Raw genomic sequence first — 56,446 nt, forward strand, 5'->3', positions numbered from 1 at the left:
ACATCACCGTGATCAGCGCGATCACGCTGATCGCGATGCAGACGATCGAGACGGTGGAGATGAACGAGATGAACTGGTTGCGGCGCTTGGCGCGGGTGTAGCGCAGGCCGATAAAGAGTTCGAGCGGTCGGAACATGGGTGGTCGCTTGTGGGGATCGCAGGGCGGGCCGCCCGGACGGGCATTATCCGGTATTCGGTGAGACCGCGCTGGGCTGGTGAAGTTGCCGGATCATGCAGGTCGCTGGATCAAAGCCGCGGCACGGCCTCGCCCAGTTGCACGGCCGCCAGCCGCATGCGCAGGCGGCGACGGATGTCCGCATCGCTGTTGTCCGGCGCCAGCAGCAACACCTGCATGCCCTGCTCCACCGTCTGCAGGCGCAACAGTACGAAGACGCCGAGCACACGAAACGAAGCCAAGGTGGCAGGCACATCCTCGCGATCGGCCAGATGCAGCACCCAATCATGACCGGCACTCCAGCCCGCAGCCGCGACCGGCGAATTCACCACCCTGCGCAGGGATTGCCCCGTCGCCATCAGCACTCCAGCCATCAGCAGCAGCTTCATCCAGGTCGCCAATGCACACAGCACAATGGCCAGCATCGTCAGGCTTGCGACAACGATCAACAGCCGTCGCAGCAGTCGCGACGGCCGGTATTCAAAGCCGATGGCGGGTGCGGATGTCATCGATGATCCCCTGCCAGTCCGACCGCTCCGGGCGCGCATGGCCCATCACCCAGTCCCACAGATCCGGATCCTGCACGTCGAGCAGTTCGTCGAACGCCTGCTGCTGCGCTTCGCCGGCGTCGGCAAAGCGCTCGTCCAGCCAGCTGCCGAACAAGGCATCCAGCTCGCGCGTGCCTCGGCGGGTGCGCCAGCGCAGGCGCTTGAGGCGGGCATCGTTCAAAGTTCACGCGACCGTTCGCGCTGTTCTTGCTGCTCACGTGCGATATCGGCATGAATCTGCGGCAGCGTCCTGTTCAAGTTGCCTGACATTCGTGCGTACACCTTCGGCAATCGGCCAAACACCACGACCACCAGCATGCGCGGCAAACTGAAAACACCCATGACGATAAAGAACCATGCCATCCAGCGCGCGATCGCCAGGTCATCCTGGCGATGCGGCCATTGCTGCGCGATCAGACAAATGAACACGGCTGCCAAGGCCATGAAGAGCAGCCGGACTTTCCACGAGGCATGCGGCAGCGCAAGCAGATTGAACATCGCAAGCATCCTTACCGACGAGGGGCTTGCCGCAGCTTACGCCGAACGCCGCTCCACCATCAGCTTCTTGATCTCGGCAATCGCCTTGGCCGGGTTCAGCCCCTTCGGGCAGGTACGCGTGCAGTTCATGATGGTGTGGCAGCGATACAGCTTGAACGGATCTTCCAGGTCGTCGAGCCGCTCGCCGGTCGCTTCGTCGCGGCTGTCGACGATCCAGCGGTAGGCCTGCAGCAGGATCGCCGGGCCGAGGTACTTGTCGCCATTCCACCAGTAGCTCGGGCAGCTGGTCGAGCAGCACGCGCACAGGATGCATTCGTACAGGCCATCGATCTTCTTGCGCTCTTCCGGCGACTGCAGGCGCTCGCGATCCGGTGCCGGACTCTGCGTGCGCAGCCACGGCTTGATCGAGGCGAATTGCGCGTAGAAATGGGTCAGGTCGGGCACCAGATCCTTCACCACCGGCATGTGCGGCAGCGGATAGATCTTCACGTCACCTGCGGCGCAGTCGCTGATCGCGCGGGTGCAGGCCAGCGTATTGGTACCGTCGATGTTCATCGCGCACGAACCGCAAATGCCTTCGCGGCAGGATCGACGCAGCGTGAGCGTCGAGTCGATCTCGTTCTTGATCTTCAGCAGTGCATCCAGAACCATCGGTCCGCATGCGGCAAGGTCGACCTCGTAGGTGTCGACGCGCGGGTTCTGGCCGTCATCCGGCGACCACCGATAGATGCGGAAGGTGCGCGGATTCTTGGCATCTTTCGCCGGATAATGCTTGCCGGGCTGGATCTTGGAATTCTTGGGTAGCGTGAACTCGGCCACGATTGCCTCACTCTTTCATACTTGCCGCATCAGCTCGCCTGGCGAGCGCCGGTACAACGTTTGCAGATCAGTAAACGCGCTTCTTGGGTGGCACCACTTCGACCTCGTCGGTCAGGGTGTACATGTGTACCGGACGGAAGTCGAAGTTGCTCTTGCCGGCCTCGTCCACCTTCACCAGCGTGTGCTTCATCCATTCGGCGTCGTTGCGATCGGGGAAGTCCTCGCGCGCATGACCGCCGCGGCTTTCCGTACGCTGCTGGGCCGAGTGCATGGTGGCAACGGCCTGATCCAGCAGGTTGGCCAGCTCCAGCGTCTCGATCAGGTCGGAATTCCACACCAGCGAACGATCGCTGACGCGTACGTCCTTGAACGATTCGCGCACCGCGGAAATCTTCTCGGAACCTTCCTTCAGCGTACTGCCGGTGCGGAACACCGCCGCATCGCTCTGCATGATGCGCTGCATTTCCAGGCGGATCTGCGCCGTGGGCTTGCTGCCGTTGGCATTGCGCAGGCCATCGAAACGGGCCAGCGCCTTGTCGAGAATGGTCGTCGGCAGATCCTTGTGCGCCGTCTCCGGCTTGATCAGCTCGGCGCAGCGATGCGCCACCGCGCGGCCGAACACCACCAGGTCGAGCAGCGAGTTGGAACCGAGGCGGTTCGCACCATGCACCGACACGCAGGCCGCCTCGCCGATCGCGAACAGGCCGGGCACGATCGCATCGACGTCGTCACCCTTCTTCTGCACGACTTCGCCGTGGTAGTTGGTCGGGATGCCGCCCATGTTGTAGTGCACCGTCGGGATGACCGGGATCGGCTCCTTGGTCACGTCCACGCCGGCAAAGATGCGCGCCGATTCGGCGATGCCCGGCAAGCGCTCGTGAATCACATCCGCGCCCAGGTGCATGAGGTTGATGAAGATGTGGTCCTTGTGCTCGCCGACGCCGCGGCCCTCGCGGATCTCCATCGTCATCGCGCGGCTGACCACGTCGCGCGAAGCCAGATCCTTCGCGTTCGGCGCGTAGCGCTCCATGAATCTCTCGCCTTCGGAGTTGGTGAGGTAACCACCCTCGCCGCGCACGCCCTCGGTGATCAGGCAGCCGGCGCCGTAGATGCCGGTCGGATGGAACTGCACGAACTCCATGTCCTGCAGCGCGAGGCCCGCGCGCAGCACCATGCCGCCGCCGTCACCGGTGCAGGTATGCGCCGAGGTGGCGCTGAAGTAGGCGCGACCGTAACCACCGGTCGCCATCACCACCGCATGGCCGCGGAAGAAATGCAGGGTGCCCTCGTTCATGTCGAGCGCGAGCACGCCACGGCAAACACCTGCTTCGTCGAAGATCAGGTCGATCGCGAAGTATTCGATGAAGAACGTGGCGTCATGCGCCAGTGCCTGCTGGTACAGCGTGTGCAGGATCGCGTGGCCGGTACGGTCGGCCGCGGCGCAGGTGCGCTGCGCGGTGCCCTTGCCGTAATGCGTGGTCATGCCGCCGAACGGGCGCTGGTAGATCTTGCCTTCCTCGGTACGCGAGAACGGCACGCCGTAATGTTCCAGCTCGATGATCGAGGGAATCGCCTCGCGGCACATGTACTCGATCGCGTCCTGGTCGCCAAGCCAGTCGGAACCCTTGACGGTGTCGTAGAAGTGGAAGCGCCAGTCGTCCTCGCCCATGTTGCCGAGCGCGGCCGAGATGCCGCCCTGCGCCGCCACAGTGTGCGAGCGGGTCGGGAACACCTTGGTGATGCAGGCCGCCTTGAGGCCCTTCTCGGCCAGGCCGAAGGTGGCACGCAAACCGGCGCCACCGGCGCCGACCACGATCACGTCGTACAGATGTTGCCGGACTTTATAAGTATCCAACTTGTTGCTTTCCATGAAATCTCGACCTTCGCGTCTTATGGGGTCAGCGCAATGCGCAAAACGGCAAGCACGCTGGCCAGCGCGCCCAGCACCGCGAGGAACTTGATTGCCACCAGCAGGACGACTTCCTTCCAGCGGATATGCACGTAATCCTCGATCACCACCTGCAGGCCGAGCACGGCATGCCAGAACATGGTGAGCACGAATGCGATCAGCAGCAACGCGTTCCACGGCCTGGCGACCGCCGCATGGGCGGTGGCGTAGTCGGCGTGCAGCAGGCACAGCACGGTGGCGACGAACCACAAGCCAAGCAGCACCAAGGCGGCGGCAGTTACCCGCTGGGTCCACCAGTGCCCCACACCGGACTGGGACGAGCCCAGTCCACGTGCCGTCTTCAACGGGTTGCGCCGATCCTTGATGGCGATGCTCTTCGTGTTCATGCCGCGCCTCCTGCCATCAATACGTAAGCCCATACAAGTACGGTGAGAACGATGCTGCCGGCAATCGACAACCAGCTGGAGCGCACGAACTGCGGAATCTCGTAACCGGCACCCGCATCCTGGATCAGGTGGCGGATGCCGTTGCACAGGTGATAGAACAGTGCCCAGCTCCAGCCCACCAGCAGCACCATGCCGACCGGGCTGCCGATGATCCCCTTGAAGTGGTTGAAGCTGTCCTCGCCCGCCGCCAGATGCAGCAGTCCACCGACCACCAGCAAGCTGCCGACAGCCAATGCGATGCCGGTGGCGCGGTGCGTGATGGAGGTCATCATCTGCACCTGCCGCTTGTAGATCTGGAGATGCGGTGAGAGCGGTCGTTGCGTGTCTGCCATGGCGGCTATCCTGTGTGGAATCGCTGATGTCCGTGCCACATCGTCCTCTGCTCTCTGCCCGGCGACAACGATCGCCGCGGCGGCCGCTCAGAAGTCGATGCAGCGCCCGTTCTTTTCCCAGTCGCCGTAGCGCGTGGGATCAGGAGCCGGTCGCTCCACCGCCACCTTGTCCTGCGCCGGCCGCTCGGGCACGGCGACTGGTTCCGCCGGAACGGAAGCAGGTTGAGACTCAGTCGGGGAGGAAGTATCGGACATGGTTTTTGTTAGCCGCGAAAGGTTAATACTTGCGGCAAAGCAGCACAACCTCGATCCGACCCACGCCACTTGTGCTTGAGCCCGACCACCCCAACCTGTGTTGACCTATGCCGACACCCTACCCTGCGGAAACTCTGCTGCTCGAAGGCCCGGACGCGATCACGTTCGCGCAGGCCCAGTTCAGCAGCAAGGTCAGTTCACTCGTGATCGGACAATGGCAGTTCAGTGCATGGCTCGATCCGCAAGGTCGCGTACGCGCGCTGTTCCATCTCGCCAGGCTCGCCGACGATCGGCTGCTGGTGCTGCTGCGTGGCGGCAGCGCCGCCGTCTTGGTCGATGCACTGCGGCGTTTCGTGTTCCGCTCGAAACTCACGTTGACAGCATTGCCACCACGCACGCTGACCACCGGACCCGTACAAGCGATGCATGCGATCCATGGTGCAGTGGAAACACTTTCGTTCGGGTGCGGCACGCACAGCATGCAGATCACGATCGAAGATAGTCGCGACGATGCGTGGCGCCTGCTGCAACTGCGCGCGGGCTGGCCCTGGCTGCCCGCGCAAGTGTTGAACGAATTGCTGCCACCGGCGCTGTCGCTGCATCGCCTGCAGGCCGTCGCCATCGACAAGGGCTGTTATCCAGGCCAGGAAATCGTTGCGCGACTGCACTATCGCGGCGGCCACAAACGCCACTTGCATGGCGTCGTCTTGTCGCAGTTGGCGAATGCCGGTGAGGCATTGCGTTTCGATGAACGTGAAGTCGGCTGCCTGCTCGATGTCATCGACACGGACGCTGGTGTCGAAGCGCTCGCGGTATTGAATGACGATGTTGTTGCGCAGGCTATGAATGGACGTCTAAATGCATTTGACGACAACCTGGTGATTCGTCTCGACACACAATGGCCGGCATGAGTAATGCATGACATCGACAAGAAAATTCGTCATGGCACTTGTCAACGCAAGATGAGCATCAGTTAAACTTCACCCACTCGGCACTTGCCAGCGGATATCTCCGCCGTTACGCTCCGCCGACTGAATATCGCGGCATCCGGAACACGGGGTGTCGAAATACGCGACGAACCGGATGTATCCGACATCGGCGCGACCCGGCAGCAAGATCGCCGGATGACATGCCGCCTCGCAGCAACGAGTGCGGATGAAGTTGCAGGCAACACGGCCGACCCGGCCCGCGCATCGCCCTTGCAGCACTCAATCCAGATCGGCACAGACTACGCCGCTCGTACCGCCACAATCCCGTGGCAAAGCGTCCAGCCACAAGTTTCGGCTGCGGCGATCAATCCAGATGGAACGGCCTGCCAGCCCGTCCATCGCAACGGCGCACAAGACCTGAAATCCGGTTTTGCGCGTACAGCACGTTGGAGGCAGAAACATGAAACTTTCCATGCTGTTGTGGCTTACTTCACTGATGCCCCAGCCCGTCGCCGATCATGCCTGCCTGGCCACCACGGTGTATCTGGAAGCCCGCAGCGAGCCCACCATCGGCCAGCTCGCCGTCGCCGAAGTCGCATTGCGTCGCCGCGATCGCGGCCAGTGGGGCAATACCGTATGCAAGGTGGTCACTGCGCCGCATCAGTTTGCAACCACCACCACGTCGGGCTCGTTCGAGATCGACAATCTGGAATCGTTCAGCAAGGCGTGGGAAATTGCCGGACGATCACTGCACAACTGGCAGCTGCCCCTCGCTGAGCGTCGCATGCTGGTACCGCACGCCGATCATTTCGCCACCATCGCGATCAGCCCGGCCTGGTCACGCAACCGCCCCAGCGTCACGATCGGCGAACATGCGTTCTATGCAGTGAACTGATCAGCGGAGAAATTCCAAAACAAAAAAAGCCCTCGCATGAGGGCTTTTTTGTTTTGGACGTCCATATGCATGGATGTCTATTTGAAAACCACCCTACTTGAAAATCATCGCGCGTAGACCAGGCCGTCACGCACCTCGACATAGTCGCCATTCCGCACACCAGGATTGGGGCGCTGGGTTACCGTGGCGTACTGACCATTGTCCAGTCGCACGACAATTCGCCATCCCGTGCCGTTGCCATCACTGCGCTGACCGACCTGGTTGCCCACAGCGCCACCAGCCACCGCACCAACCACGGTGGCGGCCGTACGACCGTCGCCCTTGCCGATCGTGCTGCCCAGTACGCCACCAGCCACTGCGCCGATGATCGTTCCAAGCGTGCTGTTATTGGTGCCATTGCTTATGTAAATCTGCTGCACATCCTGCACCACGCCACAGGTCTGGCAACGAACCCGGCCACCATAGCCACTTGGCGGTGGCGGCTGATAACCATAGCCGTTGTTGTATGGCTGAGTAACGCAGCCAGCCAGCGCAAGACTGCCCGCTACTGCGGCGGCCAGGGCGAACTTGTGTATCAATGCGTTCATGACCACTTCCTTTGGTAGGTAAGCCCGTTCAGCGGGCGTCGGATACCGCAGTCACACCTTCCTGGACTTGCACCCGATCACCCGGATCGTGATCCATGCGTACAGTGCGGGTGACGCCGTTGTACACGTAACGCACGTCGTAAGCGACGATCTGTGATCCAGTGTTTTGCACGGTACTGCACTGACGCTCCACCGACGAGGTCACCTGGGGCTGCTGACGGCTTGCCTCGATGCGATTGCCGGCATAACCGCCACCGACGGCACCGGCCACCGTGGCCAGCGTATTGCCCTTGCCACCACCGACCATGTGGCCAAGCAGACCACCGGCCACGGCACCGATCGCAGTACCGGCAATCCGGTGCTGATCCTTCGGCGGCGCCGTATGGGTCACCGTCTGATCGTGGCAGACCTGTCTGGGATTGTTCACCGTCTGGCGCACCGGGTCGACACTGACGACCTTGGCGTACCTGACGCCATTGTCCGCATTGGCACCGGCATCGTCAGATGCGCCCGACACGGCTGCTGCCGCACCATTGGCGGCCGCTGCTCCAGTACCCGCATCCGCACTGCGGTTGCAGGCCGCCAGACTCATCGCGAGCGCCACGGCTATACCGATATTGAGAGCACTCACTGTCAACCTGTTCATCTCGACCCTCTCCTCTGTTATGCATGTGTAATGCCGATGCGGCGCATCATCGCAATTACCTGCGCCGCCTATTGAACCGCCGTGCGGCTGAATCAGAGCTAGCTCGCACTCGTTACATTATCTTCACGCCAAGATCGCAGATCTCTCGGCCACCGCACGGAATGCACCATGCTCCAGCTCGTCGACAGCCACGTCCACCTCGATGATGATGCCTTCGCGACCGATCGCGACGCCGTGATCGGGCGCGCCCATGATGCCGGCGTCAACACGATGGTCTTGCCCGCGGTCGATGCGGCCAGCTGGCCGCTGATCCAGACGCTTTGCGCAAGCCATCGGGGGCTGTTTCCGGCGTTCGGCCTGCACCCGATGTTTCTGGCCAGGCACGCACCCGAGCATGTCGGCGCACTGTCTGCGTGGCTCGACGCCAACGACGCGGTGGCCGTTGGCGAAATTGGCCTGGATTTCCATGTGGATGGTCTCGACCGCGATCGCCAGCGGCAGTATTTCACCGGTCAGCTGCAGCTGGCACGCGCACGAAAGCTGCCGGTGATCGTGCATGCGCGCAGCGCACTGGAGGAAGTGACCCTCACCTTGCGCCGGACTGGTGGCCTGCGCGGCGTGGTGCACAGCTTCTCCGGCAGCGAGCAGCAGGCCCGGCATCTATGGGACATGGGGTTTTGCATCGGCATCGGTGGCCCGGTGACCTACGAGCGTGCCCAACGCCTGCGTCGCATCGTGGCACAAATGCCGATCGAGTTTCTGCTGCTGGAAAGCGACGCACCGGACCAGCCGGATACCGCCCATCGCGGCGAGCGCAACGAACCGGCGCGCATCACGGAAGTACTGCGCTGCATCGCAACGCTGCGCGGTGAATCGGAGGCGGCGATTGCCGCAGCCACTACGGCCAACGCTCGTCGCCTGTTCGACCTGGATCGGCGCAGCAACTAGCCCTGCTGTCATATTCCCCGACGACACTTGCGAACTACGGCCAGCCCTTGCTACATTTTACTTCATCAGTGAAATATGATTTGGTGAAATGGCTCAACTGACAAATTGCATCGCAATGATGAACGAAGGCATCGAACGGGTGAGCCAGATCATCCCGCAGATGCCTGCGGTCGAGGCGCGGCTGTGCCGGTTGATGCTGATGGTGGGCAGCAGTCTCGAAGAGGAGCTCGAGTTCAAGCTGAAGCCACACAAGCTCAACCACAGTGACTTTCTCACCCTGATGATCCTGTACAGCCGTCCGGATGGCAGCTCCACGCCGGGCGAACTGTGTGAGTTCGCCACCCAGGGCGCCACCAACATGACGCGCATCACCAATGCGCTGGTCAAGCGCGGGTTGATCACCCGCGGCGCCAGCGCGGAGGACCGGCGCCGGGTGCTGATCCGCATCACACCGGCAGGCAAACGCTTCGTGCAGAAAATGCTGCCGCCGATGTTTCCCCGCGTCAGTGCGATGTTTGCCAACTTCAGCGATGCCGACAAACGCAACCTGAGCCGACTGCTGGGCAAGCTCGCACACAATCTCGATCAGCTGGATCCGGACACCCAGCCATGAAGGCCACGAAATGAAGAAGGTCCTGATGAAACATCTTTCGCTTCATCGCACTGCCATCGCAACGGCACTGGCACTTCTGCTGGCAGCATGCGCGATACCGTCCAGGCTGAACCACCCGAACTTGCGCGACGACGTGCCGCTTGCCGGCTTGCAGGCACCTGCGCGCACCGGGTGGCCAGATGCCGAGTGGTGGCGCGCCTACGGCGATCCGCAGCTGGACCAGCTGATCGCGATAGCCATGCAGCATTCACCGGATCTGGAGCAGGCGCAGAGCCGTGTGGTCAACGCCGAACAGTCGGTACGTCTTGCCGCTGCCCAGGCTGGCCTCAACGTCAATGGCAGTGCGCAGTTCGAGCGCCAGCGCCTCAGCAAAAACGGCATCATCAGCCTGCTGCCGCAGAACATCCCGATCGACCCCTGGTACAACCAGAGCGATCTCGGCCTGCAGGCGAAATACACCTTCGACTGGTGGGGCAAGAAGCGCTCGAGCATCGAGGCAGCCCTTGACCAGGCGCATGCCGCCGAGGCACAACGAAGCGCCGCCGCCTTGACGATCCAGAACGCCGTGGCCGATACCTATTTCGGCTGGCAAGGCGACCAGGCGCGCCTGGCCCTCTCCACCCAACTGGTCAGCGCACAGGAAAAATTCGTGCGCATCGCCGAACTGCGTGTCGCACAGGGTGTGGATCTTGCCGACACCGCGCAGCAGGCCAAGGCGCAGCTCGCTGCGGCGCGCGAGATGCATGTCGCCCTGCACGGTTCGGCCGAGATCCGCAAGGTGGCGCTCGCTTCCCTGCTTGGCATTGCACCGGCAGACCTTCCCGCCCTGCAGCCACGGGCGCTGCCCGAAGTGGACAGCCGCATCCCCGCCGATGCACGGCTCGACCTGATTGCGCGTCGTCCCGACATCGCCGCCAGCCGCTGGCAGGTCGAAGCAGCATTGAAGCAGACCGACGTGGCGCGTGCGCAGTTCTTTCCGGACATCGGCATCAGCGCCATGGCCGGCCTGTCCAGCATCGACATGGGCAAGCTGCTCGAGGCCGGAAGCCGCACTTTTGCATTGACCCCCGCGCTGCATCTTCCGATCTTCGAAGGCGGCCAGCTGAAGGCTAATTACGGCGTCAGCAAGGCGCAGCTCGCGGCCGCTGTGTCGCAATACAACAGCACCGTAGTCAGCGCCGCGCGTGATGTCGCAACCCAGGCACTCACCGCACAACAGATCGCTGCACGGCGTCAGGAACAGTCCGCACAGATCGCCGCCAACGAGCGCCTGCTGGCCACCGCGCAAGCCCGCGCCCATCAGGGCGTGCGCGATGCGCGCGAAAGTCTCGCGGCGGCAGCGCAATTGCTGCAGCAACGGGACGATGCTGCCAGCCTGCAGGCCCAGGCCGTATCCACGGATCTGGCCCTGATCAAGGCACTCGGCGGCGGTTACCGGACTACCGGTGAAATCAGCAACGCCAGCCAGACACCCCCTTCCCCTTCAAATCCGTCCGGAGACGACGCCGATGAGCGCCACTGAGTCCGACAAGACCGTCAACAAGACCGCTGACGACAACGACAGCGGCCTGGCGGCGAAGAATCCGGCCAAGCGCCGCAAGACGCTGCTGATCCTGCTGCTGGTGTTCGTGCTGATCGGCGTGATCTGGTTCCTGCTGTGGACGCTGGTATTTTCCCGGCGCGAAACCACCGACAACGCCTATGTCGGCGGCAACCAGGTAGCCATCTCCGCCCAGGTACCGGGCACTGTGGTGGCGATTCTTGCCGACGATACCCAGCACGTCGAGGCCGGCCAGGTCCTGGTCAAGCTGGACAGCACCGACGCCAGCGTACGCCTGAGCCAGGCGCGCAGCGCATTGGCACAGGCCGTACGGCAGGTGCGCCAGCAGACCGATTCCGCCAACGGCAGCGATGCCGCGGTCGCCGCACGCCAGATCGACCTGAAGAAGGCCGAAGCCGACCTCAAGCGGCGCCTGCCGCTGATCGCCCAGCAGGCCGAGGCGCCGGAAACCATCCAGCACCTGCGCGACGCCGTCGACCAGGCCCGCGCCGCGCTGACCTCGGCCCAGGCGCAGGCCTCCGCCGAACACGCCTCGATCGAAGGCACCGACATCGCCAACAATCCGGCGGTGCTGCAGGCGCGCGCGAATTTCCGTGCCGCCTGGGTCGCGGCTCAGCGCAACACGATCTACGCGCCGGTGTCCGGCTACGTGGCGCAGCGCAGCGTGCAGCTGGGCAACAGCGTGCAGGCGGGTCAACAGCTGATGACCGTGCTGCCGCTGCATGATTTGTGGATCGATGCCAACTTCAAGGAAAGCCAGCTGCGCCACGTCCGCATCGGCCAGCCGGCCAAGATCGAGACCGATATCTACGGCAGCAGCGTCGAATATCACGGCAAGGTGATTGGCCTGGGTGCCGGCACAGGCAGCGTGTTCTCGCTGCTGCCGGCGCAGAACGCCACCGGCAACTGGATCAAGGTGGTACAGCGTGTTCCCGTGCGCATTGCACTGGACAACCAGGAACTGGACAAGCATCCGCTGCGCATCGGCCTGTCCAGCGATGTCACCGTCGACATTACCGATGACCGTGGCGCCGTGCTGGCACCGCAGACCGAGCATCCGGCCGTAGCCGAAACCGCCGTATACGAGCAGATGGCCAGCAAGGCCGATGCCGAAGCCGACCAGGTGATCCGGGCCAACCTGAGCGCATCCAGCAACACCGGCGGCAACCACTCGAACTGAGGCTGAACCCAACCCCATGGCTGCCATCTCCTCCGACGCGGCACCGGCCGACGCCGCGCCGCTGAAACCCTTGCAGGGCGGCATGCTGGCCCTGATGACGATCGCCGTCGCGTTCAGCACGTTCATGGAAGTGCTGGACATGACCATCGTCAACGTGGCCGTACCACATATCGCCGGCAGCCTTGCGGTGAGTCCCAGCGAAGGTACCTGGGCGATCAGTTCGTACTCGATGGCCAGCGCGATCATGCAGCCGCTCACCGGCTGGATCGCCAAGCGCTTTGGCGAGGTACGCACCTTCGTGGTCTCGGTCGCGTTGTTCGTGGTGTTTTCGATGCTGTGCGGCCTGGCCACCAGCATGCCGATGCTGGTGGTTGGCCGATTGCTGCAGGGCGCGGGTTCCGGCCCGATGGTGTCATTGGCGCTGGCACTGCTGCTGGCGAACTATCCCAAGAGCAAACAGGGCATCGCACTGGCGTTGTGGGCGATGACCGTGGTGATCGCCCCTGTGCTGGGTCCGATCCTGGGCGGCTGGATCACCGACAATTTCACCTGGCCGTGGATCTTCTACATCAACCTGCCGGTCGGCATCGGCGCCGCCGTGGTCACCTGGTTCCTGCTGCACAAGCGTGAATCGAAGACGGTGAAGGCGCCGATCGACGTGATCGGCCTGGTGCTGCTGGTGGCGGGCATCGGCTGCATGCAGTTCATGCTGGACAACGGCAACGACAACGACTGGTTCGCCTCGCCGATGATACTCACCCTGGGGCTGATCGCACTGGTGAGCCTGAGCTTCCTGGTGGCATGGGAGCTCAATGCAAAGCATCCGGTGATCGATCTCACGCTGTTCAAGCAGCGCAATTTCACCATCGGCGTCAGTGCCATGTCGTTCGGCATGCTGGCGTTCTTCGCCATCAACGTGGTGTCGCCGCTGTGGCTGCAGACTACCCTGGGCTTCACCGCCAGCTGGTCGGGCCTCACCAGTGCCTGGGTCGGCGTGCTCGCCTTCGTGTTGTCGCCGGTGGTCGGCAGCATGCTGGGCAAGTTCGACCTGCGCGCGATGATCACCATGGCTTTCGTGGTACTCGCCGGCACCTCGTTCTGGCTGTCCACCTACGACAGCGGCGCCTCCTACATCAGCATGGTCTGGCCAAGGCTGGTGATGGGTCTGGGCATCCCGCTGTTTTTCATCCCGCTCAACCAGATCTATCTTTCCGGCCTGCCGGCGGATCAGATCGCCAGCGCGTCGGGCCTGGCCAACTTCTTCCGCACGCTCGGCTCCAGCGTCTCCACCGCCCTGACCGTGACGCTGTGGCAGCACCGCACCGAGTTCCACCACGCCTCGCTGACCGAAAACATCACCGCGGCCGCACCCGCGGCGACCGGATTCCTGCAGCAATTGAAAGGCGCCGGACTGGTCGGCCAGCGCGGACTGACCGTGGTCGATCAGCTGATCAGCCGGGAAGCGGCCACGCTGGCGGTCAACGACGTGTTCTGGCTGTGCTCGGTCATCTTCATCTTCATGATCCCGCTACTGTGGCTGGCCAAACCGCCATTCGGCAGCGCCGGTGGCCCGGGTGGCCATTGACCGAATGCTGCAGATTGCTGCAGCCGCCAGGCTGCAGCATGAATACCCGGCCACGACTGGTGCGGCGCAATATCTTCTGCTAGCGTTCGCCGCATGGCACAAACTAAACGCACCATCAAGAAGTATCCGAACCGGCGTCTCTACGACACGGAAATCTCCAGCTACATAACGCTGGAGGAAGTCCGCCAGCTCGTGCTGGACAACGAGGACTTCGAAGTCCGCGATGCCAAGACCGGCGAGGATCTGACCCGTTCGGTCCTGCTGCAGATCATCTCCGAGCACGAGGACAAGGGGCAGCCGATGCTGTCGCCGCAGTTGCTCAGCCAGATCATCCGCTTCTACGGCGACTCCCTGCAGGGCTTCATGGGCCCTTACCTGGAGCGCAGCCTGCAGGTGTTCCTGGACCAGCAGACCCAGTTCCGCAGCCAGCTCAACAGCCTGATGGGCCAGACCCCGTGGAACACGCTCAATGAGATGACCGAGCGCAACATGGCGGCTTTCCAGGCGATGCAGCGCGGGCTGATGGATACCGCAGCCAAGGTGATGCCGACGCCCGGCACCGGCAGTCGCGGCGGCAAAAAGTCCGGCTGATTCCAGCCCGGCAGCGGCACGCACTGACGCGCCGCCCCTACATGGTCGCTGCAGCACAGCACGTGCTGCCTTGCGGCATGAACGAAACCAAGGGTACGAAACCGCATGAGCGAAGTGGCTCCACATCAGCCTGCCCCACGGCGTGTCGCCGTGGTCACCGGCGGCATCGGTGGCCTTGGCACCGCAATCTGCCGCCAACTGGCACAGTCGGGCCGCAAGGTGGTCGCGGTGGATCTGGCTGCACGTGACGAACGTGTTGCGGCATTTCGCCAGGAGCTCGCGGGTTTCGATGGGGCGATTACCTTCGAGGCCGCCGACGTCAGCGACTTCGACAGCTGCCAGCAGCTGACTGCGCGCATCGAACAGCAGCACGGCAGTGTCGACGTGCTGGTCAATGCCGCCGGCATCACCCGTGATGCCAGCCTGCGCAAGATGTCGCCGCAGCAATGGCACGAGCTGATGCGGGTGAACCTCGACGGCGTGTTCAACATGTGCCGCAACGTGGTCGACGGCATGACCACCCGGGGCTTCGGCCGCATCGTCAACATCAGCTCGGTCAACGGCCAGACCGGCCAGTTCGGTCAGACCAACTACTCGGCCGCCAAGGCCGGCGTGCACGGTTTCAGCATGGCGCTGGCACGCGAGACCGCACGCAAGGGCGTCACCGTGAACACGGTATCGCCGGGTTACTGCGACACGCCGATGGTCGCCGCCGTCTCCGCCGAGATCCGCGCGCAGATCATCGCCGACATCCCGGTCGGCCGCCTCGGCGCCCCGGTCGACATTGCACGCGCAGTGAACTTCCTCGCCGACGACGCTGCCGGCTACATCACCGGCGTCAACCTGCCGGTCAACGGCGGCTATTTCATGAGCTTCTGAGCACGGCCTCCCGCAGTCAGCTGCGGCCGGGATTGCAGTCGCGCGCTGCTTGCGGAACAGTGGGCGGACATTCTTTACGGATCGCAGCATGGCGCAGCAACCCATCACCCTTATCGGCGGCGGTCTGGTTGGCGCCTTGCTGGCGCAGCAGCTGGCACAGCACGGTTTTTCCGTCGAGGTCTACGAGAAACGCCCCGACCCCCGGCTGGCTGGCTTTCTAGGTGGTCGATCGATCAATCTGGCACTGGCCGAACGCGGTCTGCAGGCGTTGCGTACGGCCGGGCTGGCCGACGACGTGTTGCGACGTGCGGTGATGATGCGCGGACGCATGGTGCATACCCGCGACGGTGACAGCGGCCTGCAGCGCTATGGCATCGACGACAGCGAAGTGATCTGGTCGGTCTCGCGCGGCGCACTCAACATGCTGCTGCTGGACGCAGCCGAAGCCGCCGGCGTGCAGTTTCATTTCGGCCAGTCGCTGGTAACCGCCGACTTCGACGAACAACGCATCCGCGTGGCCGATGACTCCGGCGTGGAGCGCGACCTTCCGATCGGCCTGCTGATCGGCGCCGACGGCGCCGGCTCGGCCGTGCGTGCGGCGATGAATGCGCACAGCCCGCTGGGCGAACGCATCGACTCGCTCGGCCACGGCTACAAGGAGCTGGAGATTCCGCCAGCCGGCGAACTGCCGCCGGCCGTGCTGCAGCTCAGCGGCGGCCATGACCAGTTCGCACTGGAACCGCACGCATTGCACATCTGGCCACGCGGCGGCCACATGTGCATCGCCCTGCCGAATACCGAGGGCAGTTTCACCGTCACCCTGTTCCTGCCAGCGCAAGGTGCAGCACCGAGTTTCGCCACGCTTCCCGATGCAACCGCTGCAGCTGCATTCTTCAGCGAACAATTCCCGGGATTGTTGCCCCTGATTCCCCGCTTCGCCGAGGACTACGACAATCATCCGGTCGGCACCCTGTCCACGCTGTATCTGGATCGTTGGCACCTGGACGGTCGCGCCTTGCTGATCGGCGATGCCGCCCACGCCATCGTGCCGTTCCACGGCCAGGGCATGAACTGCGGTTTCGAGGACACCGTAGTGCTGGCGAACCTGCTGGCCGCTGCGCCGGACGACAGCGCCGGGGTCTTCGCCGAATTCCAGCGCGTGCGCCAGCCGAACGCGAACGCGATCGCCGCGATGGCGCTGGAAAACTACATCGAGATGCGCGACTCGGTCGCCGACCCGCACTACCTGGCCAAGCGCGAACTCGGTGCCCTGCTGGCCACCCGCATTCCCGCCCACTACATGGCGCGCTACCGCATGGTGACCTTCACCCATCTTCCCTATGCGTATGCGCTGGAACGTGGTCGTGCACAGGATCAGTTGCTGGAGCAGCTGCTGCGCGAGAACCCGAACGTGGCGACAATCGACATCGACGCCGCTGCCCGGCTGTTCCTGACCACGCTGGCCCCGCTACCGGCACTGCGTCATGGATGAAGCACTGCTGGAAGCGTTCCGCTCCACGACCTACCACGTCTGCATCGATACGGTGAACTGGGCAACCCTGCGAATCGACCTGCCGTTGCCAGTCGCGCTTGCCGACGTGGTCGGCATGCACTCGTGGGCTTTCATCACCGCCTGGAATCCACAGGCGCGACGACGCCCGCCGGCTGAGAACCTGGCCGCCCAGCGCGAGCTGCTGGCAGCTCTGCAGGCGCAGCCTGGCGCCGTCGTGCTGCCTGCCATCGGCGTGGGCAGCAGCGGCTGGAGCGAGCCCAGCCTGTTCGCCATCGGTCCGGACGTCAGCACGCTCGACCAGCTGGCCAGGGTGCACAAACAACTGGCTTACGTGCATGGCGAGGCCGCCGGCGCGGCTCTTCTGCGCGTGCTGGACTGAGTCTTCAGCGGCAGTGCGCCGCATGGACAAGCACCCACGGCATTGCGGACAATCGAGGCAATGACTGCCGCAAACACCGTCGTGCCCCTGCTCGAAGCGCGGGCCTTGAGCTTTCTTCGCCAGGACGAACCGGTGTTCGCGCCGCTGGATTTCCAGTTGCACGCAGGCGAACTGGCTCTGGTCGAGGGCGACAACGGCAGCGGCAAGACCACCTTGCTGCGCATCTTGGCTGGCCTGCTGCATGTCGGCGAGGGCGAGCTGCATTGGCGCGGCGAACCACTGCAGCGCGACACCTGCGCCGGCGAGATCCTGTTCCTGGGGCATCAGCTCGGCCTCAAGGTCGATCTCAGCCCACGCGAGAACCTGCAGATCGCCGCCGGCCTGTCCGGTTGCCGCGACGGTGTGAGCGTGGCGACGGCGCTGGGCGAGATCGGCCTGCGCGGCTACGAGGACGAGCCGGTGCGCCGACTGTCCGCCGGCCAGAAGAAGCGCGCCGCACTCGCGCGCCTGCTGCTGTTGCCGGCCACCCTGTGGCTGCTCGACGAGCCCTATGCCAACCTCGACCGCATCGGCATCGTGCTGGTGAATCAATTGCTGGAAACGCATACCGCCACCGGTGGTGCCGCGCTGGTCACCAGCCACGGCGCAGTGAGTTTCCATGGCGGCGAACCGCGGCATATCCGGATGCACGCATGAACCGTCCGGGCCTCCTGACCGCCAGTGCCGCGATGCTGCGGCGCGACCTCACCCTGGCCTGGCGCCGGCGCGGCGACATCGCGATGCCGGTGCTGTACGCGCTGATCGTGACGATGCTGTTCCCGTTTGCACTCGGGCCGGAAGACACCTTGCTGCAGCGGATCGCCGGCGGCGTGGTGCTGGTCACCGTGCTGCTGGCGATGCTGCTGGCGCTGGATGCGATGTTCTCCAGCGATATCGAGGACGGTTCGCTGGAGCAGCTGGTGCTGGCTCCGCAGCCGCTGGCCCTGATGCTGGGCATGAAGATCCTCGCCCACTGGCTCGCCACCGCGCTGCCGCTGATCGTGATCGCGCCGCTGCTGGCCGCGATGCTGCACCTGCCCGGCGCGGTGATTCCGGTGCTGTTGCTGGCATTGCTGCTGGCTACGCCCCTGCTCAGCCTGCTCGGTGCCGTGCTGGTGGCGCTGACGGCCGGTACCCGCCGCTCTGGTATGCTGCTCGCCTTGATGTTGCTGCCGTTGTGCGTGCCGGCCGTGATCTTTGCCGCCGGTGCCGTGGCCGCCGCCCAGCAGGGCCTGCCGTGGCTTGCGCCGATCGCCTGGCTCGGAGCCGCACTGGTACTGGCCGTGGTATTTGCGCCACTGGCCTGCGCGGCAGCCCTTCGTATCGCCCTGGACGCTTGACGACTCACCATGTCTAACTGGATACCGCTCTGGTTGCACAAGCTCGGCTCGCCGCCGACGTTCTACCGCTTCGCCGGCACGCTGCGGCCTTGGGCGATGGGGCTGGCACTGCTGTTCGGCGTTATCGCGTTGTACGGCGGACTGGTGCTGGCCCCGGCCGACTACCAGCAGGGTGATGCCTATCGGATCATCTTCATCCACGTGCCAAGCGCCTGGATGAGCATGTTCATCTATGCCGTGATGGGCGTGGCCGCGTTCATCGCACTGGTATGGCGGATCAAGCTGGCCGAAGTGGTGGCGATGGAATCGGCACCGATCGGCGCGGCGTTCACCTTCATCACCCTGGTCACCGGCTCGCTGTGGGGCAAGCCGATGTGGGGCACCTGGTGGACGTGGGATGCACGGCTTACTTCCGAGCTGGTGTTGCTGTTTCTCTATCTCGGCGTGATCGGGCTGTACCACGCGTTCGAGGATCGTCGCCAGGGTGCGCGCGCCGCCGCTTTCCTGGCGATCATCGGCATCATCAACGTGCCGATCGTGCATTTCTCGGTGAACTGGTGGAACACCCTGCACCAGGGCAGCACGGTCAACATCTTCGGCAAATCGAAGATGACCTGGGACATGCTGTGGCCACTGCTGACGATGATGCTGGCAACCAAGTTCTATTACGCCGCCAGCCTGTTCAACCGCGTGCGCACCGACCTGCTGGCGCTGGAAGGTGGCAAGGACTGGGTGCGTCGCATCGCCGAAGATGAAGCAACCCCATGAGCTCCCTGCAGCACTTACTGGCGATGGGCGGTTATGCCGTCTATGTATGGCCGGCTTATGCCGTGTTCTTCGTCGTGCTGATCGCCGACAGCATCGTGCCCGGCGTGCGGCGCCGTCGTGTGCTGCGCGAACTTCACGCCAGGATGGCACGTCAAAGCGTGCGCCAGAATCGCAATTCTCCTGCCCCGCCGTCGCCCTGACCGGAACGGCCTACGACCATGCCCATGAACCCCACCCGTAAACGCCGGCTCACCATCGTCATCCTGATTGTCGCCGCCGCCGCGCTGGCGGTCGGTCTGGGCGTATACGCGCTGCAGAACAACATGAACTACCTGCTCACGCCTAGCCAGGTGCAATCCGGCCAAGCCACCGACTACAAGACATTCCGCCTCGGCGGCATGGTCAAGGCCGGCTCGATCCAGCGCAGCAGCGATTCGCTCAAGGTCACCTTCACCGTGGTCGATGCCGGCGGCGCGATGCCGGTGGAGTACACCGGCATCCTGCCCGACCTGTTCCGCGACAATCAGTCGGTGATCGCGACTGGCCACATGGACGGCGCGCGCTTTGTCGCCACCGAAGTGCTGGCCAAGCATGACGAGACCTACATGCCGAAAGAGCTGAAGGACGCGATGGCCAAGGCGCACGCGAACAAGAAAGTCGGCGACGAATCCGCGCAGGGCGACATGCCATGACCCCGGAACTCGGCCAGCTCGCGTTGATCCTCGCCCTGCTGCTGGCGCTGGCGCAGGGCATCCTGCCGCTGTTCGGCGCATGGCGTGGCAACCGCGCACTGATGGCCGTGGCGCGTCCCGCCGCAACCGGTCAGGCGGTGTTCGTGGCGCTCGCGTTCGGCATCCTGGTGTGGGCGTTCGTGCATTTCGATTTCTCGGTGCAGTACGTGGCCGACAACTCGAACCTGGCGTTGCCCTGGTACTACCGCATCGCCGCGGTGTGGGGCGCGCATGAGGGTTCGCTGCTGCTGTGGATCTTCATCCTCAACGTGTGGACGGTGGCGCTGGCCGCGTTCAGCCAGAAACTGCCGGAAGTGTTCGCTGCGCGCGTGCTGGCGGTGATGGGGCTGATCGCGGTGGGCTTCCTCGCCTTCATCATCTTCACCTCGAATCCGTTCGGGAGGCTGCTGCCGATGCCGGGCGACGGCGCCGATCTGAACCCTGTGCTGCAGGATCCCGGCATGACGTTCCATCCGCCGGTGCTGTACACCGGTTACGTCGGCTTCTCGGTGGCGTTCGCATTCTCGATCGCCGCCCTGCTCGGTGGCGGGCTGGAACAGGCCTGGGTGCGCTGGGCGCGGCCGTGGACGAATATCGCCTGGGCCTTCCTCACCCTCGGCATCGTCGCCGGCAGCTGGTGGGCGTACGCGGAGCTGGGCTGGGGCGGCTGGTGGTTCTGGGATCCGGTGGAAAACGCCAGCTTCATGCCATGGCTGGTCGGCGCGGCACTGATCCACGCGCAGGCGATCACCGAGAAGCGCGGCGGCCTGCGCGCATGGACGATTCTGCTGTCGATCTTCGCGTTCTCGTTGAGCCTGCTCGGCACCTTCCTGGTACGTTCGGGTGTGCTCACTTCGGTGCATGCATTCGCCTCCGATCCGCGCCGCGGCGTCTTCATCCTGGCATTCCTGACCATCGTGGTCGGCGGCTCGCTGCTGCTGTATGCGCTGCGCGCGCCGAAGGTGGCCAGCGGCAAGCCGTTCAAGCTGGTCTCGCGCGAGACCGTGTTGCTGATCGGCAACCTGCTGTTCACGGTGGCCGCGGCGATGGTGCTGCTCGGCACGCTGTTTCCGCTGGTCGGCGATGCGCTGAACCTGGGCCGGATCTCGGTCGGGCCGCCCTACTTCGGCTTCCTGTTTCCGCTGCTGATGCTGCCGGTGGTCCTGTTGCTGCCGTTCGGGCCGTTCCTGCGCTGGGGCAAGGGCGACACGACTGTGCTCAAACAGATCCTGCTGCGCGTCTGCATCGCCGCCGCCGCATGCGCCATCGCGGCTTCGTTCTTTGTCGACGGCCAGTTGAAGGCAATCGCCGGCGTGGCCGCTGCGGTATGGATCGTCGTGGGTGTCCTGCTGTATGCCTACAAGCGCTGGCGCGAGATGCCGCGTGGCCGGCGTTATCCGGCCGAAATGGCCGGCATGCTGCTGGCGCATCTGGGCGTGGGCGTGTTCGTCGCCGGCGTGCTGCTGTCCGAATCGCTCAGCGTGACCAGCGATGTACGGATGGCGCCCGGGCAGACCGAGCACATCGGCAGCTACGATTTCCGTTTCGACGGCGTGCACCGCGCCACCGGACCGAACTGGCGCGCCGACCAGGGCGTGGTCACGGTGACCCGCGATGGTCGCCAGCTCGCCGTGATGCATCCGCAGAAACGCACCTACCTGCGCGGCCAGGTGCAGACCGAGTCGGCGGTGGACGCCGGCATCTTCCGCGACCTGTACGTGGCGCTGGGCGAACCGATGGACGCCAACAAGATCGAGGATGCCTGGTCGCTGCGGCTCTACTACAAGCCGTTCATCCGCTGGATCTGGGGTGGTGGCCTGCTGATGATGCTGGGTGGCTTCACCTGCGCCGCAGACAGGCGTTTCCGGCTCAAACGCGCCGTCGCCGAAACCGCCAGCGAAAGCCTGCCGTTGCAGGAAACGTCTGCATGAACCGCCTGTTTCCCTTCATCGGTTTCATGCTGCTGGTGGCGCTGTTCGGCTTCGGTATCTGGTGGAATTCCAGTCACGATCCGAACGCGATCCCGACGCCGCTGCTGAACAAGCCGGCACCGGCATTCGCGCTGCCCAAGCTGTACGAACCGACACAGACGGTCAGCAAGGCGGACCTGCTGGGCAAACCCTACCTGCTCAACGTGTTCGCCAGCTGGTGCATCGAATGCGGCGCGGAGCATCCGGTACTGGAGGCTGAAGGTCCGAGTCTTGGCGTGCAACTGGTCGGCTACAACTACAAGGACGCATCGGCCGATGCCAAACGCTGGCTGGCCGAACATGGCAATCCGTACAACGTGCTGATTGCCGACGAACCGGGCAACACCGCGATCGACTTCGGCGTGTACGGCGCACCGGAAAGTTTCCTGATCGATGGCAAGGGCGTGATCCGTTACAAGCATATCGGTCCGCTCACGCCTGACGTGGTCGCGAACGAGCTGAAGCCGGCGATTGCAGCCCTGTCGCGTGAGACTTTGCCATGAGGCACGTACTTCGGCATGTCCTGCTGCTGGTCCTGCTGGCACTGACGGGCGTGATTCACGCGCAGGCGATCGAGCCGATGCCGTTCGCCGATCACGCGCAGGAACTGCGCTTCCAGCACCTGACCCAGCAGCTGCGCTGCCCGATGTGCCAGAACGAGACGCTGGCCGATTCCAACGCGCCAATTGCACGCGACCTGCGCAACCAGATTTTCCAGCTGATGCAGCAGGGCAAGAGTGACGACGAGATCAAGCAGTATCTGGTCGCCCGCTATTCCGATTACGTGCTGTACGACCCGCCGCTGAAACCCGGCACCTGGCTGCTGTGGTTCGGCCCGCTGCTGATCCTGTGCGGCGGCGCCGGCGTGGTGGTGGCCGCGATCCGCAAGCGCGGCCGTGACGGGAGCGCCACCCATGCAACATCTGACCGCATGCCGCCTGACAACGAACCGGCCGACAACGGGGACGACTGGTGAAGATCATGTTTTTCATCGCCGCCGCAGTGATGATCGCTGCGGCACTGGCCGCCTTGCTGCTGCCACTGGTGCGCCAAGGCCGCAAGTCGGGACGCTCGCGCGGCGTGTTCGCACTGACGCTCGCGATCGCCTTCGTGCTGCCGCTGAGCGCGGGTGCGCTGTACCTGCTGGTGGGTACGCCGGCCGCGCTGAATGGCGTCTCCGCCGAGGCCGAACAGCCGCTCACCCTGTCGCAGGCCATCGATGAACTGCGCGCCCATCTGGCCCAGCAGCCGGGCGATGTGCAGGGCTGGATGCTGCTGGCACAGACCAGCACCATGCAGCGCGATCCGGCAGCAGCGCGCGACGCCTACGACCATGTGCTGAAGCTCGCCCCCAACAACGCCGACGCGATGGTGGGCTGGGCCGAAAACGATTCGACGCTGCGCACTGACCACATGATCGAGGGTCGCGCGCTGGAACTGCTCGAGCATGCGGTGCAGTTGCAGCCGGACAGCCAGCGCGGCCTGTGGTTGCTCGGCATCAGCGACTTCCAGCATGGTCAGTATCGGGAAGCAGCCGCCACCTGGCGCGTGCTGCAGCCTCAGCTGGAACCCGGATCGAAGGTGGCCCAGGCCGTCGCGCAACAGATTGCCGTTGCCGATGCACGCGCTGGTGGTGCACCCGCTGATGCCTCGAGCAGTGCGTCCGCGACCATCGCGCACGGCGCCTCGCTGCAGGTACAGGTCTCGCTGGCTCCTGCCCTGCAAGGCAAGGTCGTCGCGGGCGACACCCTGTTCGTTTATGCTCGCTCGGAGAATGGCCCGCCGATGCCGCTGGCCGTCGCCAGACTCGACGCCAGCCAGTTACCGGCCAACGTCACCCTCACCGACGCGATGGCGATGATGCCGGCGATGAAACTGTCGTCGGTCCCGCGCGTCTTCGTCGGCGCGCGGATCAGCCACAGCGGCCAGCCGATCGCCCAGTCTGGCGATCTCGAAGGCGACGCCGGCGTCGTGGCGGTAGACAGCAAGACCCCGATCAAGATCAGCATCGACAAGGTGCATTGATGAGCCACGACGCGCGCCGTTATTTCAGCCTGCCCTCACCGTTTCCGATGAAGCGGGGCGGCGAGCTGCATGGCGCGCACGTCGCCTATGAAACCTGGGGCACGTTGAACGCCGCGCGCGACAACGCCGTGCTGGTGCTGACCGGCCTCTCGCCCAGCGCACACATGGCTTCCTGCGCGGAAGATCCCGGTGCCGGCTGGTGGGAAGACATGGCCGGTCCCGGCAAGGCGATCGACACCGCACGCTGGTTCGTGATCTGCGTGAATTCGCTGGGCAGCGACAAGGGCTCGACCTGCCCCGCTTCGATCGATCCGGCTACCGGCGAAGCCTATCGACTGACGTTTCCCGAGCTGGCGCTGGAAGACGTTGCCAACGCTGCGCACGCCGCCGTCAGCAGTCTCGGCATCACGCAGCTGGCCTGCCTGATCGGCTGCTCGATGGGTGGCATGAGTGCGCTGGCCTACATGCTGCTGCACCCCGGCAGCGTGCGCGCACATATCAGCGTGGATACCGCACCGCAGGCACAGCCCTTCGCCATCGCCATCCGCTCGCTGCAACGCGAGGCGATCCGGCTCGATCCGCAGTTCAACGACGGCCAATACGACATCCATGCTGAGCATGGAGGAGCCTATCCCGATCTGGGCATGAGCATCGCGCGCAAGCTTGGCGTGATCACCTATCGCTCGGCGATGGAATGGAACGGCCGCTTCGCGCGCATCCGGCTCGATCCGGAGCAGCGCGACGAGAATCCGTTCGGGCGCGAGTTCCAGGTCGAGTCCTATCTTGAAGGCCACGCACAACGCTTCGTGCGCAACTTCGACCCCAACAGTTATCTGTACCTGTCGCGCGCCAGTGACTGGTTCGACATCGCCGAATACGGCCACGGCAGCGTGCTGGAAGGACTCAAGCGCATCCGCATCGAGCAGGCCATGGTGATCGGCGTAAGCACCGACATCCTGTTTCCGCTCGAACAGCAGGAGCAGATCGCCGAAGGCCTTGAAGCCGCCGGCGCCACGGTTGAATTCGTGGCACTGGATTCGCCGCAGGGCCACGACGCCTTTCTGGTCGACATCGACAACTACAGCCGGGCGATCGGCGGCTTCCTGGCTCGACTGGCGGTTCGCTGAACGACAGCGGGCATGACGGCCGGGGAACCTGGCGGCCGCGGGAGACTTGACCGCCGCACTGGTAAGATAGCCCGCATCACGCACCACCCGAGACCATCATGCTCACCCTGGATTTCCCCGGCAGCCGTACCCTGATCGACGCGATCGACGCCGCCGTGGCCAAGCCGACCACCCACGAACTCACCGACAGCCTGCGCAACAGCCTGTGCAAGCTGATCCGCGACAATGCCGTAAAGCTCCCCGACTGCGTCTTCGAGCCCTGCGCTGAACACTACGCCCGCCGCGAGCTGTACCGCAGCGACGAGCACGGTTATTGCGTGGTGGCGATGACCTGGGGACCGGGCCAGGGCACGCCGATTCACGACCATGACGGCATGTGGTGCGTCGAGGGTGTATGGAACGGCGCGCTGGAGATCGTCCAGTACGAATTGCTGGAACATGATGCCCAGCGCTACTGCTTCCAGGCAGTCGGCTCGATCCAGGCCGGTGCGGGTTCGGCTGGCAGTCTGATACCGCCGCACGAATATCACAGCATCCGCAACCCCAGCGACAACACCGTCACTGTCAGCCTGCACATCTACTCCGGTCCGATGACCCGCTGCTCGGTATTCCAGCCGCTGCCGGAAGATCGCTGGTACGGTCGCGACGTGCGCCAGCTGGGTCTCGACCGCGTGCACTGAACCCGGCATAATGCGCAGCCCATGTGCCGGTGTGGCGGAATGGTAGACGCGGCGGACTCAAAATCCGCTGGCAGCGATGTCGTGTAGGTTCGAGTCCTATCACCGGTACCAAGGGGCAGATTCAGGCAGCCCAAGCACAACCCAGCGAATACCCAAGCCCGCGTAACCGCGGGCTTTTTCGTGCCTGAAGATGGCCTGCGGGGTCATCCGAACCGGTGGAGCGCCTTGCCTCAATGCCGTTTTGGCGCATGGTGCGTCACCACTTGACACCGGTGTCAATAGTACCCAAGCTGGATGACAGTTCTATTGCGGGGGAGCGCGATGGACGTGGCAATCGGCCATCTGGATCGATCGGAAGGGGCTCCGGCGTCGCCGTTTCTTGCGGCGGATGTCGGCGGAACGCACGCGCGTATCGCGATGTTGCGGGCCACGCGGGATGCGGGGCGCGAAGTCGAAGTGCTCGCCTATCGCAAGTTCGTGTGCGCCGACTTCCCGGGGCTGGCGGAGCTGCTGCAGGCGTTTGTCGATGCCGACGCGCAGGCTCCGGTGCGGCACTGCGTGCTCGCGTGTGCCGGGCAGGTCATGGGCGACGAGGTCGCGAACGACAACCTTGCGTGGCCGATCCATCTTGCGCAGCTGCGTCGGGCGCTCAGCCTGGACGACATTGCCGTACTCAACGACTTCGAGGCGCTGGGCTACGCGCTCGACGGCCCCCTCGCCCACAGCGGTCGCCATTTGTGCGGCCCCGATACTCCTGCCGAAGGCCCGACCCTGGTAATCGGCCCGGGCACCGGCCTCGGCGCAGCGGCGCATGTGCCCGGCTCCGCAGGCGGTTTCGTGCTGACGACGGAAGCCGGACAGATGGATTTCGCGCCGAACTCGATTCGCGAGCGAGAAATCCTCGCGCACCTGGCGCCGCATGGCGGTTACGTGGAGTTCGAACGCATCGTGTCGGGCCCCGGCCTGCTGACCGTGTACTCGACCCTGTGCGCGTTGCATGGAGAAACGCCGAAACTCGCAACACCCGAAGCGGTGACCGCTGCGGCGGCCGCATGCAGCGACGTGCACGCCGTGGAAGCCGTGGATGTTTTCTGCGCATCGCTGGGCAGCCTTGCCGGCAACCTCGCGCTGGCCTTCATGGCCACCGGCGGCGTGTATCTGGCGGGTGGCTTCCTGTCGTCCATGTTCGCGCTGCTCCAACGCAGCGCTTTCGAAGAACGGTTCCTGCACGGGCGCAGCGCGCGCGTGCTGCTGTCGCAGGTTCCGGTGCGTGTGACGGAACACGGTCGCCATGGCGTGCTGGGGGCGGCCCGGTGGTATCTCCGGCGCGGCGTGCCTGGCGAAGCCGCGGCGCGTCATGCCGTGGCAGGCGGAACGACCGCATGAGCCACGACATGGCATCGAAGCTTTTCCGGCACATGGACGCCTGCCTTGCATCACGACGGCGCGCGAAGCGCGCAGGCACTGCTGAACTACACGCGTCTTGGAACACCGCGGAGCACCTGAGGTTCGACAGGCACCCACAACGAGGTTAACGCCCATGCCCACCGTACATCGCAAGCATCCCTTGTCATTTGCCATCACCATGTCGCTGTTCGCCGTCGTGTCGACGTCGGCCACAGCATCGCCGTTCGCCGATGCCCAAACGGCCAGCCCGGCAGCGCAGGCCACCGCGGCGCAAACCGCGCCAGCGACATCGTCGCCCGACGCCAAGAAAACCAACGCCAAGGCCAATGGCACCGGCGCGGAGAAGAACGCGGTCACGCTGTCGACCGTCAGCGTCTCCGGCGTGCGGGCGTCGCAGATGCGTGCGATCGACCTGAAGCGCGAAGCACCGAACATCCAGGACAGCATCACGGCGGAAAACATCGGCGCGTTGCCCGACGTGACCATCACCGATTCCCTGCAGCGCGTCACCGGCGTGCAGATCAATCGCGATGCCGGCGTCGGCACCTCGGTGGACGTGCGCGGACTGCCGCAGGTCGGCACCATGTTGAACGGCGAAGTGTTCATCACGGCGGACCAGATCGACTCGCAGCAACCGGACTTCACCATGCTGCCGTCCACGCTGTTCCACGGCGTGGACGTGGTCAAGTCGACCACGGCCAACGAGACCGACGGCGGCATCAGCGGCGCCATCGACCTGCACACCTATCGCCCATGGGATCTGCCCAGCGGATTCACCTACAGCTATTCCGCCGATGGGGAACGCGGCACCACCACCAGCCACCTGGGACCCGAGGCGAACGGCCTCGTCTCGTTCAACGACGATGGCCACTGGGGTCTGCTGGTATCGGCGGATTTCTCCAACACCACGCGGATGAACTCGACCGAGGGCCTCGACCAGTACGGCGTGGTGCTGAACGGCGAGAACGCGGCCAGCGCGGGCGGCTACAACGGCTTCCTGACCCCGTGGAACGGCGCGCCCATCCCGTCGCAGATCCACCAGAACGCCGACGGCAGCGTGGACGTCAATGGCGACGGCAAGTCCAACGGCGTCTTCATGGGCAGCCAGGACATCAGCATCTACGACACCACCACCCAGCGCAAGCGCAAGTCCGGCAATGCCTCGTTCCAGGCGGATCTCGGCAACGGCTTCAGCCTGACCAGCGACTACTTTTACTCGCAGCAGCGCGAGTACGACCGCAACGTCGGCATCCAGTTCAACTCGACCAACTGGCAGGGTGCCACCTACGTGCCGCTGCAATCGCGCAATACCGGCAGCCCCGTCGCCGGAGCCTATGGCACGCCCGATCCGGACTGGAGCGGCATGCAGATGTACACCACGCAGGTGTACGAGAAGTGGCCGGGCGACGTGGAATCGTTCTCGCAGATCACGCAGAAGAGTTCCAACGCGAAGAACTTCAATCTCCAACTGGATTTCGACAACGGCGGCCCGTTCACAGGCAGCCTGCGCGGCGTGCACGACACGGCGTTCCAGTCGAACGTCGAAACCGATCTCAACATTTCCGACTCCGACGGTGCACTGTGGCCCAACGTGTTGAATGACGGTGTCTCCCTGCCGGCCGGCACCATGGTCTACCCGTCGCAACTGGGCGGCGACCGCGTGTTCAACGCCAACGGTGTTCCCCAGAACACGATACCGATCATCGCGGACTTCGGTGGCCGCTACCTCACGGTCAGCATGCCAGCCTCGCTGGCCGCTGACTTCGCCAATCCCAACGGCTGGACGATGAAGACGCTGGAATCTTCCGGCGACTACGACCGCCAGGTAGACCTCAACGCGCTGCGTTTCGACGGCAAGTACGACTTCCAGGACGGCATCCAGCTCGAATTCGGCGTGCGCGACAGCATCCGCAGCGCGGAAAACAACGGCTGGACCCTGGAAACGCCGGTCTATGCGGGCATGGGGGCCACTGATCCGAACGGATGCCTGGTGCGTTACGTGGGAGCCGACGTGGTCATGGACAGCGGCTCATGCACCGCGGGCAACGCGGAGGGTTACTACCGCGCGGGGCCACTGTCCGCCATATCGATGCCGAAAACCGCCGCGCCGCTGGCCGGCAACTGGAGGGAATACACCAACCTGCTCGGCTCGGGCATCAACTTCTGGGCGGTCAATCCCTCCGCCATGATCAATCCCGTCGCGTACTGGAAGTCGCTCTACCCCGATACCGTCGAGGTGGGCGAACCGGGAACCACCTGGAACGTGGGGCTGAAGGAGTTGTCCGGCTACATGCAAGCGGACTTCAAAGGCAGCCTCGGCGACATGCCATACAGCGGCAACGTCGGCGTGCGCGTGATCCGCACCAATCTGGACGTCACCCAGCAGCTTAGCGGCGCCCCGGGTTCGTACGGCGACGAACCTGCCGACGTAGGCGCCGCCATCACCAAGCGCAGTTACCAGGACGTCCTGCCGTCGGCCAACTTCTCACTGGACTTGACCGACGACCTGAAGTTCCGACTGGCCTATTCCAAGAACATGATGCCGCTCGACCTCAGCACCTGGGGTGGTGGCCTGCAGCTGAACTACTCGCTGGCGGAGACGCCGCAGGGACCGATCTTCCGCGTCGCGGACGGCACATCAACGGGCAACCCGAACCTCAACCCGTGGCGCTCCACCAACTATGGGGCATCGCTGGAGTACTACATCAACCCCACCAGCATGCTCAGCCTCGCACTGTTCCGCATCAACATGGAGAGCTTCATCAAGAACGGCAGCGTGACCAACTGCACCCTGCCCGACGAGGATGGCGTGGTCCGCGACCACTGCATCGTGATCACCGAGCCGGTGCAGGGCACCGGCAACAGCATCCAGGGCGCCGAGTTCGACTACCGCCAGGGCTTCACCTTCCTGCCCGGCATCCTGTCCAAGACGGGCATGGAGGTGAACGCCACCTACGCACCCAGCAACTCGGGCGAAAGGGATCTGGCCGGCAACAAGATCCCGTTCCAGGACAACTCGACCCGGTCCGGCAACTTCATCCTGTGGTACCAGGACGACCGCTTCCAGGCACGCCTCGCGTACAACTACCGTTCGCGACGCGCGGTGATGGACAGCGTGGGCGGCATCACGGGCATGGAGATGTACGAGGCGCCGCAGAAGTACCTCGACGCGTCGATCTCGTACAAGCTCAACAAGTACGCCGAAGTGTTCGTGGACGGCACCAACCTCACCAACGAGTACCAGCGATACTACCTCGTGTGGTCCGACCAGCCGGCGCACTCGAATTTCTCCGAGCGCATGTTCATGGTCGGCATACGCGGGCAGTGGTGAGCGGAGCGGCGACCGGAGCAGCCCCTCCTGCATCGGTCTTGGCAGGTGACGTGAAGGTATTTTGCTCGTCATTCCGGCTTTCGCCGGAATGACGACAAGAACGGAACATTCCCATCGTGCACGCAACCTATAACGACAAGGCAACCATGCAGGATTCCAGCGCGCCCCAGCCCGTCCGCGACAACGGCTTCCACCGTTCCATCGGCCTGTTCTCGGGCACCGCGATCAACATGACCCAGATGTGCGGCATCGGGCCATTCATCACCATCCCGATCATGGTCGCCGTCATGGGCGGGCCGCAGGCGGTGATCGGCTGGATCGCCGGCGCCATCCTGGCGATGGCCGACGGCCTGGTCTGGGCCGAACTCGGCGCGGCCATGCCGGGTTCCGGTGGCACTTATGTCTACCTGCGCGAAGCGTTCCAGTACCGCACCGGCAAGCTGATGCCGTTCCTGTTCATCTGGACGATGCTGCTGGCGATTCCCCTGCTGATGTCCACCGGCATCATCGGCATGGTGGAGTACCTGGGGTTCTTCTTCCCCGACCTCGGCTGGTGGCCGGTGCACTTCATCGGCCTGGCGTCGACCGCCTTCGTCACCTGGCTGCTGTACCGGCGGATCGAATCGGTTCGCGCGATCACCATCGCGCTGTGGGTGATCATGCTGGTTTCCGTCGTCGGCGTGGCGGCGGCCGGCTTCTCGCATTTCAACGCGGCCTACGCCTTCGCCTACCCGACCGGCGCGTTCGGCAGCCACTTCTTCGTGGGGCTGGGCGCGGGGCTGGTCATCGGCATCTACGACTACCTCGGCTACAACACCACCGCCTACATCGGCGACGAGCTGCGCAATCCGGGAAAGACCATGCCCGGCTCGATCATCATCTCGGTGATCGCGATGATGTTCGTCTATCTCCTGCTCAACATCAGCGTGCTGGGCGTGGCGCCGTGGCAGGAAATCGCCCAGTCGAAATCCGTGGCTTCGCTGGTGGTGGAGCGCAGCTGGGGGCATGCGGCGGCGGCCGTCATGACCGTGCTCATCATCGTGACCGCGTTCGCCTCGGTGTTCACCGGCCTGCTGGGCGGTTCGCGCGTGCCGTTCCAGGCGGCGCACGAAAAGGTGTTCCTGTCCGTGTTCGGGCGCCTGCACGCAAGACTCGGCTTTCCGCACGTGGCTCTGCTCACGATGGGCGTGGTGACGGCGATCGGCACGTTCTTCGACCTCACCGAGGTCATCAACATGCTGCTGGCCGCAACCATCATCGTGCAGTCGGTGGCGCAGATCGCCGCGCTGGTGGTGTTGCGCAGGCGCCAGCCGGATCTCGAACGCCCGTACAAGCAGTGGCTTTACCCGGTCCCCTGCGTGATCGCGCTGCTGGGCTGGATGTACGTCTACGTGTCCGCGTCCACCTTGTCGCTGATCCTGTCCGGCGTGTGGATACTCACCGGCCTCGTGGTGTTTGCGATCTGGGCCAGGGCCAACCGGTCGTGGCCGTTCGCGCCCGTCGAAGTACATGAAACTTATCTCGGGGAGCACTGACGCCATGCGCATTCCGCTCAAACGCACGTACCCGATGCTGGTTGCGCTGGCGCTGGCGACACCGTTCGCCCATGCCCAGACGACCTACGCCCCCACGCAGGTCACCGGCGAAGCCGGCTCCATCACCGCCATCGGCCACTGGCAGATCCAGGACAGCGCGAAGGCGCAGCAAGGCGGCGGCGAAATCTCCGCGAGCGGCTACTCCACCAAGGGCTGGTACCCCGTCAGCGGCCGCGCGACGGTCATGGCCGGCTTGCTGGAAAACGGCGTGTACAAGGACGTGTTCCACAGCGACAACCTGCGTGCGGTGGAGGTGCCCGACTCCAGCGGCGAACTGTTCGTGACGCCGTGGTGGTACCGCGGCGAGTTCACGCTGCCGGCCGGCGCGAAAGGCCTGCACACCCTGCTGCGCAGCAACGGCATCATCGCCAGCGCCGATGTGTGGGTGAACGGTCACCAGGTCGCCGAGCATGCCGCCGTCGCCGGCGCCTACCCCGTCCACGAACTCGATGTGACGCCTTGGGCGCACGTGGGCTCCAACACCATCGCCCTGCGCGTGCATCCGGCCGACCCGCGCATGGCATTGACGACGAGCTGGGTGGACTGGAACCCCACGCCGCCGGACAACAACATGGGCCCGTGGCGCGGCGTGGACATCGTGCAGACCGGCCCGGTCGAGCTGCGCTGGCCGCAGGTGAGCTCGTCGCTGTCGACCGATCTCTCGCATGCCGACCTGGGCGTGAAGGTGGAGGCGAGGAACCTCGACAAGGTAGCGCACGACGCGACGATCGCCGGCACGGTGGCCGGCGTCCCGCTGCAACAGACCATCCATCTCGCCCCCGGACAGACGCAGGTGGTTGCGTTCACGCCGAAGACCACACCGGGCCTCGCACTGGATCACCCGAAGATCTGGTGGCCGGTCGGCATGGGCGCGCATCCGCTGTACCAGCTCGACATGACAGCTGCGGTCGATGGCGCGACTTCCGACAAGGCCAGCACCACGTTCGGCATACGCAGCGTCAGTTCCAGCCTCACCAAGCAGGGTTATCGCCAGTTCTTCGTCAACGGCAAGCCGGTGCTGATCCGTGGTGTGGGCTGGGCGCCGGACATGTTCCTGCGTGACGACCCCGCGCGCATGGACGCCGAGTTCGGCTACGTGCTCAACCTCGGCCTCAACACCATCCGCAGCGAGGGCAAGCTGGAAAACCAGCGCTTCTACGACCTGGCCGACCGCGACGGCATCCTGATACTTGCGGGCTGGGAGTGCTGCGACAAATGGGAGTCGGCCGCCAGGACCGGCGGCGAACCGTGGAATGCCGCCGACATGAAAGTGGCCGAGGACTCGATGGCCAGCGAAGCACGGCTGCTGCGCAACCATCCCTCGGTGATCGGCTTCCTGATCGGCAGCGACAATGCGCCGCCGCCGGCCATCGCGAAGATGTACGTCGATACGCTGCACGCTGCGGACTGGCCGTTGCCGATCGTCTCGGCGGCCTCCGACCAGGCGACTGCCGAAACCGGACCCTCCGGCATGAAGATGGCCGGGCCGTACGACTGGATTCCACCCGCCTACTGGTACGCCGACAAGCTGGGCGGCGCGTTCGGCTTCGACTCCGAGGTCAGCGCGGGCGCCACCATTCCGCGACTGGAAGACCTGCAGCGCATGCTGTCGCCGCAGGAGCAGGAGGCGCTGTGGAAGTACCCGAACCTGCGGCAGTACCACGCCTCCGCCGCCTGGTCGCCGTTCGCCGTGCTGACGCCGTTCGACAACGCGCTGGCCCACCGCTACGGCGCACCCACCGATCTTGCCGACTATGTCGCCAAGGCCCAGCTCGACAACTACGACAACGTGCGTGCGCAGTTCGAGGCGTTCAACGCGCACATGGATGCGGCGAATCCATCGACCGGCGTGATCTACTGGATGCTCAACAACGCGTGGCCCTCGTTGCACTGGCACCTGTACGACTGGTACATGAATCCGGCCGGCGCCTATTTCGGCGCCAAGAAGGCGAACGAGCCGGTACACATCCAGTATTCGTACGACTCGAACGCCATCGTGCTGGTCAACCACACGCTGGCCGATGCACACGGCCTGCAGGCGAGCATCCGCGTGCGCAACCTGGATGGCAGCGTGCGCTACGAGAAACACCTGCAAGGCATCGATCTCGCGGGGAACCACACGCGACCACTGGCGACGCTGCCAGCCATCGCCAGCCTGCCGCACGCGTACTTCATCGAGCTCGACCTCGCATCGACCGATGGCAAGCCGCTCAGCCGCAACGTCTATTGGCTCCCTGCCCAACCTGACAAGCTCGACTGGGACCATTCGAACTGGTATCTCACGCCGGTGACGCAATACGCGGATCTCACCGCATTGAAGTCCTTGCCGGCCGCGACGAGCGACGTTCACGCAGCGACTCGGCATGAAGGCAACGAGGATGTCACCACGGTCACGCTGTCGGTACCCGCATCGTCCAGGGCAGTGGCCTTGTTCCAGCACGTGTCGATCAGGCGCGGCGCGCACGGCAACCTCGCATTGCCTGTCCTGTGGAACGACAATGACGTCACGCTGTGGCCCGGCGAGTCGATTATCTTGATCGCACGCTACGCATCCCGGGGAACCGCGGCGCCGGTAGTCGAAGTGAGCGGGTGGAACGTTTCAACCCGATACATTCCGGCCGCTGCCGGAAACCCGACCGACGCCACGCAGGGAAAAATTCATTGAATCCGGACAGGCTTCCATGGCACACGTGACCATCAACGATGTCGCCCGTGCCTCGGGCACCTCGAAAAAGACCGTGTCGCGGGTGCTCAACAACGAGCCGAACGTGCGCGACACCGTGCGCGAACGCGTGCTGTCCGCCATTGCGGAACTCAATTACCGGCGGCTCACCTCGGCGCGCAGCCTGGCGACCAACCGCTCCTTCATGATCGGCCTGCTGTACGACAACCTGTCGCCCAGCTACATCATGGAAGTCCAGGCCGGCGTGCTGGAGGCGTGCGAGGCGCAGCACTACAGCATGATGGTGCAGCCACTGGTCTCGACGGCAGCGGACTTCGTCGAGCACGTCGAGGACATCCTGTCGCGGCACCGACCGGACGGGCTGATCCTCACGCCGCCGATCACCGACCACCCGCAGCTGCTGGATCACCTGCGCAAGAACGACCTGCCGTTTGCCTCCATCGCGCCGCTGCGCCCCGAGGACTGCATCGGCGTGATGCTGCGCGAGCGCGAAGCCGCCGCGGCGATGGTGGAGCATCTGGTGGCGCTGGGCCATCGCCGAATCGCCCACATCATCGGCGACCCCAAGCACGGCGGCGGCGTCTGGCGCCTCGCCGGTTTCCGCGACGGCATGAAGCGCGCCGGGCTGAAGGAAAACCCCGCGTACATGGTGCAGGGTCGGTTCTCCTTCGATTCGGGCGTGGCGGCCACACGCCAGTTGCTGGCGCTGAAGCAGCGCCCCACCGCCATCTTTGCGGCCGACGACGACATGGCGGTCGGCGCGATCTGGGCGGCCTCCGAGGCCGGGGTATCGGTTCCCGGCGAGATCTCCATCTGCGGCTTCGACGACACCACGATCGCAACGCAGGTATGGCCGCCGTTGACCACCATCCACCAGCCCGTGCGCGAGATGGGCCGGCTCGCCACCGAAGAACTGCTGCTTCGCGTGCAGGAGAAAGGAGATGCCAGGATGGTCGAGGTCGGCTACGAAATGCGCATCCGCGCCTCCACCGCGCCGGCGCCCTGAAGCGGGCGCTATCCTGCCATCCACGCCACCGAACCCGGGGAGAGTATCCACATGCCTGTCGCACCAGAAGCCAACACCCCGCCGCGGAAATTCCACTTCATCTCCGGGTTGCCACGCTCTGGCACCACGCTGCTGGCTGCCATCCTCAACCAGAACCCGCGCTTCCGCGCCGGCATGACCAGCCCGCTGGCCGACATCATGGGCGTGGTGATCGCGGAGGCGAGCAGCAAGAACGATTTCTCGTTCGACGTTTCCGACGAACAACGCGTCGCGCTGTTGCGTGGCCTGGTCGAGAATTTCTACTCGGTGCAGGCAGCCTCCGACGTGGTGTTCGACACCAGCCGGCTGTGGTGCAGCAGGATGCAGCTGCTGAGCACGCTGTTCGCGGAGGTGAAGGTCATCGCGTGCGTGCGCCCGCTGGCGTGGGTGCTGGACAGCATGGAACGGCTGGTGCGCAGGCAGCCGGTCAGCGTCAGCAAGGTGTTCCGCTTCGACACCAACACCACGGTGTATTCGCGCATCGAGGCACTGACCGATCCACGCGGCATGGTGGGCTTCGCCTTCCAGGCCACCAAGGACGCGTTCTACGGCCCGCATGCGCAGGATCACCTGCTGATGCTGACCTACGACAACCTGGTGCACGATCCGGCCACGGCCATGCGCGCCGTCTACACGTTCCTCGGCGAACCCTGGTTCGAGCACGACTTCGACAACATCGAATACCACGCGGACGAGTTCGATGCCCGCGTGGGCATGCCTGGCCTGCATACCGTGCGCCGCAAGGTGCAGGCCATCGAACGCCAGCCCGTCATCCCGCGCGACATCTTCGGCCGCTTCGCGAACGAGGCGTTCTGGCTGGACCCGAAGAACAACGTCAACCAGGTGCCCATCGTGTAAGTGGGGTTGTCATCACGCAGCAGGAACACGCCACTCCTGGAGGATTCACGCGCGTGACGTCACCTCGACGTCCGGGCATGTGCCATCGGGTGTCGTTGCCATCCTCCGCACACATGACTTTTATACCGAGACTGCTTAAAGCTCGCGCACCACGCGAAAACCGACACGGCCGCTGCGCACGTCGCTGTTGGTGCCCTGCCGATAGGCGGAAACATCCTGTTCCGGCGAACTTCCCCAGGAACCACCGCGCACCACGTGGGCGGTACAGCCGGGGTTGAGCCAGGCCGAGCCGTCGCCGGGCGCACGCATGTAATTGTCGTGCCAGCAGTCGGCCGCCCACTCCGAAACGTTGCCGTTGATGTCGTACAGGCCAAAGGGATTGGGCGCAAAGCTCATCACCGGCGCCGGGCCCCAGTAGCCATCGCGGTAGCCACGGAAGGCGTGGCTCCAGCGGCGGCCGCTGCGCGAGCGATCGCCCGAACCGGTGAGGTTCTCCACCGGATGCGTCGGCACGCCGTTGCCCCACCAGTAGCGGGTGGTGGTGCCGCCGCGCAGGGCGTACTCGAACTCCGCTTCGCTGGGCAGCCGGTAGACCTTGCCGGTGCGCTGGCTGAGCCAGTCGGCGTAGGCCTTGGCATCATTCCAGGAAATGTTCACCACCGGCAGATTGTCATCGGCCTTGTGGCCGGCGTAATCGTCCTGCCAGCTCGCACCGGAATCGTCGCGCATCGCACCGCTGCGTTCGTCGTACACGCTGGCGCCGCCAAGCTTCACCGAATCGGGCACATAACCGCTGGCGCGCACGAATTCGCGGAACTGGCCTACGGTGATCGCGCTGCGCGCCATCGCAAACCCCTTGTCGATGGTCACCGCATGCTGCGGCATTTCGGCATCGATGCGATCCTCGTCGCTGTCCGACGCACCCATCTGGAAACTGCCGGTGGGGATCACCACCATCGACGGGGTCTTGCCGGGCAGATCGACATAGCGATCGGTGAATACCTGGCCGGGCTTGTAGCTGGCATACAGGCGCGCATTGGTCAACTGCTCCTCGAATGCCGCGAGCGCCGCCAGATTGGGATCGATCACCCGTGCCTGTTCGGCCAGCTTGCTGGCCAACGCGACATTGCCGGCATCCAGGGCGGAATGCGCCTGCGTCAGCACGCCGGCAGCGCGCTGCTCGCGCATGTCGTTGACACGCTTGCGCACATCCTGCATCTGCTGCGAGCCGGGGCGGATGGCATCGGCTGCCGCCAGCTGCTTGTCCGCGCCCGTGAAATCATTCTGCGCCACCGCGGCCAGGGCACGGTCGAGTACGGCGCGCTGCACTTCGAAAATGCCCTGCTCGGCCACCGCATTCTGCGGGTCGAGCTGCTGCACTTCGCGATAAAGATCCAGCGCGCTCTCGCCACTGGGCTGGTCCACCTTGCCCTGCTGCAGCAGGGTTGCAGCCGTGGCCAGCATCGGCCGCACCGTGGCCAGGGTCTTCAGGGCTGTCTCGAGCTGGGCCACATCGTCGGCGACATCCGGCAGTGTACGCAGCGCGCCGAGCAGATCCTTCGCGGAATCGGCGTCCCCTGCCGCGATGTCCTGCTCGATCTCCGCGACCAGGCGCACGTGTACATCGAACAAGCCCTGCGCGGCGCGGCGACTGTCCGGCTTTTCTTTCAGCGCTTGCTCGTACAGTGTGGCGGCGCTGTCCTTGTCGCCGACCAGTTGACCGGCATGCAGCGCCTTGGCTGCACGCGAAAGCAGCTCGCGTACGGCAGGCGGATCGGCACTGAGCTGTTCGGGCAGGTGTGCATTCCTGCCGCTGCGTGCCGCGATCACCGCCGCGGGAGCCAGCGTCAGCGGCGGCCCGGCGTTGAGCTCGGCGATTGCCGATGCCCGCTCCGGCTGCTGTGGGCTGCCCGGCAACGCCGCGCCCAGCGACATCGAGCGACGCGGCGCTTCGGCCGGGTTGACGTGGAACACCCGCGGAAAGAAGTGATAGGTCAGCGCACATCCCAGCACGATCACGCCGAGCGCCCCACCGAGGGTGCGCTGACGATGCAGGGTCGCGTTACTCGGCATGGATGGGCGTCCTTGGTGTGGCCTGTTATCGTGCGCTGCTCACCATAGGCACAAATCGCCGACAGGGCAATGCACGCCCTGCGTCTTTCCAAAGGAATACCGATGTCATTGCCCGAGACGGCCACCGCTGACTGGATCGATCACCGCGACGCGCTGCAGGCGTGGCTCGCCGCCGTGCCCGCGGACGCCGCCGTTGGCCTCGACACCGAGTTCATGCGCCGGAACACGTTCTATCCTCAGCTGGCACTGCTGCAGCTCGGCTGGAATGGCCGCCATGCACTGGTCGATCCGCTTGCGTTCGATATCGGCGATGTGTTGCAGCCGCTGCTCGGCACCGGCCCGGCGATCACCGTGATGCACAGCGCCAGCGAGGACCTGGAAACCCTCGCGCCGCTGTTGCCGGATGGCCCGCGCCTCCTGTTCGACACCCAGATCGCCGCCGCTTTCGTCGGCATGGGCCTGGGCATCAGTTATCGCGCCCTGGTCGCCGAACTGGCCGGCGTGGAACTGGACAAGGGCGAGACCCGCTCGGACTGGATGCAGCGCCCGCTCACTGATTCGCAGCGCAGCTACGCCGCGCTGGACGTGGTGTACCTGAAAACCATCCACGAGCAGCTGGTCGAACGGCTGCACCAACGTGACCGCAGCGCCTGGCACACGGAGGATTGCGAACGCCTGAAACGCCGTGCCAGCCATCGCGACGGCGATCCGCAACCGCAACGCGCGATGCGCGGTGCCGCCGACTGGCCGGTCGCGCAGCAGGCCCTGCTGCGCCGCCTGCTGTTGTGGCGCGACCGCAGTGCACGCCGGCTTGATGTGCCGCGTCCCTGGCTGATCGACGACACGCTGGTGCTGAGTCTCGCGCAGCAGCTCCCCGCCAGCCTCGCCGAACTTGAACAGCGTAGCCGTGGCCAGCGCGCCCTGCGCTCTGCCCAGCGCGGCGAACTGTTCACCTTGATCACCGCAGCGGTCAGCGCCGAGGAGATCGCTGCCACCGCACGCATACCCGGCCATCCGCAGGGCGAAGCGAAGAAAGCACTGGCTGCGATGAAACAGCTGGTCGACAGTCTCGCCGGCGAACTCGACCTGCCGCCGGGCTTGCTGTGCCCGCGCAAGGCGCTGGAGGAATACGTGGTCACCACCGAATGGCCCGACCTGCTCGACGGCTGGCGCCATGGCGTGCTGCACGACCGCCTCGCCAGCCTGCTGCCCGGCTGAGCCCAACCGCACAGGTCTTGGCGAACCCCTGCGCACGCTGCTAACATTTGCGGCTTCCGTGGGGCGGTAGCTCAGCTGGGAGAGCGCCACGTTCGCATCGTGGAGGTCGTGGGTTCGATCCCCATCCGCTCCACCACGGAATGTTTCACCAGCGTCACGCAAGACCCAGGAAACCGCGCTACGGCGCGGTTTTTCTTTGGTCTAACGTCCCGGAAGGCTCCTCACAGCGTATCGCCGGGCAACCCGCCTGCCACACGCTGATGTTATATCTGCGCGCTTTGACTCATCGCGCCGAGCCTTCCACTGCGAAGGAATCGCCATTGCCACCCACATCGTGCGCACGTGCGAGGAACAGTCCGCTGGATCCGGTTATGCGTCCGGTTGTTAGCCGGACCCCGCGCAGATAAGCTCCCGTCGAATCAGGGTGTTGCGTCGGGACTTCCGAATGTGGCCAAGGATGTATAGCCGGACCCGCGGGTCCGTTTATTAGGTAGTTAGAGGGCGGTGAGAATGACCTTTTTGATGTTGTTTTATCTAGCCTTCGCTGCGCTCATGTTTTTCCCGCTTCTCGGCGTTTGGTTCTTGGTTAGGCATATGCCTGATTCCAAGCGCACGCTCATTCTTGTCGCTGCCGCCACGCTTCTGCTTACACCGTCTTGGGGTCCTGCAACTATCACTGTGGTCCTTGTCCCGTTTGGGCTCTTGTTCATCGTTACGTTATTCACTTGGTCATGGGGTGAGCTCGCGGGGCTGGTGTGCCTGTTTCCGGTCTGGCACGCAATAGCTTTTCCGGTCACAGCTTTGATTTCTTACTTGGTGGTTCGCAAGTGGCCCTCTAACAATTCGTTCAAGGCGGACGCCTCCGGCGCCGCTTAACTCCAGCGTTAGGCTTCACATGAAATTTCAGATTCCACCGATGAATCCATGGAAAGATGTGTTGGTGCATCTGGCGCTCTGGGCCGTTTTGCTGTCAATTCCGTCAATCTTCTATTCGTTCTTTCCAAAGCCAGACTTTGATGCCGTTTTGAGGGTCCAGTACCCCAGCCAAATTGCCCTAGTAATGGGTGGCAAGGATTCGTTCGGTGGCAACACAACGTATTCACGCCGATCCTACTTGCTTATCCCGTCTATGTTTCACGATCCAAAATTCGTACAAATTTTGCAAACAAACTCCGAACCTCCAAAAGTGGTCGAGCACAGAGGTTCATTTCTGATAACGCTGGTCATCTTCGTGGGGCTGTGCTGTTTTTATTTTTGTAAACGTTGGCGTACCCAGTTGGGTGATACCTAACTACTCGTCCAAGAGGACAGCTTCGCCGCCGCTTGACTCCAGCGTCAGGTCGCGGAACTAGCCTGCGTACGACTAGAGTATTCGCATGAAATCTCCATTTCCTTCCGCACAAGAGTATTCAGCGCAGACAGCGCGCTACCCTGCATTGACCGTCGTCGACATTCGCGCGGAACAAGCCGCAATAGCCGAGTCGTATAGCAACCACGTTCTGGTCGACGTCAACGCCGACTGCATGCGGTTAGCAGTATTCGAGGGCGAGTATCGCTGGCACCAGCATCCAGATTCAGACGAGCTATTCTTGGTGGTGGCAGGAACGCTACAGATCGATCTCGCGGGTGGTAATCGCTTAGAACTTACCGAATGGCAAAGCGTTGTCATTCCGGCAGGTACAGTGCATCGAACACGCGCCGTCGGACGCACAGTCAACCTCACCTGCGAAAAAAATGGCGCACAGACAGTGTTTGTCGAGACAGCCGCCTAACAATTCGTTCAAGGCGGACGCCTCCGGCTCCGCTTAACTCCAGTGTTAGCCTCCTTACAATCCCTGGGATACAAATGAGACGCCTTCTTTTCGTTGCATTGCTCGCAATCTCGTTCACGGCCAGCGCCGTCGTTATTCGCAGCGACGTCAAGGATGCCAAATATCGAGTTCCGGCTTCGGCATTCCCCGCGCTGGTCGACATGCCTGGTGAAGGACATGGCGTCCTAATTGCGCCTCAATGGGTCGTAACCGCAGCTCACGCGGCGCCAATGCAAGGCATGGAAGAAGACGTAACCATCGGCGGTGTGGCGCGTAGGGTCAAACGTGTCATCACGTATCCCGGCTACAAGGGACTGCCTGAAGAGCTGGTCAAGCAGGCCTTGGCATCCGGCGATTTCTCCAAGGCGCATGCATTTCTTGCGTCGTCCAACGATATCGCGCTGATCGAGCTTGCGTCGCCGGTGACGGATGTAACTCCTGTCCCTCTCTATCGCGGGAACAAAGAGGTGGGGATGACCGTAGAGCTTGTGGGCAAGGGCGCCACGGGCAATGGCACCGAAGGTCAGGATCCTCACAGCTCGCATCGCACCGTCTTGCGCCGTGCCTTCAACGTGATTGTCGGTGCCGACGCCCGCTATGTTTGGTATCGATTCGACCCGCCGTCGTCCGCCCTGCGACTTGAAGGCATCGCAGGGAGCGGCGACAGCGGCGGCCCCTTGCTCATCGGGGACGGGAGTTCACGGCAACTCGTCGGCCTGGCCTCTTGGAGCAAATATCCACCGGGCCATCCATTTTTGAGCAAATATGCGCCGGGTCGCCCATTCGTGGAGGGCCTCTACGGCGAAATCGTGTACGGCGTCCGCATCTCAAGCTACATCCCATGGATAGAAGGCGTGATATCTGTACCCGCGAGCGCCCGTACTCAGCTTCAGCCAGCGGACGCGCTACGCGCGCCACTGATTTCGGGCCTTAGGCGGCACAGCACGACTCCCGATCGCTGATCCCTGTCGCAGGAGCCATCGATGCCGAACTCGCTGAAGCGGAACGCAGTAGTGGTCACGGCTCTCGCGATGGTTTCGTGGTGCGCGTTCATGTTCGCGAAGCATGATCCGGACCTTCGGCCAATAATTCCTTTCGGCGACGATCCTTATGATGCAGTCAGCTCATTCGCCGTGCTTGGCGGGGCACTGCTCGCCGCGGTCTCTCTCTTCCGCGCATTCCGCCCCAGGCGAACCACGGCTTCAGCCGCAGTGGAGCTTTACCTCCTGCGTTCCGAGGCTGCAATCGTCCTCACCGTTTACGTCATGGTCGCGAGCGACGCTATCGCGATGGCGCGTCATCCGTCCGCATGGCTTGGCGTGGCTGCGGGAAATGAGCTTGTCGCACTGATCATTGGCATGACCGTCCTCGCTACCGGCACACTGTTTCTGATCAAGCGGTCCAGTCGAAATCCTCGCGCGGCCGCTCCACCATTGTGGGGAAAGGCGGCCCTAGTCACCTCCGCATGCACTCTGGCCCTCTCCTTCTACCCAGAGGGGCTGATTTCGGCATTCCTTCCTCACCTGCTAACGATCGTCTTCGGCGACGTGATTCTCTTCGCTCCGATCAGTTTTTTCCTCCCAGCGATATTGCCGGGGAAAGGGAGTGTCGCTTCGGCCGACGCGCCTGACCGGGGTCCGGTCGGATGGGTGCGATGGGGCTTCGCCCTGCTGGTCGGGATCGGACTGGGTTTTGTTATTCTCGCAGGCGAGATGAGCGAGGGCGGACCACCCGCGGGTCGTCTCCTGCTCGTCGCTGCGGTTTATCTCGGCCTCACTGTCGTCGCAATCCTTATCGCTTATGCGTTTATGGCCAAACCGATCGGTCTCGCGTCATAGAGCGCATGCTGATCCTCGTTGCGTGTCGCAATGGACGTTCAGTTGTCGAGAAGCGAGTATTTCCGGTGGCAGTTGCGGTCTGGTAGCTGTCGGCCAATTGTCGCCTAACTACTCATTCCAGCGGATGCTCGTCCGCTGCGCGGCTTCGCTCCACTAAATTCAGGCGTTAGAGCCTCATGTCGCGAGTCCGAATCCCAACTTGGCTTTTCGTCGTCTGCTCCGTCGTGCTTGGTATTGTCGGTTCGCTCATGGTGGTGACGACGTTTAGGTTGCCTGCTTTTTTCACACCCTGACGAAGTAGGGAATCGCCATCAGCGCCACGCCAATGGCAATCAGCAGCACGGTGCCCGACACAAAATAGGGAAACACCATGAGTGCCAGTCCGCATACCAGCGGAACGATCGCCCGCTGTTTCTTGCCGTAGATGAAGAAACCGAGTCCGACCGAGCCGAACAGGACGCCCCACAGCAGTGTCGATGCGTTCAAGGCAACCTCGATGCTTTCGGTCCGGATGGCCAGATCGTACTCCAGCTCCGGCCGCCCGATCCTGCCTGCCGGCCCGATGACATGTGCCGACATGCACTTCTCCGGGAACCGGGCGGCGTGCCAATCTCCCCGTCGGGAATCTACCTGCCGAGATTCACTTTCTGGCTGCGTGATGACGTGCATCGCACACCGTCGCGCCAGTCGCATGCCCGGGATGGGAGTACTTCATGAAGTCCACCGGATATTTTGCTTTCGCGGCCTGCTGTGCGCTTGCGTTGCCGTTGTCGGCACTTGCTGCCGCCACGGGCGCACCGGCGTTCCAGCTCGGCGACCTGCAGAAGATCGTGAACCTCGGCGAGCCGCAGATCTCGCCCGACGGCAAACGCATCGCGGTGATCGTTTCCACGCCGGACTGGAAAACCGACAAGAGCAAGCAGGAGCTCGACCTGGTGGATGTGGCCAGCGGTACGCGCCGTGCGCTGACCTGGAAACGCGAGGACATCTCGTCGCCACGCTGGTCGCCGGACGGCACCCGGCTGGCCTTTCTCGCCAAGGATGCGGACACGAAGGAAGACCAGCTGTTCGTGATGCCGATGGACGGTGGCGACGCGCTGCGTGTCACCGAGATCAAGCATGGCGTGGATGCGTACAGCTGGAGTCCGGACGGCAAGCAGCTCGCCTTCGTCAGTGCCGATGAAGCAGCCAACGCCAAGGCCCTGAAACAGCATGACGATGCGTTCCAGGTGACCGACAACCATTTCCTTACCCGCACCGCGCTCACCCCCTGGCACTTGTGGGTGGTGCCCAGCGCAGGCGGCACGGCCAGGCGACTCACCCAGGGCAGCTACAGCCTGCAGACCGACCAGCAGGACGATGCACCCGTGCCGGCATGGAGCCGTGAAGGACGCAGTATCGCGTTCACCCGCTTCCCCGGTCCGTATTGGGGACCGTCGTTCCATTCGGTGATTGCCGCCGTGGATACCGGCGGCGGCGAGCCGCGGACCCTGGCAGCCGCGGAGGGCTCGACCGATGTCATGTATGCGCCTGACAGTGACAACTTTGCCTTCATGCGCCCGCGCGACGGCGACCAGAACAACGGCAATGCCGTTTATGTCACCGTCAACGGCAGCACCCGCGATGTCACCCAGGCGCTGGCACGCAACTTCAACAGCTACGCCTGGCTGCCGCGAGGCAAGGGTTTGCTGCTGGCCGGCGAGGAAGGCACCCATGCGGCGCTGTGGGAACAGCCGCTGTCGGGTGCCGCGCACAAGCTCGACCTTGACGGAGTGGAAGCCGGCACCGAGGTCAGCGTGTCGAAGACCGGTGTACTGGCCTTCGTCGGCACCACCGCGACGCATCCGGGCGAGTTGTATGTGATGGATTCGGTCAGCGCGAAACCGCGCCGGCTCACCGACATCAATGCATTCGTCGACAACCTGGCGCTCGGTCGCACCGAGTCGATCGAATGGCAGGGACCAGACGGTTTCCACGAGGACGGTGCGCTCACCTACCCGGTCGGCTACCAGCGCGGCCAGACCTATCCGCTGGTACTGGTGATCCACGGCGGCCCGGAGGCTGCGTCAACAGTGAAGTTCTCGCCGCTGCCTCAATTGCTGGCAGCCCAGGGCTTCGTGGTGTTCCAGCCGAATTACCGTGGCAGCACCAATCTCGGCGATGCCTACCAGCACGCGATCTTCCGCGATACCGGCGTGGGTCCGGGCAAGGACGTGATGGCAGGCGTGGACGCGGTGCAGAGGCTCGGCATCGTGGACGCGCAACGCATCGGCGTCACCGGCTGGTCGTACGGTGGCTACATGACCACCTGGCTCACCGGCCACTATCCGGTGTGGAAGGCGGCCGTGTCCGGCGCCGCCCTGACCGACTGGGTCATGGACTACACCGTGTCGTATTACCAGACCGGCGACACCTATTTCTTCGGCGGCTCGCCGTGGACGGCGAAGGACCACGACATCTGGCGTGAACAGTCGCCGATCGCCTATGCACACAACGTCACCGCACCGACCCTGATCATGGGCGACGTCGGCGACCCCAATGTGCCGCTGGTGAACAGCTACGAGTGGTACCACGCGCTGCGCGACAACGGCGTGCCGGTGGAGTTCTACGCCTACCCGGTCGACACCCATTTCCCGAAGGACATCGTGCGTACCACCGACGTGTACCGGCGCTGGGTGGGCTGGATGACGCAGCATCTGAGTGACCCGAAACGCGATCCACAGCCACACGCCCCTTGAGTTCTTCACCTGCGAATCAGCACCGGCAGCATGGAGAGCTGCCGTACCTGATCCTCAGGCAGGCGAATGGCGACCGGACCAGGGCTGCACATGAATGCCTCCTGGTACGGTGCCGCGGATGACGCTCCACGTCCAATCTGAACCTGGCCGACCATGCCAGCAGACGGCCAGGACATGCCAGTGACCCTGGTGCGTGCACACGGATGCGCCAACTCCGGCGATTGCCGGATCGAGACTGGCCTTGGCATGACCAGTGCTTGAGGTTACGGTGGAGGCGGTGCTGTTCCGGCGGAACCCGTTCGATCCATAATGGCCGGATCGACCGGCCATCCGAGATGGGGATGCCGCAGCACGAGGGCAAACTTGCCGCAGAGGCGGCAGTGGCCAACTACTGCACGAATCGTGCACTTGCAGTTCCGCAGGAGTATCGCAGGGCGGGGGAAGGCAAATGGAGAGGCTTGTCACAGTACCGGCATCAGATCGCCATTGGCGGTCATGGATCGGTTTTGTGCTGAGCCTGCTATGGCTGGGTCTGGCCCACGCTTCCACGCCATTGAACGGCGCCTGGCGCGAAGTCAGCACCGGCGACACGCCGCAGACCGTGCTGGACGAGTACCACAATGGCCTGCTGCAGAGTTTCAATCCATCCCTGCTCGAACGGTTCCCGCATGGCGCAAAGGGCAGCTGGGTGGTCATCGCGCCGCAACCGCCGTGGGACAACCGCGAACGCGTGCTGACGATCTACCCGCCTCCGCTGGGTGCGGTCACGGTGTATGAACGCGATCAGTCCTGGACGCTGGCGCTGGACGACTTCAGCACCCCCATCCATGGGCATGGTCGACTGGCATGGCGCATACCCGCCGACCAGGCCGCGTCGGAGCCGATCCTGCTGAAGTTCGAGTCCACGGAGACGCTGAGCGCGCCGGTGAGTTTCAGCCTGCTGCCATGGGCTGACTACATGCAGCAGGATGCGCAATGGCTGGTGTTCGCCAGCGCCTGCTTCGCGGTAATGCTGGCCATGGTGCTGATGGCCTTGTGCTTCGCACTGATGCTGCGCGACATCACTTATGCCTGGTATGCCGGTTACGTGGTCTGCTACGCGCTGATCCAGGGTATCCAGACAGGCTTCGTGTTCCATCCGCTGGGATGGGCATGGCTGTCCGGCATGATCGTGACTGCCGGCTCGGTGGCGGTCGCGTTGTCGGTGTCGTTCGCTGCACTGTTCATGATGCGGTTCTGCGAACTGCGACGCTACGCCCCCCTGTTGCGGGTGCCGATCGTGGCATTGTCCATCGGCATGATCCAGCTGGTGCTGATGCGCTTCAGCCAAATCCCCCTCTTGATCGAAGTGGCGCAGGTCCTGCTCAATCCGCTACTGATGATCGGCGCGACCCTGCTGCTGACTGCCGCGATCGTCGCAGCCGCGCGTGGTTCGCGCCAGGCGTGGTTCTTCCTCGTCGGCTGGACACCGCTGCTGTTGCTCACCGCGATGACCAGCTCCCAGGTCAACGGTGCGCTGCCTCAACTGGGCTGGCTCAACGATGCCAGCCTCGCCGGCGGCGCGTTCGAGGCCGTGGTGCTGTCGCTGGGACTGGCCGATCGCGCATTGCGGTTACGCCACGATCGCGACATCGTGCGCGTGCTCGCCGATCATGACGCGCTTACCAACATACTCAACCGGCGTGCGTGGAGCGAACGCGCAGGCGTGTTGCTGGCATGCATGCCTCCACGACCGATCGCCCTGCTGTTTCTGGACCTCGATCATTTCAAGCTGCTGAATGATTACCGGGGCCACAATACCGGCGACCGCGCACTCGTCGCCGTGGCCAAGTCCCTGCTTGCGGAGTTGCGCCCCGGTGACCTGCTCGGTCGCTACGGCGGCGAGGAGTTTGTCGCCCTGCTCGACGGCGCCTCCGCGCAGCAGGCGATGCAGGTCGCCACCCGCTTGTGCCGACGCGTGCACCGGCTGGAAATCCCGGTGAGCGAAGATGCGCAACTGCTCAGCATCAGCATCGGCATCGCCATGCGGCAGGACGGCGATGACGTGGAATCACTCGTCGAGCGCGCCGATCAGGCGATGTACGATGCCAAGCTCAACGGACGCAACCGGGTAAGCCTGTACGCCGGCAGCAAGCTGATAAACGTGTCCTCGCGCCGGCTGCTGCACGTGGTCGAGACGCGCGAGCGCGACCATTGAATGTGACGGTCGCGCTCAACGCTCGGCCAGTTCCCGTGCCGCCGCCACCACCTCGGCCTCGCCCGGCAGCACCAGCAACGCCGCGCCTGCCAGCGGCGTGAAGGTATCGGCGCCCACCACGCGGCGCATCGGCGTGGCGCCGCAACCGCCCTCGACGATCGCGGTGATCACGCCCTCGCCCACGCCGGCGCTCTTGCGTCCCTCGTCCAGCACCAGGATGCGTTTAGCCGTCTTCGCCTGGGCGGCGATGAACGCGTCGTTGAGCGGCGCCAGCCAGCGCAGGTCGATGACACGCACCTTCCAACCCTGCTCTTTCTCGATGGTGCGTGCTGCGCGCAAGGCCATCGGCACACCGTTGCCGAAGGTGAATACCACCAGGTCGTTCGCCATATCGTCGTAAATGCGGCCTTCGCCTAGGGTCATCGCCGCACCGGGCGCCGGATAATCGAACTGCCACTGGCCATCGCCGGCCTCGTGCAGATCCTTGGTCATGTACAGCGCGATCGGTTCGAGGAAGGCGCAGACGCGGCCGTCGACCTTGGCCAGCGCCATCATCGTGCGCAGCATCGTCGCCGCATCGTCGCCGCGGCTGGCGCAGCCGACGACGAGACCGGGAATGTCGCGCAGCGCGGTAATCGAATTGTCGTTGTGGAAATGGCCGCCGAAACCCTTCTGATACCCCAGCGAGGCGACGCGCATCACCATCGGATTGCGGTACTGGTCGTTGGAGAAGAACTGCAGCGAGGCCGCCTCGCCGCGGATCTGGTCGCAGGCGTTGTGGAAATAAGCCAGGTACTGGATCTCCGGCATGGGCAGCATGCCCATGTTGGCGTAGCCCTGGGCAAGGCCGAGGATCATGGTTTCGTCCAGCAGCGTGTTGAATACGCGGCCACCCTTGAAGGTCTTGTTGAGGCCCTTGGTAACGGTATACACACCACCCTTCTGCGCCACATCCTCACCGAACAACAGCGCCTGCGGATACTTCGCCAGCAGGTCATGCAGGGCCTGGCCGATCTGGATCGCCAGATGCCGCGGCGGCAGCTTTTCCGGCAGCTTCGCTTCGCCACCAAATACAGCCAGGCGCCTGTCGGCGTAGTCGTCACGCTCGGCTTCTGCCTTCACCGCGGCCGGCGTGTACGGCGCCAGCGGCTTCATCACATCGGCCAATGAGGTAAGCCGATGCCGTGAATCCGCATCTTCGGCTGCGGCGAAGCAGCGCTTGCGGGTCGCCTCGTAGAGATTCAGCAGCTCGTCCTTGCTGTACAGGCCCGACTCCAGCGCAATGGCCGCCGAGCGCAGCAGCGGATCGGTCGCCTCGACCGCGAACAGCTCCTCGATGCTGCGCCACTCGATCTCGAAATCGGTGCCGGCATGGCCCATCACACGGGTGGTCTTCAGATGCAGGAAGGTCGGCCGGCGCGTCGTGCGGCAATGTTCCACCGCACGCTGCACCTGCGCGTAGCCTTCAGCCAGGTCGAGGCCGTCGGCAAAGAAGTAGTCCAGGTTGGAGCGCTGCTGGAAGTTGCTGGCGACCCAGCCGGCCGGCGTCTTCACCGAGATGCCGATGCCGTTGTCCTCGCATACGAACAGCACCGGTGCCGGCAGCTTCTGGTACGCCGTCCATGCCGCGGTGTTGAACGCGGTCTGTGCACTGGCATGATTGCTGGACGCATCGCCAAACGAGCAGATCGTGATGCTGTCATCGGGTATCGGCAGTTGATGACCGATGCGCCGCGCCTGCTCGATCGCCACCGCCGTGCCGAGCGCCTTGGGCAGGTGCGAGGCAATTGTCGAAGTCTGCGGCAGCACCCACAACGGCTTGCTGCCCCATACCTTGTGGCGGCCGCCGGACGCCGGATCGTCCTTGCTGGCGGCGAACGACAGTGCCGAATCCATCACAGGATCCATCCCCGGCAACTTGCGGAAGCGCTCGGCCATGAAACCGCCGGAGCGATAATGCAGGAACGCCGGGTCGGTATGCCGGGTCAGCCGCGCCACCATCGCGTTGCCTTCGTGACCGGAACTGCCGATGGTGTAGAACACCTTGTTTTGCACGCGCAGCACGCGCGCCATCAGGTCGAGGTGGCGCGAGATCAGTTGCGATTCGAGCAGTTCGCGGAAACCACGTGCATCCAGCGCGCTGCCCGGCAACACCGGTTCATTGTCCCTTGCGGACTCCCGTCGGTCGTCACGCGGCGCGGCATGTGCCTCGCCCTGCCACAGTTGCACGAACTCGATGAAGTTCTGATCGACGATCTCGGCACGATTGAAGCCCTTGTGGCGGGCGCTGATGGCAAACGGAAGGGACATGGTAGTTATCGCTTGGAAGATGATGAGAGGTACGTTTGACGGTTTTTCTGTGGGCGCCGGATCATGACTGCATCGGCGTAAAGCCCGGCTGAGCCTGCACACGCGCGAGCCAGCGACGGATATGCGGGAACGCCTGCAGATCGAAGCCGCCATCACCCGCACAATGGGTATATGCAAACAATGCGATGTCGGCGATGCCGTAACTGTCACCGACGAACCAGTCACGCCCGGCAAGATGCTGTTCCATCACCGCCAGCACCTGCATGCCCTTCTGCAGCAGTGCCGGCACTTCGGCCTGACGCGGATGGTCGTGCGGCAACCAGCCGCGGATGAAGCGGGCCACGGCGATGCACGGCTCGTGGCTGTACTGCTCGAAGAACAGCCACTGCAACGTCTGCGCACGCAGCCATGCATCGTCCGGCAGGAACGGCGTGCTTTCGGCGAGATAACACAGGATCGCATCGGACTCGGCGAGGCGCCGGCCATCCTCCAGCTCCAGCAGCGGCACCTTGCCGTTCGGATTCTTCGCCAGATATTCCGGCGTGCGGGTGGCGCCATGCGCGCTGTCCACATCCACCCAGCGATAGTCGCGACCGAGCTGGTCGAGCAGCAACTGCAGCTTGTAGCAGTTACCGGAGGCACGCATGCCGTAGATGGTGATCACAACCGCTCCTCGCACAATGACTTCAGCAATGCCGCTCGATGAAGGTCTTTCGGGCGGCCGAAACTTTCCAGGATCCGGAGCTGTTCGGCGATGGTCGGAACCGTCACTGCCACGCCGCCTATATCGATCATGTCGGTTTCACCGACCTGCACCGGTGCCCAGCCATTCTCGCCGAACAGCTCAAGCCCACCCATGACTTCCACCGGCATTTGCGGAAAATGGAAGCGGGCATAACTCGAACGAAAGCACTCGGGGCTGGCAGGCACATGCATGCCTTCGCGTCGCGTCTGCCATTCGCCGATCAGGGTCTCTGCATCACGAACACTGGTCAGCACGTCCAGATCCGCGACCGATACATCGGCTCCAGTCAGGCGCGCAGCGGCGCTGCCGATCAATGCCCATGGATCACGACAGCAGCGGTGCAGATCCGGCACGACCGCGACGAGAGTGTCGCGCAGCATTTCATCCATATCGGCATGGATCGATGGATTCATGCCTGCACACGACGTTGCCGCCATTGCTCGCGCGTCTGACCCCAGATGTCGATCGGGAGATCCTGATACGGTTCGGGCAGTTGGCCTGCCCGCAGCAGCTTCGAACCGAGCTTGCACGCGACGGCCTGGGACGCGAGGTTGTCCGGTGCGATGCAGTGGATCACTTCATGCCAGCCGAGCGTGTCGAATGCCCAGTCCATGGCTGCAGTGGCGCCCTCCAGCGCGTAACCCCTGCCCTGGGCATCCGGCAGCAGTCCCCAGCCCACTTCGTCACCGGGCCAGCCGTCGGGGCGCCACGGCCCCAGCCGCCCGATCCAGCGACCAGTGGATTTCTCGATCACCGAGAACATGCCGAAACCCTGGATCGCCCATGCACCGGCCATGCTCAGAAAGCCGCGCCAGGCCACCGACCGCGGCTGCGGGCCACCGATGTGATGCGCATTGACCGCATCGGCCATCAGCAGGACCCAGCCTTCAAAGTCTTCTGCCCTGGTCGGACGCAGGACCAGCCGGTCGGTTTCGATGCGCAGTGTCGAGAGGTCCATGCGCGCCTCGGCGAAATCAGAATGCGTTGATGCCGGTCAGCTCGCGACCGACCACCAGCTGGTGCACGGTCTCGGTGCCTTCATAAGTGATGACCGATTCCAGGTTCAACGCGTGGCGGATCGCGCCATGCTCGGTGGTGATGCCTGCGCCGCCGAGGATGTCGCGACACTCGCGTGCAATGTCGATCGCCATGCGGCAGTTGTTCCATTTCGCCAACGAGACCTGGGTCGGCTGCATCTTGCCGGCGTCCTTCAGGCGCCCCAGTTGCAGCGACAGCAACTGCGCCGTGGTGATGCGGCGGGCCATGTCGGCCATCTTCAGTTGCACGGCCTGATTGGCGGCCAGCGGACGGTCGAACAGGATGCGTTCCTTCGTATAGTCGAGCACTTCCTTCAGGCATGCCTGCGCGGCGCCGATCGGGCCCCAGGTAATCCCGTAGCGCGCCTGCGTGAGGCAGCCCAGCGGGCCCTTCAGGCCTTTCACGTTCGGCAGCCGCGCACTGTCCGGCACCCGCACGTTGTCGAAGAACAGTGCCGAGGTGACCGAGGCGCGCAGGCTCATCTTCTTGTGGATTTCCTGCGCCTTGAAGCCAGCGGTGTCGGTCGGCACCACGAAGCCCTGGATGCCGTCCCCGGTCTGCGCCCACACGATCGCGATATGCGCGAGGTTGCCGTTGGTGATCCACATCTTGGCGCCGTTGATGACCCAGTCGCCGCCATCCTTCTTCGCGTGGGTCTTCATGTTGGCCGGATCGGAGCCACCGTGCGGTTCGGTCAGGCCGAAGCAGCCGATCACTTCGCCGGCCGACATCCGCGGCAGGTACTGCTGCTTCTGCTCCTCGCTGCCGTAGGCATAGATCGGATACATGCACAGCGAGCTTTGCACCGAAGCGAAGCTGCGCAGGCCCGAATCGCCACGCTCCAGCTCCTGGCAGATCAGGCCATAGCTGACGCCGTTCATGCCCGCGCCACCGTAGGCCTCGGGAATCGTCGCGCCGAGCAGGCCGAGGCCGGCGATCTCCGGGATCAGTTCCTTCGGAAAGCGCCCCTGGTCGAAGCAGTCGCCGATGATCGGCAGCACGCGCTCGTCGACGAAGCGGCCCACGGTGTCCTGCACCATGCGCTCCTCATCGGTGAGCAACGAGCGGACATCGTACAGATCGAGCGGATTCAGACTGGCGGCCATGCGAAGTTCCGGAAGCGGTCGGGAAAGCTGGGCATTGTAGCGGTCCGCGGCCTCCCCGGTCATGCCAGCCTGCACCACCTCAAGCTTCAGTGGGCATTCCTGCCACGCTATGGGACGATAAGCGCGTAGTTGCGGCCGCTCCATGCCCGCTGGCACATTCGTCCCCTCCGGAACCCCCATGATCAAAGGTGTGCTTCTGGGCTTCGCGTGTTTCGCGGCCTATTCGATCAGCGATGCCTTCGTGAAGTCGCTGCACGGTTCCCTGCCCGCCTACGAATCCGTCTTCTTCGGCGCCTTGCTCGGCCTGCTGGCCCTGCCCTTCATCAAGGGCAGGGACGACCGCTGGCGCGAGGTACTGGTCGCCAGGAAACCGGCCCTGTGGTGGATCCGTGCGGCCACGGGCGCCGTCGGCAATGTCTGTTCGGTGGTGGCCTTCACCCTGCTGCCGATGGCCGAAACCTTCGCGCTGATCTTTTTGATGCCTATCTTCGTGACGCTGCTATCGGTGCTGTTCCTGAAGGAACATGTCGGCTGGCGCCGCTGGTCGGCCGTGGTGATCGGCTTTGTCGGCGTGCTGGTGGTCTTGCGCCCCGGCTTTCGCCACCTCGGCCTGGGTCACCTGGCCGCCATCGTGTGCGGGTTGGTCGCCGCCGTCTCGGTGGTCGCCCTGCGCATGGCTGGCCCGCACGAAAAACGCATCAGCCTGTACGGTGCCGGCATGATCGGCCCGATGATCGTGGGTGGCCTGCTCATGCTGCCCAGCTTCGTCTGGCCGAACCTCCACCAGTGGTGGCTGCTCGCCGGCTACGGGTTGCTCGCGGCGCTGGCTGGCGTGTTGCTGATGTATGCCACCCTGATCGCACCGGCCAACCGCATCGCACCGACGCAATACAGCCAGATGCTGTGGGCCATCGGCTTCGGCTACTGGCTGTTCGGCGATCATCTCGACTGGCCGATGCTCATCGGCATCGTGCTCATCCTCGGCGCCGGACTGTTCACCCTGGTCCGCGAAGAGCAAGTCACCGGCTGGTGGAAGCGCGCACGAATGGTCTGACGGCAGTCAGTCCGCGTCAGTCGCCGCGATGTCCCGCAGCCGCGTGGCATGGCGCACCAGTTCGGTTCGGAGCTCGACCGGGGTCCGTATCTCGAAATCGAAGGCCAGCCGCGCAAGCTGGCGCGCGAACCAGGCCAGATCCTCGGCGCTGCTGCGCAGCAGCACGCCATCCTCCATCGGCTCAAGCAGACCGAACCCGAGCGAAAACGCGGCACGTGCTGTCTGCAGATCGGTGCGCAGCAGCACCTCGATCGTGCGGCCACGCGGCATGCCGGCGATGCCCTGCACCAGCTGTTCCAGCGCATCGAAATCTGCCGGCCGCTCGAAATGCTGCTCCAGCAGCGTCACCTCGCCCATCCGGTCCAGCCGGAATGAACGCAGTCCGTTGCGCAGGCGACACATGCCAACCGCGTACCAGGCACCGGCCCGATAGGCCAGACCGTAAGGGTCGAACTGACGCTCGGTATGTACGCCCTGCGCCGAGTCGTAGCTCATGCTGACACGTTGCTGCGCCTGCGCCGCCGTGGTCAGGGCAATCAACGCCGCATTGCTGCCCGGCGTATTTGCCGAAGCCTGCAGATCGACCCTCACCGTATCGGCAATCGCGCTCACGTGCCGCTTCAACTGGTCGGGCATGACACGGGCCAGCTTGGCCTGCACACTCGCCACTGCCGGCGCCGCCTCGGCCAGACCCAGGCCGCGCGCAGCCACCATCCCCACCGAAAGCGCCACGGCCTCGTCATTGGTGAACATCATCGGCGGCAGCTTGAAGCCGGCGACGAGCATGTACGCACCGTAACGACCGCGTTCGGCAGTCAGCGGGATGCCGAGGTCCTCCAGCATCACGATGTAGCGCCGCAGCGTACGCACATCGACGCCCACCCGGCGCGCCAGCTCGGCGCCGCTCATCCGGCCATGGCTCTGCAGCAGGTCCAGCACTGCCAGCACGCGTGTGGTGGGTAAGGCCATGTCCCTATTTTATCGATAAATCAGGGCGAAATTTGTCCTGTATTGCACTTACCGTGCTCCCCGGCCCATCCAGTCAACCCGGCCGGGGATCTTCCATGACGCACATCAAACGACTGTTGTTCGGCATCGTTTCCATCGTCGCACTCGGCGCAGCCATCCCAGCGCCAGGCAAACCCTCCAGCGAGACCACCACCATGGATAGCGTGCAACACCTGCAGGATTACCAGGTCGTCGAATTCCGTCGCTATGTCACCAGTGATGGCGAGAGGGCGCACTTCGTCAAATATTTCGATACCTATTTCCCCGAGGCCTTCGAGCAACTGGGCGCGATGGTGTTGGGACAATTCACCGAACGCGGCAACCCGAACCGCTTCACCTGGCTGCGCGGCTTCAGGGATATCAATGCGCGCCCGATCGTCAATGCCGCCTTCTATTACGGCCCGGTGTGGAAGGAGCATCGGA

The 56,446-nt window shown here is 64.1% G+C and carries 56 protein-coding genes and 2 tRNA genes (2 of these 58 running past the window's edge); 39 read left to right on the plus strand and 19 right to left on the minus strand.

All coding sequences use genetic code 11. From position 1 onward, the window contains the following. The 9 genes from ACYVKM_RS11495 to ACYVKM_RS11535 form a co-directional block, all read right to left on the minus strand. A protein-coding gene (locus ACYVKM_RS11495; protein WP_460877718.1) for a lipoprotein-releasing ABC transporter permease subunit crosses the window boundary here: on the minus strand, nt 1–136 show its 5' end (the start). Its footprint begins 1,106 nt before the window's first position; the window shows 136 of its 1,242 coding nt (coding positions 1–136); its start codon is at nt 134–136; the stop codon falls past the left edge of the window. A gap of 110 nt (nt 137–246) precedes the next feature. Beyond that, complete coding sequence (locus ACYVKM_RS11500; protein ID WP_460877719.1) at nt 247–684, minus strand: protein YgfX; 438 nt, start codon at nt 682–684, stop codon at nt 247–249. Further along, nucleotides 656–904, minus strand: coding sequence for an FAD assembly factor SdhE (locus ACYVKM_RS11505; RefSeq protein ID WP_460877720.1), 249 nt, complete (start codon nt 902–904; stop codon nt 656–658). The genes ACYVKM_RS11500 and ACYVKM_RS11505 overlap by 29 nt, the downstream gene beginning before the upstream one ends. Further along, nucleotides 901–1,221 (minus strand): hypothetical protein, encoded by a 321-nt coding sequence (locus ACYVKM_RS11510; RefSeq protein WP_460877721.1) that lies wholly within the window; start codon nt 1,219–1,221, stop codon nt 901–903. The genes ACYVKM_RS11505 and ACYVKM_RS11510 overlap by 4 nt, the downstream gene beginning before the upstream one ends. 36 nt (nt 1,222–1,257) lie before the next feature. Continuing rightward, nucleotides 1,258–2,040, minus strand: a complete 783-nt coding sequence (locus ACYVKM_RS11515; protein WP_460877722.1) for a succinate dehydrogenase iron-sulfur subunit — start codon at nt 2,038–2,040, stop codon at nt 1,258–1,260. Between the two features lie 67 nt (nt 2,041–2,107). Continuing rightward, nucleotides 2,108–3,910, minus strand: coding sequence for a succinate dehydrogenase flavoprotein subunit (gene sdhA, locus ACYVKM_RS11520; protein WP_460877723.1), 1,803 nt, complete (start codon nt 3,908–3,910; stop codon nt 2,108–2,110). 20 nt (nt 3,911–3,930) lie between these two features. Beyond that, nucleotides 3,931–4,335 (minus strand): succinate dehydrogenase, hydrophobic membrane anchor protein, encoded by a 405-nt coding sequence (gene sdhD / locus ACYVKM_RS11525; protein WP_460877724.1) that lies wholly within the window; start codon nt 4,333–4,335, stop codon nt 3,931–3,933. Continuing rightward, complete coding sequence (gene sdhC, locus ACYVKM_RS11530) at nt 4,332–4,727, minus strand: succinate dehydrogenase, cytochrome b556 subunit (RefSeq protein ID WP_460877725.1); 396 nt, start codon at nt 4,725–4,727, stop codon at nt 4,332–4,334. The genes sdhD and sdhC overlap by 4 nt, the downstream gene beginning before the upstream one ends. Nucleotides 4,728–4,814: 87 nt before the next feature. After that, nucleotides 4,815–4,919, minus strand: coding sequence for a DUF1674 domain-containing protein (locus ACYVKM_RS11535; RefSeq protein WP_460877726.1), 105 nt, complete (start codon nt 4,917–4,919; stop codon nt 4,815–4,817). 170 nt (nt 4,920–5,089) lie between these two features. Here ACYVKM_RS11535 and ygfZ point away from each other — a divergent pair, with 170 nt between their 5' ends. Next, nucleotides 5,090–5,893 (plus strand): CAF17-like 4Fe-4S cluster assembly/insertion protein YgfZ, encoded by an 804-nt coding sequence (gene ygfZ, locus ACYVKM_RS11540; RefSeq protein ID WP_460877727.1) that lies wholly within the window; start codon nt 5,090–5,092, stop codon nt 5,891–5,893. A gap of 478 nt (nt 5,894–6,371) precedes the next feature. Next, the gene (locus tag ACYVKM_RS11545) at nt 6,372–6,806 is read left to right on the plus strand and encodes a cell wall hydrolase (protein ID WP_460877728.1); all 435 of its coding nucleotides are present in this window, start codon (nt 6,372–6,374) and stop codon (nt 6,804–6,806) included. Nucleotides 6,807–6,910: 104 nt separating this feature from the next. Here ACYVKM_RS11545 and ACYVKM_RS11550 read toward each other — a convergent pair whose 3' ends face one another. Both ACYVKM_RS11550 and ACYVKM_RS11555 read right to left on the minus strand, forming a co-directional pair. Then, complete coding sequence (locus ACYVKM_RS11550) at nt 6,911–7,393, minus strand: outer membrane lipoprotein (RefSeq protein ID WP_460877729.1); 483 nt, start codon at nt 7,391–7,393, stop codon at nt 6,911–6,913. A 28-nt stretch (nt 7,394–7,421) separates the two neighbouring features. Then, nucleotides 7,422–8,039, minus strand: coding sequence for a glycine zipper 2TM domain-containing protein (locus ACYVKM_RS11555; RefSeq protein ID WP_460877730.1), 618 nt, complete (start codon nt 8,037–8,039; stop codon nt 7,422–7,424). Between the two features lie 168 nt (nt 8,040–8,207). Between ACYVKM_RS11555 and ACYVKM_RS11560 the strand changes: the two genes are divergently transcribed. The 27 genes from ACYVKM_RS11560 (at nt 8,208) to ACYVKM_RS11690 (ending at nt 36,887) form a co-directional block, all read left to right on the plus strand. Further along, a complete protein-coding gene (locus ACYVKM_RS11560; RefSeq protein ID WP_460877731.1) occupies nt 8,208–8,987 on the plus strand; it encodes a TatD family hydrolase in 780 nt (259 codons plus the stop codon). 88 nt (nt 8,988–9,075) lie between these two features. Then, the gene (locus ACYVKM_RS11565) at nt 9,076–9,600 is read left to right on the plus strand and encodes a MarR family winged helix-turn-helix transcriptional regulator (RefSeq protein ID WP_460877732.1); all 525 of its coding nucleotides are present in this window, start codon (nt 9,076–9,078) and stop codon (nt 9,598–9,600) included. A gap of 25 nt (nt 9,601–9,625) precedes the next feature. Beyond that, nucleotides 9,626–11,122 carry an efflux transporter outer membrane subunit gene (locus tag ACYVKM_RS11570; RefSeq protein ID WP_460877733.1) on the plus strand — a complete coding sequence of 499 codons (1,497 nt, stop codon included), beginning with the start codon at nt 9,626–9,628 and terminating at the stop codon, nt 11,120–11,122. After that, the gene (locus tag ACYVKM_RS11575; protein ID WP_460877734.1) at nt 11,109–12,341 is read left to right on the plus strand and encodes an HlyD family secretion protein; all 1,233 of its coding nucleotides are present in this window, start codon (nt 11,109–11,111) and stop codon (nt 12,339–12,341) included. Before ACYVKM_RS11570 ends, ACYVKM_RS11575 begins: the two co-directional genes overlap by 14 nt. A gap of 16 nt (nt 12,342–12,357) precedes the next feature. Further along, nucleotides 12,358–13,926, plus strand: coding sequence for a DHA2 family efflux MFS transporter permease subunit (locus ACYVKM_RS11580; protein WP_460877735.1), 1,569 nt, complete (start codon nt 12,358–12,360; stop codon nt 13,924–13,926). Between the two features lie 93 nt (nt 13,927–14,019). Then, entirely contained in the window at nt 14,020–14,517 is a 498-nt protein-coding gene (gene phaR, locus ACYVKM_RS11585; protein ID WP_460877736.1) for a polyhydroxyalkanoate synthesis repressor PhaR, read from the plus strand. A 105-nt stretch (nt 14,518–14,622) separates the two neighbouring features. Continuing rightward, a complete protein-coding gene (phbB, locus tag ACYVKM_RS11590; protein WP_460877737.1) occupies nt 14,623–15,396 on the plus strand; it encodes an acetoacetyl-CoA reductase in 774 nt (257 codons plus the stop codon). 88 nt (nt 15,397–15,484) lie between these two features. Continuing rightward, entirely contained in the window at nt 15,485–16,888 is a 1,404-nt protein-coding gene (locus tag ACYVKM_RS11595) for an FAD-dependent oxidoreductase (protein WP_460877738.1), read from the plus strand. Next, on the plus strand, nt 16,881–17,288 hold the full coding sequence (locus tag ACYVKM_RS11600) for a DUF3293 domain-containing protein (RefSeq protein ID WP_460877739.1): 408 nt from the start codon (nt 16,881–16,883) through the stop codon (nt 17,286–17,288). Before ACYVKM_RS11595 ends, ACYVKM_RS11600 begins: the two co-directional genes overlap by 8 nt. Before the next feature lie 60 nt (nt 17,289–17,348). Further along, a complete protein-coding gene (ccmA, locus tag ACYVKM_RS11605) occupies nt 17,349–17,984 on the plus strand; it encodes a cytochrome c biogenesis heme-transporting ATPase CcmA (protein ID WP_460877740.1) in 636 nt (211 codons plus the stop codon). After that, nucleotides 17,981–18,667 (plus strand): heme exporter protein CcmB, encoded by a 687-nt coding sequence (gene ccmB, locus ACYVKM_RS11610; RefSeq protein ID WP_460877741.1) that lies wholly within the window; start codon nt 17,981–17,983, stop codon nt 18,665–18,667. Before ccmA ends, ccmB begins: the two co-directional genes overlap by 4 nt. A gap of 9 nt (nt 18,668–18,676) precedes the next feature. Beyond that, a complete protein-coding gene (locus tag ACYVKM_RS11615) occupies nt 18,677–19,435 on the plus strand; it encodes a heme ABC transporter permease (RefSeq protein ID WP_460877742.1) in 759 nt (252 codons plus the stop codon). Further along, nucleotides 19,432–19,635: a heme exporter protein CcmD gene (ccmD, locus tag ACYVKM_RS11620; protein WP_460877743.1), complete on the plus strand. Its 204-nt coding sequence runs from the start codon at nt 19,432–19,434 to the stop codon at nt 19,633–19,635. The genes ACYVKM_RS11615 and ccmD overlap by 4 nt, the downstream gene beginning before the upstream one ends. Nucleotides 19,636–19,659: 24 nt before the next feature. Further along, entirely contained in the window at nt 19,660–20,127 is a 468-nt protein-coding gene (gene ccmE / locus ACYVKM_RS11625) for a cytochrome c maturation protein CcmE (protein ID WP_460877744.1), read from the plus strand. Continuing rightward, complete coding sequence (locus tag ACYVKM_RS11630) at nt 20,124–22,097, plus strand: heme lyase CcmF/NrfE family subunit (protein ID WP_460877745.1); 1,974 nt, start codon at nt 20,124–20,126, stop codon at nt 22,095–22,097. The genes ccmE and ACYVKM_RS11630 overlap by 4 nt, the downstream gene beginning before the upstream one ends. Next, nucleotides 22,094–22,639, plus strand: a complete 546-nt coding sequence (locus ACYVKM_RS11635) for a DsbE family thiol:disulfide interchange protein (RefSeq protein WP_460877746.1) — start codon at nt 22,094–22,096, stop codon at nt 22,637–22,639. The genes ACYVKM_RS11630 and ACYVKM_RS11635 overlap by 4 nt, the downstream gene beginning before the upstream one ends. Beyond that, complete coding sequence (locus ACYVKM_RS11640; RefSeq protein WP_460877747.1) at nt 22,636–23,112, plus strand: cytochrome c-type biogenesis protein; 477 nt, start codon at nt 22,636–22,638, stop codon at nt 23,110–23,112. Before ACYVKM_RS11635 ends, ACYVKM_RS11640 begins: the two co-directional genes overlap by 4 nt. Further along, entirely contained in the window at nt 23,109–24,161 is a 1,053-nt protein-coding gene (locus ACYVKM_RS11645; RefSeq protein WP_460877748.1) for a tetratricopeptide repeat protein, read from the plus strand. Before ACYVKM_RS11640 ends, ACYVKM_RS11645 begins: the two co-directional genes overlap by 4 nt. Further along, nucleotides 24,161–25,288 (plus strand): homoserine O-acetyltransferase MetX, encoded by a 1,128-nt coding sequence (metX, locus tag ACYVKM_RS11650; protein WP_460877749.1) that lies wholly within the window; start codon nt 24,161–24,163, stop codon nt 25,286–25,288. The genes ACYVKM_RS11645 and metX overlap by 1 nt, the downstream gene beginning before the upstream one ends. Nucleotides 25,289–25,386: 98 nt before the next feature. Then, entirely contained in the window at nt 25,387–25,968 is a 582-nt protein-coding gene (locus ACYVKM_RS11655) for a cysteine dioxygenase family protein (protein WP_460877750.1), read from the plus strand. Nucleotides 25,969–25,993: 25 nt separating this feature from the next. After that, nucleotides 25,994–26,079 (plus strand) — tRNA-Leu (locus ACYVKM_RS11660). A 210-nt stretch (nt 26,080–26,289) separates the two neighbouring features. Further along, nucleotides 26,290–27,354, plus strand: coding sequence for a glucokinase (locus tag ACYVKM_RS11665; RefSeq protein WP_460877751.1), 1,065 nt, complete (start codon nt 26,290–26,292; stop codon nt 27,352–27,354). A 154-nt stretch (nt 27,355–27,508) separates the two neighbouring features. After that, the gene (locus tag ACYVKM_RS11670) at nt 27,509–30,706 is read left to right on the plus strand and encodes a TonB-dependent receptor (protein ID WP_460877752.1); all 3,198 of its coding nucleotides are present in this window, start codon (nt 27,509–27,511) and stop codon (nt 30,704–30,706) included. A 116-nt stretch (nt 30,707–30,822) separates the two neighbouring features. Then, a complete protein-coding gene (locus ACYVKM_RS11675; RefSeq protein ID WP_460877753.1) occupies nt 30,823–32,241 on the plus strand; it encodes an APC family permease in 1,419 nt (472 codons plus the stop codon). 4 nt (nt 32,242–32,245) lie between these two features. Next, nucleotides 32,246–34,966 carry a glycoside hydrolase family 2 protein gene (locus tag ACYVKM_RS11680; RefSeq protein WP_460877754.1) on the plus strand — a complete coding sequence of 907 codons (2,721 nt, stop codon included), beginning with the start codon at nt 32,246–32,248 and terminating at the stop codon, nt 34,964–34,966. A gap of 16 nt (nt 34,967–34,982) precedes the next feature. Continuing rightward, on the plus strand, nt 34,983–35,990 hold the full coding sequence (locus tag ACYVKM_RS11685) for a LacI family DNA-binding transcriptional regulator (RefSeq protein ID WP_460877755.1): 1,008 nt from the start codon (nt 34,983–34,985) through the stop codon (nt 35,988–35,990). 51 nt (nt 35,991–36,041) lie between these two features. Beyond that, entirely contained in the window at nt 36,042–36,887 is an 846-nt protein-coding gene (locus ACYVKM_RS11690; protein WP_460877756.1) for a sulfotransferase family protein, read from the plus strand. A 135-nt stretch (nt 36,888–37,022) separates the two neighbouring features. Here ACYVKM_RS11690 and ACYVKM_RS11695 read toward each other — a convergent pair whose 3' ends face one another. Then, nucleotides 37,023–38,960, minus strand: coding sequence for an SUMF1/EgtB/PvdO family nonheme iron enzyme (locus ACYVKM_RS11695; RefSeq protein ID WP_460877757.1), 1,938 nt, complete (start codon nt 38,958–38,960; stop codon nt 37,023–37,025). 102 nt (nt 38,961–39,062) lie between these two features. Between ACYVKM_RS11695 and rnd the strand changes: the two genes are divergently transcribed. The 6 genes from rnd (at nt 39,063) to ACYVKM_RS11725 (ending at nt 43,827) form a co-directional block, all read left to right on the plus strand. Next, nucleotides 39,063–40,178 (plus strand): ribonuclease D, encoded by a 1,116-nt coding sequence (rnd, locus tag ACYVKM_RS11700; protein WP_460877758.1) that lies wholly within the window; start codon nt 39,063–39,065, stop codon nt 40,176–40,178. 60 nt (nt 40,179–40,238) lie between these two features. Then, a tRNA-Ala gene (locus ACYVKM_RS11705) sits at nt 40,239–40,314 on the plus strand. Nucleotides 40,315–41,073: 759 nt separating this feature from the next. Beyond that, nucleotides 41,074–41,469, plus strand: a complete 396-nt coding sequence (locus ACYVKM_RS11710; protein WP_460877759.1) for a hypothetical protein — start codon at nt 41,074–41,076, stop codon at nt 41,467–41,469. An 85-nt stretch (nt 41,470–41,554) separates the two neighbouring features. Next, on the plus strand, nt 41,555–41,950 hold the full coding sequence (locus tag ACYVKM_RS11715) for a cupin domain-containing protein (protein WP_460877760.1): 396 nt from the start codon (nt 41,555–41,557) through the stop codon (nt 41,948–41,950). A gap of 74 nt (nt 41,951–42,024) precedes the next feature. Beyond that, nucleotides 42,025–42,951, plus strand: coding sequence for a S1 family peptidase (locus ACYVKM_RS11720; protein WP_460877761.1), 927 nt, complete (start codon nt 42,025–42,027; stop codon nt 42,949–42,951). 21 nt (nt 42,952–42,972) lie between these two features. Further along, complete coding sequence (locus ACYVKM_RS11725; RefSeq protein WP_460877762.1) at nt 42,973–43,827, plus strand: hypothetical protein; 855 nt, start codon at nt 42,973–42,975, stop codon at nt 43,825–43,827. A gap of 282 nt (nt 43,828–44,109) precedes the next feature. On the opposite strand, the gene ACYVKM_RS11730 is transcribed toward ACYVKM_RS11725, so the two are convergent. Beyond that, the gene (locus ACYVKM_RS11730; protein ID WP_460877763.1) at nt 44,110–44,406 is read right to left on the minus strand and encodes a hypothetical protein; all 297 of its coding nucleotides are present in this window, start codon (nt 44,404–44,406) and stop codon (nt 44,110–44,112) included. A 134-nt stretch (nt 44,407–44,540) separates the two neighbouring features. Between ACYVKM_RS11730 and ACYVKM_RS11735 the strand changes: the two genes are divergently transcribed. Continuing rightward, nucleotides 44,541–46,565 carry a S9 family peptidase gene (locus ACYVKM_RS11735; RefSeq protein WP_460877764.1) on the plus strand — a complete coding sequence of 675 codons (2,025 nt, stop codon included), beginning with the start codon at nt 44,541–44,543 and terminating at the stop codon, nt 46,563–46,565. A 448-nt stretch (nt 46,566–47,013) separates the two neighbouring features. Then, a complete protein-coding gene (locus ACYVKM_RS11740; RefSeq protein WP_460877765.1) occupies nt 47,014–48,762 on the plus strand; it encodes a sensor domain-containing diguanylate cyclase in 1,749 nt (582 codons plus the stop codon). A gap of 15 nt (nt 48,763–48,777) precedes the next feature. Here the strand turns inward: ACYVKM_RS11740 and ACYVKM_RS11745 are convergent, their stop codons facing one another. The 5 genes from ACYVKM_RS11745 to ACYVKM_RS11765 form a co-directional block, all read right to left on the minus strand. Continuing rightward, a complete protein-coding gene (locus ACYVKM_RS11745; protein WP_460877766.1) occupies nt 48,778–51,072 on the minus strand; it encodes a thiamine pyrophosphate-dependent enzyme in 2,295 nt (764 codons plus the stop codon). Nucleotides 51,073–51,133: 61 nt separating this feature from the next. Beyond that, nucleotides 51,134–51,718, minus strand: coding sequence for a glutathione S-transferase family protein (locus ACYVKM_RS11750; protein ID WP_460877826.1), 585 nt, complete (start codon nt 51,716–51,718; stop codon nt 51,134–51,136). 14 nt (nt 51,719–51,732) lie between these two features. Next, complete coding sequence (locus ACYVKM_RS11755; RefSeq protein ID WP_460877767.1) at nt 51,733–52,206, minus strand: hypothetical protein; 474 nt, start codon at nt 52,204–52,206, stop codon at nt 51,733–51,735. 20 nt (nt 52,207–52,226) lie between these two features. Beyond that, the gene (locus ACYVKM_RS11760; RefSeq protein ID WP_460877768.1) at nt 52,227–52,775 is read right to left on the minus strand and encodes a GNAT family N-acetyltransferase; all 549 of its coding nucleotides are present in this window, start codon (nt 52,773–52,775) and stop codon (nt 52,227–52,229) included. A 16-nt stretch (nt 52,776–52,791) separates the two neighbouring features. Continuing rightward, nucleotides 52,792–53,961, minus strand: coding sequence for an acyl-CoA dehydrogenase family protein (locus ACYVKM_RS11765; RefSeq protein WP_460877769.1), 1,170 nt, complete (start codon nt 53,959–53,961; stop codon nt 52,792–52,794). A gap of 178 nt (nt 53,962–54,139) precedes the next feature. Between ACYVKM_RS11765 and ACYVKM_RS11770 the strand changes: the two genes are divergently transcribed. Next, nucleotides 54,140–55,015 (plus strand): DMT family transporter, encoded by an 876-nt coding sequence (locus tag ACYVKM_RS11770; RefSeq protein ID WP_460877770.1) that lies wholly within the window; start codon nt 54,140–54,142, stop codon nt 55,013–55,015. Between the two features lie 6 nt (nt 55,016–55,021). On the opposite strand, the gene ACYVKM_RS11775 is transcribed toward ACYVKM_RS11770, so the two are convergent. Continuing rightward, nucleotides 55,022–55,984, minus strand: a complete 963-nt coding sequence (locus ACYVKM_RS11775; RefSeq protein WP_460877771.1) for a helix-turn-helix transcriptional regulator — start codon at nt 55,982–55,984, stop codon at nt 55,022–55,024. Nucleotides 55,985–56,079: 95 nt separating this feature from the next. On the opposite strand from ACYVKM_RS11775, the gene ACYVKM_RS11780 reads away from it, so the two are divergent. Further along, on the plus strand, nt 56,080–56,446 hold the 5' portion of the coding sequence (locus ACYVKM_RS11780; protein ID WP_460877772.1) for an NIPSNAP family protein. 494 nt of this gene lie beyond the right edge of the window; 367 of the gene's 861 nt are visible here — the first part of the coding sequence; its start codon is at nt 56,080–56,082; its stop codon lies off the right edge, out of view.

The sequence above is a fragment of the Rhodanobacter koreensis genome, assembly GCF_054782855.1.

Bases quoted from the DNA above. Each gene is read 5' to 3' on its own strand.
- ACYVKM_RS11500 (WP_460877719.1), bottom strand. From the start codon at position 684: ATGACATCCGCACCCGCCATCGGCTTTGAATACCGGCCGTCGCGACTG.
- ACYVKM_RS11510 (WP_460877721.1), bottom strand. From the start codon at position 1,221: ATGTTCAATCTGCTTGCGCTGCCGCATGCCTCGTGGAAAGTCCGGCTG.
- sdhA (WP_460877723.1), bottom strand. From the start codon at position 3,910: ATGGAAAGCAACAAGTTGGATACTTATAAAGTCCGGCAACATCTGTAC.
- sdhD (WP_460877724.1), bottom strand. From the start codon at position 4,335: ATGAACACGAAGAGCATCGCCATCAAGGATCGGCGCAACCCGTTGAAG.
- sdhC (WP_460877725.1), bottom strand. From the start codon at position 4,727: ATGGCAGACACGCAACGACCGCTCTCACCGCATCTCCAGATCTACAAG.
- ygfZ (WP_460877727.1), top strand. From the start codon at position 5,090: ATGCCGACACCCTACCCTGCGGAAACTCTGCTGCTCGAAGGCCCGGAC.
- ACYVKM_RS11545 (WP_460877728.1), top strand. From the start codon at position 6,372: ATGAAACTTTCCATGCTGTTGTGGCTTACTTCACTGATGCCCCAGCCC.
- ACYVKM_RS11550 (WP_460877729.1), bottom strand. From the start codon at position 7,393: ATGAACGCATTGATACACAAGTTCGCCCTGGCCGCCGCAGTAGCGGGC.
- ACYVKM_RS11555 (WP_460877730.1), bottom strand. From the start codon at position 8,039: ATGAACAGGTTGACAGTGAGTGCTCTCAATATCGGTATAGCCGTGGCG.
- ACYVKM_RS11560 (WP_460877731.1), top strand. From the start codon at position 8,208: ATGCTCCAGCTCGTCGACAGCCACGTCCACCTCGATGATGATGCCTTC.
- ACYVKM_RS11565 (WP_460877732.1), top strand. From the start codon at position 9,076: ATGGCTCAACTGACAAATTGCATCGCAATGATGAACGAAGGCATCGAA.
- ACYVKM_RS11570 (WP_460877733.1), top strand. From the start codon at position 9,626: ATGAAACATCTTTCGCTTCATCGCACTGCCATCGCAACGGCACTGGCA.
- ACYVKM_RS11575 (WP_460877734.1), top strand. From the start codon at position 11,109: ATGAGCGCCACTGAGTCCGACAAGACCGTCAACAAGACCGCTGACGAC.
- ACYVKM_RS11580 (WP_460877735.1), top strand. From the start codon at position 12,358: ATGGCTGCCATCTCCTCCGACGCGGCACCGGCCGACGCCGCGCCGCTG.
- phaR (WP_460877736.1), top strand. From the start codon at position 14,020: ATGGCACAAACTAAACGCACCATCAAGAAGTATCCGAACCGGCGTCTC.
- phbB (WP_460877737.1), top strand. From the start codon at position 14,623: ATGAGCGAAGTGGCTCCACATCAGCCTGCCCCACGGCGTGTCGCCGTG.
- ACYVKM_RS11595 (WP_460877738.1), top strand. From the start codon at position 15,485: ATGGCGCAGCAACCCATCACCCTTATCGGCGGCGGTCTGGTTGGCGCC.
- ACYVKM_RS11600 (WP_460877739.1), top strand. From the start codon at position 16,881: ATGGATGAAGCACTGCTGGAAGCGTTCCGCTCCACGACCTACCACGTC.
- ccmA (WP_460877740.1), top strand. From the start codon at position 17,349: ATGACTGCCGCAAACACCGTCGTGCCCCTGCTCGAAGCGCGGGCCTTG.
- ccmB (WP_460877741.1), top strand. From the start codon at position 17,981: ATGAACCGTCCGGGCCTCCTGACCGCCAGTGCCGCGATGCTGCGGCGC.
- ACYVKM_RS11615 (WP_460877742.1), top strand. From the start codon at position 18,677: ATGTCTAACTGGATACCGCTCTGGTTGCACAAGCTCGGCTCGCCGCCG.
- ccmD (WP_460877743.1), top strand. From the start codon at position 19,432: ATGAGCTCCCTGCAGCACTTACTGGCGATGGGCGGTTATGCCGTCTAT.
- ccmE (WP_460877744.1), top strand. From the start codon at position 19,660: ATGAACCCCACCCGTAAACGCCGGCTCACCATCGTCATCCTGATTGTC.
- ACYVKM_RS11630 (WP_460877745.1), top strand. From the start codon at position 20,124: ATGACCCCGGAACTCGGCCAGCTCGCGTTGATCCTCGCCCTGCTGCTG.
- ACYVKM_RS11635 (WP_460877746.1), top strand. From the start codon at position 22,094: ATGAACCGCCTGTTTCCCTTCATCGGTTTCATGCTGCTGGTGGCGCTG.
- ACYVKM_RS11640 (WP_460877747.1), top strand. From the start codon at position 22,636: ATGAGGCACGTACTTCGGCATGTCCTGCTGCTGGTCCTGCTGGCACTG.
- metX (WP_460877749.1), top strand. From the start codon at position 24,161: ATGAGCCACGACGCGCGCCGTTATTTCAGCCTGCCCTCACCGTTTCCG.
- ACYVKM_RS11655 (WP_460877750.1), top strand. From the start codon at position 25,387: ATGCTCACCCTGGATTTCCCCGGCAGCCGTACCCTGATCGACGCGATC.
- ACYVKM_RS11665 (WP_460877751.1), top strand. From the start codon at position 26,290: ATGGACGTGGCAATCGGCCATCTGGATCGATCGGAAGGGGCTCCGGCG.
- ACYVKM_RS11670 (WP_460877752.1), top strand. From the start codon at position 27,509: ATGCCCACCGTACATCGCAAGCATCCCTTGTCATTTGCCATCACCATG.
- ACYVKM_RS11680 (WP_460877754.1), top strand. From the start codon at position 32,246: ATGCGCATTCCGCTCAAACGCACGTACCCGATGCTGGTTGCGCTGGCG.
- ACYVKM_RS11685 (WP_460877755.1), top strand. From the start codon at position 34,983: ATGGCACACGTGACCATCAACGATGTCGCCCGTGCCTCGGGCACCTCG.
- ACYVKM_RS11690 (WP_460877756.1), top strand. From the start codon at position 36,042: ATGCCTGTCGCACCAGAAGCCAACACCCCGCCGCGGAAATTCCACTTC.
- ACYVKM_RS11695 (WP_460877757.1), bottom strand. From the start codon at position 38,960: ATGCCGAGTAACGCGACCCTGCATCGTCAGCGCACCCTCGGTGGGGCG.
- rnd (WP_460877758.1), top strand. From the start codon at position 39,063: ATGTCATTGCCCGAGACGGCCACCGCTGACTGGATCGATCACCGCGAC.
- ACYVKM_RS11710 (WP_460877759.1), top strand. From the start codon at position 41,074: ATGAAATTTCAGATTCCACCGATGAATCCATGGAAAGATGTGTTGGTG.
- ACYVKM_RS11715 (WP_460877760.1), top strand. From the start codon at position 41,555: ATGAAATCTCCATTTCCTTCCGCACAAGAGTATTCAGCGCAGACAGCG.
- ACYVKM_RS11720 (WP_460877761.1), top strand. From the start codon at position 42,025: ATGAGACGCCTTCTTTTCGTTGCATTGCTCGCAATCTCGTTCACGGCC.
- ACYVKM_RS11725 (WP_460877762.1), top strand. From the start codon at position 42,973: ATGCCGAACTCGCTGAAGCGGAACGCAGTAGTGGTCACGGCTCTCGCG.
- ACYVKM_RS11730 (WP_460877763.1), bottom strand. From the start codon at position 44,406: ATGTCGGCACATGTCATCGGGCCGGCAGGCAGGATCGGGCGGCCGGAG.
- ACYVKM_RS11735 (WP_460877764.1), top strand. From the start codon at position 44,541: ATGAAGTCCACCGGATATTTTGCTTTCGCGGCCTGCTGTGCGCTTGCG.
- ACYVKM_RS11740 (WP_460877765.1), top strand. From the start codon at position 47,014: ATGGAGAGGCTTGTCACAGTACCGGCATCAGATCGCCATTGGCGGTCA.
- ACYVKM_RS11745 (WP_460877766.1), bottom strand. From the start codon at position 51,072: ATGTCCCTTCCGTTTGCCATCAGCGCCCGCCACAAGGGCTTCAATCGT.
- ACYVKM_RS11750 (WP_460877826.1), bottom strand. From the start codon at position 51,718: ATGCGTGCCTCCGGTAACTGCTACAAGCTGCAGTTGCTGCTCGACCAG.
- ACYVKM_RS11755 (WP_460877767.1), bottom strand. From the start codon at position 52,206: ATGGATGAAATGCTGCGCGACACTCTCGTCGCGGTCGTGCCGGATCTG.
- ACYVKM_RS11760 (WP_460877768.1), bottom strand. From the start codon at position 52,775: ATGGACCTCTCGACACTGCGCATCGAAACCGACCGGCTGGTCCTGCGT.
- ACYVKM_RS11765 (WP_460877769.1), bottom strand. From the start codon at position 53,961: ATGGCCGCCAGTCTGAATCCGCTCGATCTGTACGATGTCCGCTCGTTG.
- ACYVKM_RS11770 (WP_460877770.1), top strand. From the start codon at position 54,140: ATGATCAAAGGTGTGCTTCTGGGCTTCGCGTGTTTCGCGGCCTATTCG.
- ACYVKM_RS11775 (WP_460877771.1), bottom strand. From the start codon at position 55,984: ATGGCCTTACCCACCACACGCGTGCTGGCAGTGCTGGACCTGCTGCAG.